This window comes from Gemmatimonadaceae bacterium, from assembly GCA_036003045.1.
Lineage (GTDB): Bacteria > Gemmatimonadota > Gemmatimonadetes > Gemmatimonadales > Gemmatimonadaceae > JAQBQB01.
In genome coordinates this window covers 57,672-113,070 of record DASYSS010000002.1, presented here as the reverse complement: position 1 = coordinate 113,070, position 55,399 = coordinate 57,672, and the positions used below count along the sequence as shown (strand labels likewise).

The following is a 55,399-nucleotide window of genomic DNA, read 5'->3' as shown; positions in this document are numbered from 1 at the left end:
ATCGTCGTCGGCAACGCGGATCGTCCCGCGACCGCGAGCGAGATGGCTCGCATGCGCGCGCTCGTGAATCAGGCGCTCGCCGACGGCGCCTGCGGCGTTTCGACGGGGCTCGAGTACACGCCCGGTGCCTTCGCGCCGCGTGAGGAGCTTATCGCGCTGTGCAAACCGCTCGCCGGAACAGGACTCCCGTACGCGACGCACATGCGCAACGAAGACGACCGCGTCCTCGAGGCGATCGACGAAGCGATCGCCGTCGCCCGCGGCGCGAACTGTGCGCTTCAGATCTCGCACCTCAAGACGCAGGGTCCGCGCAACTGGGGTAAGCTCGACGAGGCGCTCGCTCGCGTGTCTGCCGCGCGTTCTTCAGGATGTGACGCGGCGTTCGACCGCTATCCATATATCGCGTATCAGACGGGACTGACGAATCTCTTCCCCGTGTGGAGCCGCGACGGCAGCAACGACGCCTTCCTCGCGCGGCTCGGCGACGCTGCCACCGCCGATCGAATTCGCACGGAAACGTTGGCCAAGGTCGAGTTGATCGGTGGGTGGAGCAACGTCATGATCGCCAATGTCGTGAATCCCGCCGACAGGCCGGCGGAGGGCCAGCGCCTCGACGCGTATGCGGCCTCTCAGCACGCCGATCCATATGCGACCGCCGTCGCGCTTCTCCAGCGGAATCGCGCCAACGTCGGCATGGTCGGCTTCGCGATGAGCGAGGACAACCTCGCGCGCATCCTCGCGCATCCCCACGGAATGGTCTGCAGCGACGGCGGCGCGTTCGCCGTCGACGGTCCGTCGCGGCGCGGACACCCGCATCCGCGCGGGCTCGGTACGTTCCCGCGCATCCTCGGCCGCTACGTGCGCGATCGGAAAGCGCTCACGCTCGAGCAGGCGATCAACAAGATGACCGCGTTGCCCGCTTCTCGCGTGCACCTCCGCGACCGCGGTACGCTGGTGCCGCGCATGGCGGCGGACGTCGTCGTGTTCGATCCGTCGACCGTCATCGACAAAGCCACATACGAAGATCCGTTCCAATATCCGGTCGGGATCGACGTGGTGATCGTGAACGGCGCCATCGCCCTGCGCGACGGGCAGCGGGGCGCGGCGCACACCGGAGCCGGGCTTCGCCCCGGCTGATCAGCGAATCACGATGAGAACGTGCACCCCGCCTCTTGAGCGCGGTGGAGCGCGTAGATGCCCGATGGTTGGAGAATGACGCCGGGAATCAGATTCGCTTTCAGCTCGTCGTAGACCGCGCTCATCTGACCGTTGTACTTCTTGGCGATGATCGACGACATGCCGAGTGTGGCGACGTTGCACGCCAGCAGCGTGTGACCATACTCGGCGAACCAATCGAGTGTGTCGCCTGGACGGTCGGCACTGCGTTGACGCGCCGGACGATCGCCTGGCTTCGGCGGCGCGGGCGACGCGAACGGATTTCGAACGGCCCACTTTCCGGTCGCGTCGTCTTTGACCTTGCGCAGTTTGCCGATCTCGTACTTCGACCACATCGCGTCGTTGAACGCCGCGACGACCGCCGCGTGCCGGATGATGATCGCGGCCTGAGCGTCGCCGGGGGCCGCGCCCAGCGCCGCATGAAGGCCCTCGAGCCAGATGGCCGCGTGATCGATCGCCTCCGGATCCTGGACTTCCGGCATGTCGAACACGGCCTTGTGTTTCGCGGCGGTGAGACGCGCGGACCAGGAGTCGTCCCATGTTTGCTGAACCTGGGGGCGAGCCCGCGGCTGAGCGGGAAGCGCGGCCGGAGTTGCCGCCGTTTGCGGATTTGCCGCGGACCCCGCGCAGGCCGTACTCGCAAGCGCGATCGCTGAAACCGCCATCTGACCCAGAAATTCCCGGCGCGGAGTGGTCGGCTCCGATTCATTCTGCATGGAAGCGTTTCTTGTGGAGGTGGCGTAGGAATTAGCCCGACCATCCACGAGTTCGCCAGGTCGCGGGGCGACGCTACTGGGCCACGATCGTTTTCCTTGCGAGCGCGAGTTTTCGCTGCAAATCGGGAATCGCGTTCTGTGCCGCAGGATTTCCCGACAGGTTGCGGAGCGCGACGTCCACCGCGTCGAGGCCGAGGCGCGCGCCGAACCGCGCGGTGCTCTGGCGCAGCGCGCTTTGAAATCCAGGATCGGATTGCAATTCGGTTTCGCCGAGCGCCTGCGCTTTGGCGAGAATGTCGGAGAGGACGGCGACGGCGCGCTTTGCGTTGGCCGGAGAGGTGAGATCCTTGGAGCTCGTGAATTGCGCCACCTCGGGCAAGCTCGCCGCGAACCGTTGAAGCGCCGCCGCCTGTTGCGCATTGCGCGGATTGTTCTGGTGCATGACCGCTTGCGCGGCTCCCATCATCGCGAACGGCGCCATCCACGCCCGCGACGCCACCGAATTGCCCGAGACGACGCCGCTCACTGGAAGACCGATGAGCGCCAGACTTCCGATGCCGTGCGCGAAATGGAGCGCTTTGCCCTCGACGCGGAAGAAGATGCGAAGTACGTCGCGGAGCGGAATGAATCCGAAGACGGCCGCGGACACGAGACTGACCGTCGCCGCGGTGGAGCGACCCTCGAGCTTGAGGTGCCCGTACGCGCCGAAGCACGCGATCGCGATCACGAGCGCTCCGACGTGAACGAGCACCTTGAGGCCGAGGTGTTTGGCTCGCGTCGGCGTCCGCTCGCCGAGCGCCGACAACTGCCGCAGACGCGCGGGATCCCTCATCGCGAGCGCGATCTCTTCGGCGGTCGGCGAGCGGCGCATGACGTCAGCGATCGAAGGAGAAATCGGCCCTGTGCACGCTGCCGTCGGCGAACGTCACGAACAGTCGCCGGCACGTTCCCGCCCACGCCTTGTCGGTCTTCCACACGTAGGTGTAGGTGTCGGTGCTCGGATCGTACGACAGTTGGCTGTTGCCGGCGGTGACTGTCGGCACGTCGTCACCCGAGCCATCGGAAAGCGGACACGCGATTTGCGCCGAGCTCGGCGATCCGCTCGCGAAAATCGCGAGGCCGTGATCGCCGCCGAGGATGAATTGAATCGGGACGCCCTTGCCCGGATGGATCGGCGTCGTCCTCACGTTGTTGATCGGCGGCAAAAAACCCTTGAAGTCGAGCTCGTAGGCGCCGATGTCGCATCCGCTTCCGAACGGACGTGCCACGCCGCGTTGGTCGATCGCGATGGTCGTACCGCACCCGTTGACGCCAGGGGGGATGAGATCCACGGCCAGCCCGCCGAGCAACAGCCCGATCGTCGGCGTCGGTCCACCGTTGCTCAGCAGGCCGGCCGGATCGAGTCCGGGATTGGCGTTCGAGTGTGACGTGACCGCCGTGAATCCACACGTCGTGCCGTCTTCGATGTTGAAGCCGCCGTCGGTCGTGATGGGCTGAAAGCAATTGCCGCCGGCCGGATCGTTCGCGACGATCGTGTTGATCATCACGGTCTCGCCCGTGTTGGCGATACCGCTGCCTTGTCCGCCCTGGTTCCCCACACTATTACCGGCAATTGTGCTGTTGATGATCCTCATCAAGCCGGCGTTCTGCATCCCGCCGCCCAAACCGCCGAAGTTGCCGGATATGGTGCTGTTTGTAATGAAGGCAGTGCCATGCGCGTTCATGATGCCGCCGCCGTTCCCGGCGAAGTTCGCGCTGATGGTGCTCCCGACGATGGTGAGAACGCCTCCGGTGTTGTGGATCCCGCCGCCTTCGCCGGTGGTGCCGTTGTGCGAGACGACGCTGTTCGTGAGGGTCAACGTTCCGAAGTTGCGGATTCCGGCGCCGAAGGGGGCGGTGGGGTCGGGCACGCTTCCGTTCTGCAGGGTCACGCCGGAGATGCTCACCGTCGCGCCGGCGGCGATTTCGAACTCACGCGAGCTATTTGCCCCGTCCACTTGAAGCTGGGAGGCGCCCGGGCCGGCGATCGTCAGGTCTTTGTCGATCAGAAGCTCTCCCTGAGCAAGAACGATCGTTCCCGTCACGTTGAACGTGATCGTTGCCCCCGTACTCGCGAACGCAATCGCGCCGCGGAGCGTGCATTCGGAATCCGAACAACTTCCTGGGCCTGGGTCACCGAGCGAGTTCACCACGGGCGACGCCGGGAGCTCGGTCCTCGACGGAGCCCTCGGCGCCAACGGCCGGGTTGGCATGGTCGCGTCGCGACAACCGGCGAGCGTCGTGGTCAGAACCGCGGCTGCAGCGAACAGCGAGAGCGCGGAGTCGAGTCTCGACATGAGGAAATACTCCTCAAGGGTAGTGCCCCCCAGGTAATCTCGGCGTCGTCGCCGCCAGAACATTGCTGCGCAGTCTCCGCCGACGTCACGCGGCGGAAGCGCACTTCATGATCGAGAACTCGAATCACGAATGGATCACGAATGCAAATCGCGCGATCGCGCGGGTGGTCGCGATGCGACCGCGTCGGCGCGGCGGCAACAACATACGATGGCCAGTTGTGTCCGGCGAGCAGCGCGCCGCCACGGGTGAGCTCGCTTGACCGCGAGCCCACCGACTATCCGAGTCGGCGCGCGATCGCCGCCGCGAAGCGATCGGCCGCGCCCGCCGACGCGGCGAGAAACACGTTCGGCTCGATGAGCTCGAGCTCCATCAACCTGAACGAACGCTCGTCGCCGACTCCGTCCACGCGCGCGTAGAGCGGCAACTCATCGAGCGCCTCGAGCGAGCGACTGGCCCGCTCGATGATCGCCGGCGCCACGTCGACGGGAGCCACGGTGCCGCCGTGCTCCGTCTGCACTCGGAAATCGCCATGGCGCGACCGTTTGATCGCGGCGTGGCTGAACACACCGTCGAAGAAGATCAACGAGAGCTCGCCGTCGCTGGTGACTTCGTCGAGAAACGGCTGGACGAGCACGTCGCCGTGCGCCACGACACGCTCGACCGCTGCGCGATCGTGGGCGCCGAGCGGAAGCTCGAGGGCGTGTGTCTCGTAGGCGCTCGCAGAGATCGCCGGCTTCACGACGAAGCGCGTCCAGCCCTCGGCGCGTGCGACGTCGCCTGGAGCGGCGTGCGATCCGCGCTCGACGACACGAGTCGGTACAGTCCCCACGCCGCGCGCCGCGAGGTCGATGAGGTATCGCTTGTCGGAGTTCCAACGCACCGTCGGCGTCGCGTTCCACACCGGCTTGCCCGCGGTGTCGAGCGCGTCGAGCCACGTCACGAACTCGCCGTGGCGCCGGTGATAGTCCCAGCACGACCGAATGACCACGGCGTCGAAGGCGCGCCAATCGGCGGACGGATCCGACCAGACAGCGGCGGCGGGGCGAATCCCTACCCGCTCCAGCGCGTCGGCGAGCAACAGGTCGTCGGGCGCAAGATCGGGCGCGCCGTCGTACGTTGCGAGCGCGACACAGTGCCCCACGTTCACTACTGGCGGCAGAGCACGTGCGGATTGGTTGGCTTCGGCGCGTCGAGCCGAGGCGCGTGGTCCGCATTCGCCACGGACAAAGCCGCGTCGAACACCATCCGCACGAGCCGCGCGTAATCGGGATAGTCGATGTACTGCGCTTCGTCGGTCACCTGGTGATAGTCGCGATGCTCGCCGCGCGAGAACGAGACGCTCGGAATGCCGTAGCGCGCATAGCTGTAGTGATCCGCGCGGCAGTAGTACTGCAGCGGGTGGCCGGGGACGTCGTACTCGTAGTTGAACACGAACGGCTTCGGCTCCTTCGCGTTCGCCGCCTCGACCCAATCGCCGAATTCCTTCGACAAACGGCGCAGACCGACGACCTCGAGATAGGTCGGTCCGCCGGCGGGGAGGTCCGACGACGCGCCGCGGCCGATCATGTCGATGTCGAATTCGGCGACGATCGAGTCGATCGGCACCGTGGCGTGATCGGTGTACCACGCCGATCCGAACAAGCCTTTTTCTTCCGCGGTGTGCGACACGAGCAGGATCGACCGGCGCGGACGGGCGCCGCTCTTGGCGAACGCCTCGGCGATCTCCAACAGGCCGACCGTTCCGCTCCCGTCGTCGTCGGCGCCGTTGTATACCGAATCCAATCGCGGTGTGTGAAGCCGGCGCAACGAGTCGAGTATGGTGCGAATCTGCGCGGCTTCTTCTGACGACGGGTCGTGCGGTCGGCTGTCCGCGCCCATCGGGCGGATGATCTGGAGATACGCGCGGATCGAATCGTGGTCGACGGGGCGGCGGTTGAACCCGACGTGATCATTGTGGCCGCTGATCGACACGTACTCGCCGCGCAACGCCGGGTCGCTTCCCGGAATGACGGCGATCACGTTGCGAGCCGGGCCGCGCGGTGTCACCGAGTCGCGGACGCGAATGTTCGGCACCGTCTGGAAGTAGCCGCCGTTTTCGCCCGCCGGACGAAGTCCGAGCTGCTGGAATTGCGCCGCGACGTAGTCGGTCGCCTTGACGTTCCAGATCGTGCCGGCCTCGCGCCCCATCATCGTGTCGTGCGCGAACGCCGTGAGACGCATCTCGAGGTCGCGCGCGGTGATCGCGGCCGACGTGACGACGGACGCTCCCGCGGAGGTCGCGGCGAGACTGGTGTTTTCGGGAGCCGGCGCACCTGACGGATGCGCGCACGCGGCAAGTACGAGCGCGATCGCGGCGACGACGCCGCCAATTCGCGTCAACGGTCGGTGAATTTGCATTGAGAGTCGCGTCGGAGTGTCGCAAGATCGCGTCGCGCGAAGAGGGCGAGCAAGCCATTCGGCCGCCCACGCCCTGAAACCTTACAACCATGTGGGCGTAATCAGGGCAGCGCATCTCCCGCCCATCGCCGATCTTTCACGGCGACTCTCCCATCCCACATGAAAACGCTTCGCGTCGTTGTTCCCGCGCTCGTACTGGCCGGCGCGCCATCGCTCAAGGCCCAGGTCCTCGACCTCACGCTGCACGACGTCGGACTGGCAATCGGCGACAAGCCTGTCATGACCGGACTGCGTCTCAACTTTCGCGACGCTCGCTTGGAGAAAGTGACTGGCGCGAACGTCACGATCTGGAGTCCCTACAAGCCGATCCGGGGCGTAGTCAACGGCGTGGCGCTCGGACTGCCGGTCACCGGCGCGAATCAGATCCACGGGTTGGGCGTCGGTGTCTTCGGCCTCAGCGCCGACAATTCGATCTCAGGCCTCGGCATTGGCGGAATTGGTCTCGGCGCGGGCGGTGATCTGCACGGCATCATGCTCGGCGGCATCGGTGTCGGCACCGGCGGGAGCGCCGAAGGAATTACGATCGGCGGCATCGGCGTCGGAACCGGTGGACGCATTCGAGGTTTGCAAATCGGCGGGATTGGGGTCGGCGGCGGTGGCGACGTGAGCGGGATCACGATCGGCGGCATCGGCGTCGGCGCGGGGGGCCGGCTCTCCGGCCTGGCGATCGGCGGTATCGGCGTCGGCGGTGGCGCTGACTTCAAAGGCATCGGTGTTGGCGGCGTCGGCGTCGGCGTGGGTGGCGACGCGACGGGGCTCATGATCGGCGGTATCGGAGTCGGTGCGGGCGGCCGCCTGAAAGGATTGAGCATCGGCGGCATCGGCGTCGGCGCGCCGGCGATCAGCGGCGTCGTGCTCACGCCGATCGCCGCGGGAACGTTGAACGCGCACGCGATCGTGCTGAGCGGACTCTATTTCAAGATCGAGGAATCGGGTCGCTTCGACGGCGCGGCGGTCAGCTCGGTGACGAACATCCGCGGCGCACAGCACGGGTTGACGATCGGCTTGATCAACTACGCGCGGGAGCTCCACGGCGTGCAGGTCGGCCTGCTCAACATCTCCGACAACGAAGGCCACCGCCGCGTCATCCCGATCCTCAGCGCGCGCTGAGCGCTCCTCCGATCAACTCCCGCGGCGTGGGGCGCGGCTCATCTCGTCGAGGAACGTCAGGACGCTGAGCAGCAGCTGATCGAGATTGCTCAGCACTTCGTTCTTCGGTCCGGGGCGGGACGTCGCGGCGCGGTTCCGGTAGGATGAGATCGCGCCAAGGTCGCTGACCTGGAAATAGAGGAACGCCGAGTCGTGCGGCAGAGCGGTGATCCGAACGGAGACGACGAGGTCGCTCGAGAGATTCTTCGTCAGCTCGCCGAGATCGCGCGTCGTCGACAGCGCGAGTCGAACGGAATCGGCGTCGACGATCGTGTATTGCCTCGAGCGGGGCCGCAGCATGCGCCGCAGGCTGTCGGCGACGGCGCGGCCAAGGAGAGTCGCCTCGGGCCATTGGCGTATCGGCGGCGGCTCGGTGATGATCAGTCGCCTCGGACCGGCGGACGTCGACGGTGTGCCCCCGTTCGCGGCGATGATCGAGTCCATCATCTTGCGCTCGGTCTCCGCTTGGATGCGCGCCTGCGTGATCGAATCGCGCGTCTTCGCCGCCGCGAGCCGCTTGCGGACCGCCTCGGCGATGCGAACGGAATCGTCGTGCGTGATGACGGGCTTGGGCAGCTGAGCCTTCGCCGTTGGCCCGGCAGCCGCGGGCGCGGACGTCGCGGCGGGTGCGCCGCCGGACTGCGTGGGAGCGACCGGCGGTGTCGGTGTCGGGAGAGCGGGCTTGACCGCCGTCAGCGCCGGGGCGGCCGAGTCGGGTTTCGCGCCGGGCGCCGATCCGCGGCGCGAGAGCGCGTACAGCGCGGCGATGACGACAAGCGGCGCGACGGTCGCCAACACGATCGTCGCCGTTCGGCGTCGAGGTTTCGGCTCGACACCGCCGGACTGCGGTGTGACGCCGAGCGGCATCGTCATCGCGTCCAGCTCGTGAAGAATGTCCTCGGCGTGCTGAGGGCGGCCTGCCGGATCTTTCGCGAGACAACGCATGACGAGCGACGAGAGAGATCTTGGAACCTCCGGCGACACTTCGTGAAGCGGCTTCGGGTCTCGCGTCAGTTGCGCCGCGAGCGTTTCGCGCGGCGATGGCCCGGTGAACGGCGATGATCCTGTCAACAGTTCGTACGCGAGGAGGCCGACCGCGTAGATGTCGATGCGGTGATCCGCGGCCGCGTCGCCGGCGAGCTGTTCGGGCGCCATGTAGGCGGGCGTTCCGATCGCGATCCCGGCCGTGGTGACGCCGCTGATCGGCAGCGCCGCGCTCAGCGCTTTCGCGACGCCGAAGTCGGTGACGAGCGCGTGGGCACCTTGGCGCAGGATGTTCCCCGGCTTGATGTCGCGATGGATGACGCCGCGGGCGTGCGCGAACGCGAGCGCGTCGACGACGTCGTGAATGATTCGTGTGACCTCGCGCACACCGAACGGTTTGTTTCGCTCGAGCGCCGTGCGCAGCGATTCACCGTCGATGAAGGGCATCGTGTACCACAGGAGATCGCCCTGCTCGCCGGCCGACAACAGCGGCACGATGTGAGGATGCTGGAGTTGGGCCGCGACTTGTATCTCGCGGCGGAATCGCTCACGATTGACGCCGGCGGCGAGGTCGGGCGGAAGCACCTTCACGACGACCTTACGGCCGAGGGCGCGATCGATCGCGACGAATACACGGCTCATCCCGCCGCCGGTGAGCTCCGAGTCGAGCTGGTAGCCGGTGCCAAGCGCCGCTTGTAGTTGTTCCGCGAAGTCGGTCATCCAGTTCTCAGAAAGTCGATCACGCAATCGTTCGCGTGTTCATGGCCAAGCGTTTTGATATTTCGATTCGTACTACGCGGGTTCGAAGGTCCCTGGCATGGAAATACGAATTGGACACAAAGAACGTCCAAGTGTGTTCAGAAAAATTGAGAACTTCACCTTTTCCTACGGCACAGGTTTCGCTAAGATTAAAGCGCTCTAATGTTGCCGCACATCCTCCTCTGACCCAACGAACCGTGGCTAGATCTCATGCGCTGCGCCGCCCTCGGGCGGTCCCCGAATCAGTGATCCCCAAGAATGTCCTCGCTAAGGAAATCGCGAGCATTCTCGATGATCAACAGCTTACGCAGACGGAAGCCGCTTACATCATGCGCGACGCGCCGTCGCAGATCTCCCTCGTCGTGACGGGAAAACTGCGCGGATTCTCGACCGAGCGCCTCATTCGCATGCTCGCTCGGCTTGGCCGCGACATCGATATCGTGATTCGGCCGGCTCGGGGCAAGACGGGCAAGGTCAGCGTTACCCGCCGCTAACAAGCGCGAACGTCCCTCGCGCCTCGCGCGAGGGACCGCGGGCGCCCATCGGCCGCCCGGCAACCGAAAGGCCTTAGGAGCCGGAGTTCGAGACCAGCGGAACGTCGTGGGCCGGCGTGAGTGACGTCGCGAAGGCGTCGTCCCATTCCCGCACCTGGTCGCGCCCGCCGCGCTTGGCGGCGTAGAGCGTGACGTCCGCACGCTCCTTGAGGCTCGCGGCGACCGCGTCGCCGCCGATGCCCGGCGAAGTGACCACGCCGACGCTGACCGTCAGCTTGAGCCGCGTTCCGTTCACCATGAACGCGTGATTTCGCACGGTCTCCCAAATGCGAACCGCCATGCGGTAGGCGCCCTCGGGCCCTGTCTGCGGCAAGAGGATCGAGAACTCTTCGCCACCCGTGCGCGCCACCATGTCCCCCGACCGAGCCGCCTGGCCCAGCAGCATCCCGAGCTCGCGCAGCACGACGTCGCCGGTGATGTGGCCGTACGTGTCGTTGACTTTCTTGAAATGATCGAGGTCGACGGCGATGAGCGAGATCTGCTGGCCGGTGCGGCCGGCCCGCGCGATCTCGCGCGCCAACACCTGGTCCAACCCGCGACGGTTGAGACAGCCGGTGAGCGGATCGGTCAGCACCATGCTGGCCAGCTGGAGGCGCACCCGGTTGTACGCCCGGCCCACGCGCGTGATCGACTCGGGGTTCGTGTTGGTGTTCACGTCGTAGGCGCGGCTGAAGTCGCCCTCTTCGGCCCACTCGAACAGCTCCACGATGTGCTCGAGGCGCCGCTGGATATTGCCGAACTGCACGATCAGCAGGAGGGCAGCCGTGGTGAACAGGGCGATCGACCAGATCTCTTCGATCGGATCCTGCGGCGTGCCGAGCATGAGCGCGCCGACACGCACCGCGACGAGGTAGCCGACCACGACGGCGAGAAGCGTCAACGTGGCGTGCGTGCGGCCGAAATACGACTCCACCGAATGCAGGACGAAGAACGAGAGAACTAGAATTCGCTCGTAATACGCGACAGGTGAGGACGCGATCGTCGACCCGAAGATGAACGCGAGGTCGGCCAGGACGGTGGCGGCGACCATGAGGTTTCCGGCCGTGCCGGTTTCGCGCATCCGGCGGCTGAGCAGCCGGATCGCGAGGACATAACCGACCAGGGTGATCGCTACCCAGAGATCGCTGCCACCGAGGATGTCGAGTTGTTGAAAGAGCAACTCGAACAACCCAAGAAACATCGCGATCGCGATTCGGGCAGGCGCTTGCCACAGCAGTACGTCCGCGTTGGCGCGGGCGGGATCCAGTGTGTCCTGTTTCACTCGAAAGATGAACCGGGAGAACGTCCGTCAGCCGGCGTGTCGCGCGCCGGAAACCCCTTGTCCTGTGGTAAGTGTCGGCCGAAGACCCAACAACTGATGCAAACTGTCCAACTCTTTGCACTGGATTGATTTAAGCACGCCCACAACCCTGTCCGCCGGGGACTTGCTGTCAACCCCGCCGGTATCCCACGGCGGAGCAGGGGCGGACGCATGCATTCTGTGCGCCGCAGCGGATTCGGGCCGCGACGGGGGACACAAAAAAAGGCGGTGAACCGGTGGACCGGTGGACCGGATGGCCGCGAGGCCGGTGAAATGCGAAGGGCCCGAGCTGGGAGCTCAGACCCTGCATCCGATTGGCGCGTTCCAGATATCTCCGCCGGTGTAGCGGCCCAGCGCCCTCCGGCCCCGCGGTCTCCCGGACCACCGGCCCACCGGCCCACCGGCCCACCCGCCTAGACCCGCGCCGCTATCACCTCTTCCGCGAAACGCTCCATTTCCTCCAGTTGGGGACTGCACTGGAGAAGAAGCAGGTCCACCCCCGCCTCGGCGAACTGCGACGTTCGCTCGGCCACCTGCTCCGGGGTTCCGACCAGCCCGGCCCGCAGTCCGCGGTTGGACACGGAATAATCCTGGAGGCTCACCTGCTGCTCGAGCTTCGTGTTCGCGATCCAGTCCCGATAGTTCTCGTAACCGGGAGATCCCGCGGCCACGTTGGTGATGCGCTCGATTTCGTCTCGAACTTCCGCCTCCGAATCGCGGACGATCGTGTACGCGGCGACGCCGAACTGCATCGGCGGGAGGTCGATGCCGAGGGCCTCGGAGGCCTGCTCACGTCGGGCCCGCATGTCGGCGATTTTGGGCGCGATCCGCTCCGGCGGGTCGCCGTGCATGACGTACGCGTCGCACTGCCGCGAGATGAGCGTTTTCGCCGCTTCGGATTCTCCCCCCGCGTAAATCGTCGGACGCGGACGGCCGGGTTTTGAAGCGGGTTTCGGCTCGAGCACGATGTCGTCGTGGTTGTAGAACTTGCCGTGGTACGTGAACGCCGGCTCACGCCACGCGCCATCCACGACGTCCAACCACTCGCGCGTGCGTCCGTAGCGATCGTCATGCTCGTCGAATGCGGCGCCGAACCGACGCGCCTCGTCCTTCCACCACGCGGACACGACGTTGAGGGCGAGACGTCCGTTCGAGATGCGATCGATGTTCGCGGCCTGCTTGGCGAGAATCGCCGGCGGGTGGAACGACGGCCGCACCGCGACCATCAGCTCGAGGCGCTCCGTGACCGCGGCCAGCGCCGCGGCCGTCGACCACGCGTCGAGCGACGGCGCTTTGATGCCCTTGATGTCGTTGAGGAGCAGCTCCGCGATCAGCGTGAGATCGTAGCCGATTTCCTCACTGCGTTGGGCGAGCCGCCGCACGTAGTCCCACGACGCCGCCATTCCTTCGTCCTCGACATTGCGAAGCCAGCCGCCGAAGACGGGAAGCCAGTATCCGTATCTCATGGCAGGCTCGCGTGGAACCTGGCGCGTTCGTTCGTGCGCTCCGTCGCGCGGCGGGCGGGCGCGCTCCGCGACACGAGATAGTCGACGAGCTTCACCCACGGATCGAAGCCGATCACATTCACCGGGTCGGCGACGAAGTTCGACAGCGCGTTGACGTCGTAGAAGTAGTGCTTCCCGTCGCGGTCGTCGATCAGATACTCGATGCCGCCTACGTCGAGGCCGGCACGGCGCGAGATCGCTTCGACCTGCTCGATGATCTCGGGCGGCGCGTCGTATCCTTCCACCCTGAGTCCCGTCTTCGGCGCGTCGACCGCGCACGCGCCGCGCACGAGCTCGACGCCATCCGCCGTCTGACACGCGTCGGCCGGGCAGAGGTCGAACGATCCGACGGCCGGAAAGACCTTGATCGCGTACAGATATTTTCCGCCGAGCGTCTCGACGCGTACGATGTGGCCATCGCGAAGCGGGGCCGATTCCTGCACGAGCGCGACGCCGTCGATGCCGAGCTGCACCTCGCCCCGCTCGATCGCTCCGGCGAGCGCCGCTTCGGTCTCGTAGCGAACGATGCCTGCGCCGCTGCCGCCGATGTTCGCTTTCACGAGGACCGGATAGCGGAGATCCTTCGCGGCCTTCAGGCCGAGCGACGGATCGTTGATCGCGCGCGCCTTCGGATATGGAAGGCCGAGCTCCTCGAGCAGATCGAGCTGCGACACTTTTGACAACTCGTATGCGTAGACGTGCGCGCCGTTCACGACGGGAACGCCGATTCGCTCGAGATGCCTCAGCCAGTGAAGCGTATGGAACGTCGTCTGGCGATGATTGCGCAGGTAGGCGGATGGGCTCGCGCGGTTGAACACGAGCGAATACGGCACATCGTCCTCGGACGGGTCGAACACGTGCGACGCGGCGTCGACGCGCTCGTACGGCAGGCCGCGCCGCTCGAGCTCGAGGAAGAGCGGCTTGAACCAGTCCGGGTGTTCGTGGAAAACGGCGATCGGTTGCATGGGGCGGCAGTCCTGAGTGTGGGTCGCGGGTGATGCGACTCGCTGGTTCACTCTGGGACCGGGCGGCGACTCGCGACCAAACAAAAACGCCCCGGTCCCTCGGTGAGGACCGGAGCGCGAGTCGCTGCTAGAAAGCCGTGCTAGATGCGAACGCCCAGAGCCTCACATGTCGATTGACACATGCGACACATACACATGCTCATGCAGCAGCACATGGCTTGGCGGCAGCAGCGTATGGTCCGGGCGGTGCTCATGCGAAAAGAAGGTAAGGCGGGATGCAAGGCCGTCAAGGCTCGGTACAGAATCTTGACGAAGTCCGTCTAATTCAGAATTTCGATTCGAGGTAAAGGTCCACGCGGAACTGTTTGCGCGGATACAGGCCTCTCGCGACGTCGAATCTGAACAGGCCGTCGAGAAACGACACGCCCGCCCCGACGCCGCTCATCGGTCGGCCAACTTGACTGAGCTTCGTGCGATCGCCGACCCATCCGAGATCCGCGAAGATCGTCGGTCGGGCGCCGGCGTCGTTCATACCAAGCTCGGCGCGCGTCAGCCAGAACGCGTTTCCGCTCTGCGCCGTGTCGGGACTCTGTCCCCGTACGGTCGCGTTTCCACCGAGATACCAGCGGCGCTGTGGCGGCAGCTGGCCAACCGATCCGCCCGCCGAGAGCGCGAGCGACCCCGCGAGGCGGCCAAGTCCGTGCGACGCGGTCACGTCGAAGGCGGCACGGCCGTACGCCGAGTCGCCCCGTCCGATCGCGCTCTCGAAACGCAGACTCGAGAACAGGCGCAGCGCCTCGGGGTTGAGTCCCATCTGATCGTCGATGTGCGCCGAGAAGCCCGCGTAGCCGCCGCGCTGAGCGACGAGGTTCGCGGGAAAATCGTCGCCATCCACCGAAAAGTTGGTTTTGACCTTCGCGGTTCGCTCCTGCTCGGCGAACAGGCGCCATCCCATCTGCACGCCACCACCGAATGTGCCGTCCAGTGAACGCGTGAGGTCGATGCCGGAGGCGCGATAATAGAACCCTTCGTCGCGCCCGAACATGAGCGCCGAGAACGAGCTGCCAAAGGTGAGCGGATGCCCCCAGTCGCTCGCCGAGACCAGGCGATTGTACGCCGTGAATCGAATCGTCTTCGTGAGATTCGATCGCGCGAGCGACAACTCCAAATTCGGTTCGAAGTCCGCGAATCCGATCCGGCCGATGGCCGACCCGCTGTAGCCGCCGCCAAGTTGCTGTTCGACGGATGCGCCGACCGAAAATCCTTCGACTCGGTTGTAGCGCATCAGCGCCGGACCATACGAAATGGTTGGCGGCGGAAGCATGCGGAGTCTGAACTGAAGCGGAGCCTGCGCGGTGAGCGAGAGCGCCTGCGCTTTGAGATCCTGCAAATCCTTCGCGTCGAAGACTTCTTCGCCCTCGTCGTAGATCGACGGCGGGAGATCGGGGGAGTGAGAGAGGGCGGCCGTGTCGCACGGCACGCGCATCGCTATGGGGACCGCGCCTTCATAGCGGCTCCTAGCGGACACGCGGTACGCCGACGTATCGCACTGCGAGGTGCGACGTTCCGGCTTCTTGAGCCCCTGACGAATCGAGTCGCGCACCGCGCGAGCGTACGCGCGATTCGCGGCGCGGACGGAGTCGCGCCACGCGATACGCGCGTCTTCGCTCAGCGAGTCGGGCGGCTGAAAGCGCGCCGGCGCGAGAGGAATCGTGGGAATCGTGTCCTTGCCGTTCACGCTCGCATACTTGAAGCTCTCTTCCACCTTCACCGGCACCTTCATGAAGCTCACTTGCGCGTAGGCCTCGGCGTAGCGCAAGCGCGGCAGCCAGAAGCGGCCTTCGTGCAGGCTGTACTCGACGGCAATCGCCGAGACCTCGGCCTTCATCGGCGTGATCAGCGGCTTCACCCAGACGGGCACGTCGTCCATCGACTTGGGGTCATCCTCGGTCGCGACAGCCCAGATATCGAGAGGCACCGAGAGCCGATACGCGGCACGCACGAGTTGGCCCGAATGCGTATCGAACCAGAGAGAGCCGACTCCGAGATTCCATTTCGGCTGGCGTGGCCGCACGCGCAGCTCGCGCAGCTGAATCACCGTTCCATCCGGCAGCTTGAAGCTGACGGAATCGCCGGTCTCGTACGTGTAGTACGCTTCGGCGCCATCTGCGATCGGGTGCACGATCTCCGTCTCGTCGACTTGTGCGCGCGCGACGTCGCCGCCGCCGACCCAGAGCGGCTCGTATCCCGGGTAGTACGGGATTTCTCCCATGAGATCGGGATCGTTCGTTTCGTTGTCGATCTCTACCTGCGCCTCTTTCCCGAGCATCGGCGCGGCGTTGCGCGCGCCCTTCACGTCCACCCACGCGCCTTTCCCCTGCTGCCACCGGACGTGCGCCGCGGCCTCGTGGCGAAAGAGAAGCCGGTCGCGTCCAATGCTGCCGAACCCGAATCCAACCGAGATGCGCTCGTACGTGGTCGCGTCGTACGCGACGAGCGCCGAGTCCTGCCTGAGCCGCGCCGCGCGCGCGGCGAGGAGAGTGATCTTGGCCGTCGCGTCCTTGAACGCGCTCGCTTGAAGTTCGGCCGTGACCGCGCGCCGAATCCCTTGGCGCCGATGGTGGCCGTTCGTGCACGCGGTGATGACGGCCCCTTTGCAGTTCGGCGCGTCCGTCGAGTCGCCGTCCGTGCTGTCTCGAACCGCCGGTGTGCGGGAACGGCCCCCAGGGCATCGTCCCGTGCAAGCTGGTGCGCGGCCGCCCTGCTGCGCCGGAGTCCCCGGCGGCGTCGGTGGAGTCGGTGGCGGCGACCCTTGGAAAGCCAGGGCCGCGGCGGTGCTCAGAACGAGGACGATCACAAAACCTTCCCCCCCCGGCGGAACGCATGAGGCTCAAGGCGATACGAGCCCGTACCGGTCCAAGTTTCGCCGTCGTCCCGTGACTCGGGCGAGCCCGGCTATGGGTGCCGGCGCGCCGCCTCTGGGTCGCGCGTCCACAGCGCGATCAACCCACACATCGAATCGCGCGTTCGAAACTCGGCCGGGATCTCGGACGCGCTGCGGTACACCTCGATCCCCTCCAGCGATCCCGGCGGGAAGTCGTCGACGCTGCCGTTAGGATACGGGTTCCCATCGACGTAGAGCGCGACCGTGCAAGTCGACTGGTTGGTCGGATTGGACGAGCGCTGCATGTGGACGGGCTGTGGCTCGCCCGCCATGCGTTGCGAGATCGTCACGCCGGGAACGTAGCGGAGCAGCTCACTGACGCTGGCAGACTGATGTTTCTCGATGTCCTCGCGCGTCAAGAAGAATCCGATTCCGCGTCCGCGGCGTTTGTTGAAGGCGCCCATCTTGAATTGGCGCGCCGAATCGGCCGTCACGAACTGACTGTCGAGTTGAACGGCGACCCGACGAAGCGTGAAGTCCAATCGGGTCGGTCGACTGTCGAGCACCTCCACCGCGACGGTCTCCGGACGGAAGCCGAAGCGGCGGGCGATGAAGATGGTTCGCCCGGAAGAGAGCCCCGAGATGTGAAACGCGCCGGAGTCGTCGCTCACGGCTCTCGGGGCCTTTTCGCCCGCGACCGCCACGCCCGCGTCCGGAACGCGCGCGCCCGACGAATCGCGCACGGATCCGTCGACGCGCGCGCGCCGCGCTCCTTGCTGTGCACCGAGCAAGGTCGGAGCGAGCAGCATCGCGCAGTTCACGACGAAGCGGGTGGGAATCGCTCGTCTCGACATTTCTCGATCGGGCGGGTTTACGGAGCCATTCGCACGCTACGGCTGCGCGCGACCACCGGCAAGAGGCAGTAGGTTTCAGCCCCTATGTCGGCTTCAGCAAATCCGTCATCGGCGTTGCTGGTTCAGGATCTCCGCAAGTACTACGGCGACGTGCGCGCCGTGGACGGACTCGACCTCGACGTATCGGCCGGCGAATGCTTCGGACTGCTTGGCCCGAACGGCGCCGGCAAGACGACCACGATCGAGATCTGTGAAGGGCTGACGTCGCCCGACTCGGGCCGTGTCGAGATTCTGGGACTCCGCTGGGACCAGCAGGAGAAACAGCTTCGGCAGCGGCTCGGAATCCAGCTCCAAGAGACGCAGCTCGCCGACAAGCTCACGGTCGCCGAAGTCGTTCGCTTGTTTCGCAGCTTCTACGAGCGCGGGCGCACCGTCGACGATGTGATTGGCCTCGTGCAGCTCGAGGAAAAACGCGACGGGCGCGTCGGCAAATTGTCGGGCGGACAGAAACAACGGCTCGCCCTCGCGTGCGCGATCGTCGGCGACCCCGACCTTCTCTTTCTCGACGAGCCGACGACCGGCCTCGATCCGCAGTCGCGCCGCCAGCTCTGGGGCCTGATCACGGACTTCAAGGCGCACGGCCGAACGATTCTGCTCACGACGCACTACATGGATGAAGCGGAGATTCTGTGCGACCGCGTGGCGATCGTCGACCACGGCAAAGTGATCGCGCTCGGAACGCCGCGCGAACTGATCCGCTCGCTCGGCGCGGAGCACGTCGTCGATTTCGCGCTCGGCGGCGATTCGGAGCCGCTGGGCGAAGACGCGCTTCGCTCGATCGCCGGCGTCCGCGCCGCGAGGATGCGCGCCGGGGGCTATGAGCTCAACGTCGGCGAGCTTCACCGCACCGTTCCCGCGCTGCTTGGGTTTCTCGCCGAGCGCAGGCTCGAGCTGGCCCAGCTCACCACGCACTCGGCGACGCTCGAAGACGTTTTCGTGTCGCTGACCGGCCGCCAGTTGCGGGAGGACTAATGGCGGATCGCGACAGACCTCTCGTTCAGCTCATCACCGTTCGATTCAAGGAATACACGCGCGAACCGGAAGCGCTGTTCTGGTCGTTCGGATTTCCGATTCTCTTGGCCATCGGTCTGGGCATTGCCTTTCGTGCCAAGCCGCCGGACGTCGTGCACGTGGCGGTGGTGAACGGTTCCGCGCAGGCGACGACGGTCACGGCATCGTTGCGGCGTGATTCGGCGTTGGCCGTCGAAGCGATGCCGCTCGACAGCGCGCGTCTGGCGCTGCGAAGCGGCCGGGTGGCCGTCGTCGTCGAACCGAGCGGCGACCATACCATCGCCTACGAGTACGACGACACGCGTCCGGACGCGCGGACGGCGCGACTCATGGTCGACGATGACATCCAGCGCGGCGCGGGGCGCACCGACTTGCTGTCGTCGAGCGAGCGCCACGTCCGCGAAGCAGGATCCCGCTACATCGACTTCGTCGTGCCGGGCTTGCTCGGGATGACGATCATGGGCGGCGGCATCTGGGGACTTGGATTCTCGATCGTCGACCAGCGGCGGCGAAACCTGCTCAAACGCCTCGTCGCGACGCCGATGTCGCGCGCGGAGTATTTGGCGTCGTATTTGGCATCGCGGTTGGTGCTGTTGGCGATCGAGGGCATCGTGCTCCTCGGCGCGTCGCTGGCGCTGTTCGGGGTGCCGCTGCGCGGCGGACCGTGGTCGGTAGCGGCGATCATGATTCTCGCCGCGCTCGCGTTCGGCGGACTGGGATTGTTGATCGCCGCGCGGCCGACGACGATCGAGGGGGTTTCGGGGCTGATGAACCTCACGATGCTGCCGATGTGGGTGCTGTCCGGAGTGTTTTTTTCGTCGGAGAATTTTCCGCGCGTCGTGCAGCCGTTCATCAAGATTCTTCCTCTCACGGCGACGAACGACGCGCTTCGAGCAAACATGCTGCGAGGCGTGCCGCTTCTGTCGCTCTGGCCGCAGCTGCTCGTGCTCGTCGCGTGGATGATCGTGTGTTTCGCGATCGCGCTTCGAATCTTCCGATGGCGATGACCGGAGATTTTCCGCGCGACGAGCTGCTCGAGCAGGGACGGACGGTGCTCGACTGGATCGCCGATTATCTCGACACGCCCGAACGCTTTCCGGTCGTGTCGCGAGCTCGGCCGGGCGAGATTCGCGCGAAGCTGCCGGTGTCGCCGCCGGCCGCCGGCGAACCGCTCGCCGCGATTCTGCGCGACTTCGAGACGACGATCGTTCCGGGGATCACGCACTGGAACCATCCATCGTTCTTCGCCTACTTCGCCACGTCGGCGGCGGTACCGGGAATTCTGGCCGAGATGCTGACGGCGACGCTCGACGTGAAGGCGATGCTTTGGAAGACGTCGCCCGCGGCGACGGAGCTCGAGCAAGTCGTGACGGATTGGCTGCGCCAGATGCTCGGGCTGAGCGACGGCTGGTTCGGCATGACGACCGACACGGCATCGATGTCGACGATGCTCGCGGTCGCCGCCGCGCGCGAAGCACGTCCGGGGCTGGCGATTCGTGAACGCGGCATGGCCGGGCGAACGGACCTGCCGCGCCTGCGGGTCTACGCGTCGGAGCACGCGCACTCGGCGATCGACAAAGCGGCGATCGCGCTCGGGCTCGGGCTCGAGAATCTCGTGCACATCCCGAGCGATGCGGCATTCCGCATGCGTCCCGACCTGCTCGCATCGGCCATCGAGTCGGATCGCGCGCAGGGGTTCGTGCCGTTGGCATGCGTCGCGACGGTGGGAACGACGAGCACGGCGAGCATCGACCCCGTGCCGGCGCTCGCCGACATCTGCCGAAAGGAAGGAGTGTGGCTGCACGTCGACGGCGCGTACGGAGGCGTGCTGGCGATCGCGCCCGAGTTTCGCTGGGTGCTCGACGGCGTGGACGGAGTCGACTCGTTCGTCGTCAATCCCCACAAGTGGCTGTTCACGCCCTTCGATTGCTCGGTGCTCTATCTCAAACGCGGCGACGTTCTCAAACGGGCGTTCTCGCTCGTGCCGGAGTTTCTCGTCACACGCGAGCAGGAAGAGGTGGTCAACTACATGGACTACGGCGTGCAGCTCGGACGCCGGTTTCGGGCGCTCAAGCTGTGGATGATCATTCGCGCGTTCGGCGTCGATGGACTCGTCGAGCGGCTACGAGCGCACTGCGCGCTCGCGCGCGAGCTCGCGAGGTGGGTGCGGGAAACGGCGGGCTGGGAAGTCGTGGCGCCGGTCGATTTCTCACTCGTGTGCTTTCGCTTCGCGCCCGAAGGCGTCAGCGAAACGGAACGCGACGAGATCAACCAGTCGATCATGCACGCGGTGAACGCGGGCGGAGAAGCGTATCTGTCTCACACGAAGTTGAACGGGCGGATCGTGCTCCGGTTCGCGATCGGCAACATTCGGACGACGCACGCGCACGTGCTCAAGGCATGGGAGCTTTTGAAAGCCGAAGCCCGAAGGAGCCAAGACGCGAAACGGCCAACGGCCGAACGGGCCAAATAGCGACTTCCGGACTTCGAGAGCACCGAAAAAAACGGCGTCAGAGGCGAGTCGAACTCATCGCTCTGACGCCGTTTCGAAGTTTGGAAGTTTCGGATCTCGGAAGTCTCGGATCTCGGAAGTCTCGGAGATCGGACGTTTCGGAGTTCGGAACCTTCGGAGTTTGGGGCTTTACTCGTGCGCGGCCAGCTTGTCCGTGAAGAAGGTCGGGAAGTTCTTCTTGAGGTTGACCACCTTCGGCGCGTCGTTGATCACGATGTACGGCTGGTCGGGATGCAGCTCGGCGTAGTTCTGGTGGTAATCCTCGGCGCGATAAAAGTTCTTCAACTTCGCGACCTGCGTGACGATCGGCTTCGCGTACAGGTGCGACGCGTTCAGCTGACCGATGTACGCCTGCGCCATGTCCTTCTGCTCGTCGTTCATGTAGAAGATCGCTGATCGATACTGCGTGCCGACGTCCGGGCCTTGCCGGTTGAGCTGCGTCGGGTCGTGCGCGACGGTGAAGAACACCCGCATGAGATCCGCAAACGACACCTGCGACGTGTCGAAGACGACGCGCACCGACTCAGCGTGACCCGTGGCTCCCGAGCTGACTTCCTCGTAGTCGGGCTTGTCCTTCCAACCACCTGCATAGCCCGACGTCGCGCTGACGACGCCTTTCACATGCTGAAATACGGACTGAATACCCCAGAAGCAGCCGCCGGCGAACACGACCGTTTGCGTCTTCGGCGGCGGGGCCGCATGGGGGGGCTCGATCGGGCGCGCCGCGGCGGCGGTCGCCGAGACCGCCGCAAGAACACCGGCGCCGATGAGTCCGCGAGTCAAACCGCGCATCATGATTCCATCCTCCGTTCCTTTGAGTCGTTCAACGTTCTTTCCGTTCGGCCGAACCGCCCGCGGCCTCGGCATCCTCCGGGCCTCCGGGCGCGCGCATCTCGGTCGTATCGCCCGAAGCCAGCACTTCCACCACTTCATCGGGAACGTGTCTGGCGCGCACGATCCAGAATCCGATGATCAATAGCAGAACGATCAACGCGATCAAATAGTTCTCGTAACGCCGGACGTGTCCGAGAACGATCAACGTCGTTTCCCCGAACGCCCAGCCGATCGCCGTAAAGAAGACTGCCCACGTGATACAGCTGATGGCGCTTCCGATCAAGTAAACCGGCAAAGGGACGCGAGCCGCCCCGCACGCGATCGGAAGGGTGAGTCTCAATCCATACGCCCACCGGACTGCCATGGATGCACGCCAGGGATGCCGTCGGACGATCCGGAACGTCCGGACCATCCACTCGCGAAGCCGTGGCCATCGCCGCCGAGCCCATCGGCCTTGCCAGCGACCCACATAGTACAACCCCAGGTCGGTAAGCCACGTTCCGAGCGCTATCGAAAGCATGACGGTCGACAGGTGCAGATAGTGGTCGTGCGCCATCAGACCGCCGATCAGAGGCGTTGCCTCCTCGGTCACGATGCCGGTCGCGCCGAGCGTGATATAGGCCCAGAGTGTGTGGAGCGCGGCCGCGGCCTGCGGATGTCGCGTCGCGATCTGCAAAAACGCCAAGATGGGCGTCACCTTCGAGCCGATTGAGGAGGCGTGGAAACGAATCGCGGCTCAGGGCGCGATCGACGCGAGCGCGGGCGGGTCCGCCGGGCGGAGCGCGTCGAGGCGGGCGCGAAGTTCCGCCTGCAGGCGTCGGGCGATCGGGCCGGGCTTGCCATCGCCGACCGGGTTGCCGTCCACTCGAACGAGCGGCATGACGTCAGTCGTCGTGCCGACGAGAAACAGCTCCTCGAGGCGAGGAATCTCGCGCGCGCCGAACGCGTCCTCGCTCACCTGAATCCCCAAGGACCGCGCGATCTCGAGCACAATCGCGCGCGTCACGCCGGGAAGAATGAGGTTATTCGTCTGGTGAGTCCGCAGCACGCCGTCCAATACGCCGATGACGTTCGTGTGCGAGCCCTCCGTCACCACACCGTCGCGCACCAGAATCGCCTCGATGGCGTGTTGCTCCTCGGCCGCCTGCTTGGCGAGGACGTTTGGCAGCAGCTGCACGGACTTGATGTCGCATCGGAGCCAGCGGACGTCGGGCATCGTGATGCATTCGGCGCCCCGCTGGCGGATTTCCTCCGGAGTGTTGAGACGATTGACGGTCGCGTATATGGTCGGCGACACGGTCCCCTTGGGGAAATGGTGCGTTCGCGGCGCCACGCCCCGCGTGACCTCGACGTAGAACGTCGCGTCACCGTGGAGAAGATCGGAATCGGTGAGGAGCCGCCGCGCGATGTCGTGCAGACGAGGCGTCGTCGCCACGTCGGGACGCGGTATTTTCAGCTCGTCCAATCCGCGCTGCAGACGCGCGACATGCCGCTCACTCTCGAACAACGAGCCACCGACCGCGCGCCATACTTCATACACTCCGTCGCCGAACACGAAGCCGCGGTCGTCGACCGGAATGGAGGCGGCGGAGCGAGGTAGGAAATGGCCGTTGAGATAGGCGAGCACGTGACCGGAGGGAGCGAAAGGGATTCAATTAGAAGGTAAGTTGGGTCGGGCACACAGCACATGTCCAACGTCATTCTCGAAACGAAGCGCCTACGGCTGCGTGAGCTCGCGCCGACCGACCTGGATTTTGTCGCCTCGATGCTCGGCGACGCCGACGTCATGCGTTACTACCCGAGGCGCCTGGATCGCGCCGGCGCGCAGGTGTGGATGGAACGCCAACAAATGCGGTACGAGCGCGACGGACACGGCCTGTGGCTCGTTCTCGATCGAGAGACGGGCGAACCGATTGGGCAGGTCGGGCTCGTCACGCAAGAACTGAAAGGACTTCCGCGGCCGACCTATCCGGAAATCGGCTATCTGTTGCACCGATCGTATTGGCATCGCGGTTTCGCCACGGAGGCCGCGCTCGCCGTGCGCGACTACGCGTTTCATACGCGCGGATACGATCAGGTGATCTCACTGATTCGGGCGGTCAACCAGCCGTCCCAAGCCGTGGCGAGACGACTCGGGATGTCGATCATCGCCGAGACCGAGTTCGCCGGCACGCCTCATCTGGTGTTCGGGCTGAGCGCGGCGTCGATGAAGCCTTGAAGTGCCGACGTTGTCGCCTCACGGAATCTTTACATCTGTCTCAATGAAAGACGTTCGGTTCAGGGTCGTCTTGCAACCCGTGGAGCTTGGCTCTCCATTCCGATCATGAGACTCGCCTCCGGTCGATCAATCGGCATTGGTTTGGCCGTCGCAGTCCTCGGCGCGCCGTCGGTGTCGGCCGCGCAGGCTGGACGGGTTTCCAGAGCGGATTCCGCGCTCCTGCGCCGCATTCTTTCAGCGGAGGATCGGCGCGACGCGGCCGACCCGGCGCTCAAGGAGGGCGCCGAGAGTGGAAACGTGCGCGTGCGCGTTTTGGCACGTCGAGCGATCGGCCGAATCGGGGATCCGCGATTCGCCGCGCGCGATTCGCTCCCGCCACTGCCCGCGCCGATGACCTGGCCCGAGCCGGCGTGGCGTCTCCGCTATCGCGCGCTGACCGCCCAGTCCGACTGCGGCGCCATTCGCGCGGCGTTGGCCGACAGCACGTGGCAGGTGCGGCTTCACGCAGCCGATTTGGCCGGGCAGGCGTGCGGCAGCGACACGACGGTCGGTGGATTACTCGAGCGGTGGATCGCGCTGCTCCCGCCCGACGCGTCGCAGCGTGTTCGCGGTGGCGTGGCGTGGCAGGCGGCCGCGCACGCGATCGTCGCGCTCGCGCGGGTCGAACCGGCGGATGCGCGGCGCCGACTCCCGGCGCTCGCCACGCACCGGCAATGGCAGGTGCGGATGTACGCCGCGCGGGCGGCCGGGGTCCTCGCGGATACGGCGTCCCTGCGCAAGTTGGCGGGTGACGCGAACGACAACGTGAAGGAGCGAGCGATCGACGCGTTGAGCGCGCTCACCGGGCACGCCGACGACAAGATTTTTCTTGCCGTAGTAAATTCGCCCAGCGCCGGCGCTCAGGCCGTTCGTGCCGCGGCGCGCGCGCTCCTCGGCTCGTCCGATCCGGGCGCGCACGCCGCCGAGAATGCCGCGTTCCTGCGGTGGGTGGCGCGTGACAACGCCTCGGCCCGGGACGCGCGCGTCGCCCTTCTCGCCGCCGCCGGACGGCCGGCGAACGACGACCGGCCGCCAACGACGCGCGTCGATCTGCCCGCGCGCGCGGTGGCGTTGGCGCTCGGCGCAGACGCGCGGGTGCGCGTGACCATGGCGAGGGAGAGCGGCGGCGGATCGTTCGTCGTGCGGATGCGCGGCGACGTCGCGCCGATCACGGCGGCACGGATCCTCGCGCTCGTTCAGACCGGCTACTACAACGGATATGGCTGGCACCGCGTCGAGCCGGACTTCGTCATCCAGGGCCCGAGCCACGGTGACAACGAGTACGTCGGGTACTCGCGCTTCTTTCGCGACGAGCTCGGACCCGTGCCACACGTTCGTGGCACGGTCGGCATGAGCACGCGCGGCCATGACACCGGCGACGGCCAGTGGTTCGTCAACCTCCGCGACAACCTTCGGCTCGGCCGCGACTACACGGTGTTCGGCGAGGTGGTCGAAGGAATCGACGTCGTCGACGGCATCCTCGAAGGCGACGTGGTCGCGCGCATCGAGGAAATCCGGTAACGGGCATGGCGAAGCACCCTCGGACGTCGCGCGAACGCTACCTCGGGTTCGTCGAGGACTATCGGCGCCGCCGCCTCGACGAGCCGACGGAAGCGAACGGCGCCAAGCCGGCCGACGCGCCCCCGGTGGAGCAATCGCCCAAGGCGGAGCGCGAGAAAAAGAAGGCGGCGCGCCGCGTCTACGTCCGCGCGTACCTGCGCTGGTTGCGGCCGCACCGGTTCGCAATCGGCCTGGTGTTTACGCTGGCGCTCGTGCGGGCCGGACTCGAGATGGTCGAGCCGCTGTTCATGCGGTTCATCATCGACCACGTGCTCTTGAATCGCGCCCTAGACACGGCGTCGCGTCTCGTCCGGTTGCATTTCGCCGGCCTGACATTCCTCGGCGTGATCGTCGTGTCGAGCGCGATCAACGTCTTCAAGGACTATCGACAGCGGAAACTCAACGTCCAGGTCACGCTGTCGCTGCGGCGGTCACTCTTTCACCGGCTGCTGCATCTGCCGCTGTCGAAGCTGTGGGACATGAAGACCGGCGGCATCCTGTCGCGCATCACCGGCGACGTGGACACGACGACGGGTCTGCTGCAAATGGCGGTGTTGTCGCCGCTGATCTCGGTCGTGCGCCTGGTCATCGCCGTCGCCGTGCTGCTGGCGCTGAACTGGCGCCTCGCGCTCACCGCCCTCGCGTTGATCCCCGGCGTCGTGCTCATGAGCTTCACGTTCGCGCGGCGCGTGCGGCCGATCTACCGCTCGCTGCGCAAGGACGCCGAGGAGATCGACGGCCGCGTCGGCGAGACGTTCTCGGGAATCCGCGTCGTGCGGGCGTTCCGGCGCGAGACGGGCGAGTTGCTCGAGTACATGCGCGGCAGGCACACCGTGCTGCGAAAGGAGTTGTTCGCGCAACGCCGCGAGCTCGCGCTGTGGACCTCGTGGGGACTGCTGCTGAGCATCGTGAACGTGGTGATCGTCTGGTATGGCGGCTGGCTCGAGATCGCGGGACGCGCGTCGATCGGCGACATCATGGCGTTCCAGTGGTACACGTTCTTGCTGCTCAATCCCGTCTGGAACATCGTGAATTCGTTTTCCGAACTTCAGCGGTCGCTCGCCGCCACCGAGCGCGTGTTCGACGTGTTGCAGATGGACGCCGACAAGCCCGATCGGCCGGACGCGCGCGCCGCGCCGCACGTCGTGCGCGAGATCCGCTTCGAGCAGGTCGAGTTCGAGTATCGCCCGGGGACGCCCGTCGTGCGCGATTTCACCGTCACGGTGCCGGGCGGCTCGGTCGTCGCGCTCGTCGGACGCAGCGGCGCCGGCAAGACGACGGTGACCGATCTCGTCGCGCGATTCCACGACCCGACGCGCGGACGGATCGTCGTCAACGGCACCGACATCCGCGACCTCAAGCTTCGGACGTATCGTGACCTGCTCGCCATCGTCCAGCAGGACGTCTTTCTCTTCGACGGCTCCGTGCGCGACAACATCGCGTACGGCCGCCACAACGCGACCGACGCGGAGATCGAGGACGCGGCGCGGCGAGCCAACGCGCACGAGTTCATCGAGCGGCTGCCGGAGCGCTACGACACGTTCATCGGCGAGCGCGGCGTGAAACTCTCCGGCGGACAATGCCAACGGCTCGCGATCGCGCGCGCGATCCTGGCGTCGCCGCAGATCCTCATTCTCGACGAAGCGACGAGCAATCTCGACACGGAGAGCGAACAGCTCATCCAGGAGTCGATGGGATCGTTGCTCGCCGGGCGAACCACGTTCGTCATCGCGCACCGGTTGTCGACCGTGCGACGCGCCAATCTCATTCTCTTGATGGAAGACGGGCGCGTCATCGAGCGCGGCACGCACATCGAATTGATGGAAACCCGCGGCGCCTACTCTCAAATGGTTCGCCGCCAGATGGACGTGCCGGGCGAAGAGCTGATCAGTGAAGGTGCAAACTGACGCTGCCCGCCGGCGCGGCGGCCGCTTCGGCGCTGTCCGCCGTGTGCGCGATCGTCACCAACGTGATGCTCGAATCGCCGGCCGCGATTTGGTCCCGCACGACGACCTTCGCGTCGGCGTAGTGACCCTGTTCGACGAGCGTTTCGGCCAACTCGCGCGCGGCGTCGGTCTGATGCGCCTGTTGCTCGAGACTCAGCCGCAACTGCGACGTCGCCGCAGAATCCTCTTCGAGGGTGCGAAGCAGGATACCGAGCTGATAGTGGACGCGCCACGGTTCGGATGCGCCGGGGAGACTTTGCTCGATCTCTTTGGTGAGATCGGCCGCCGCGGCGGCCTTGGCCCGCTGCACACGAAGGCTCCGCGGCGCGTCGTGTGCGCTCACGATCCAGATGTGCGCCGCGTTCCGCCAGTCTCGCTGGCGCGCCGCGCTGCGGCCGATGCCGAGCAGCGCGAGCACGCCGCAGGCCGCCGCAAGGCCGCGGAGAGCCAACTTCGGGCTCCACGTGAATGCTCGAGCGAGCAGCGAAGCGGCGCCGCAAACCGCGATGACCATCCCGACGCTGGGAAGAAACAACGTCCGCTCGGCGAGCACGATGCTCGTCGGCACGACGTTGCTCACCGGGAAAATCGCCACCGCGCACCAGAGCAGCCCGAAACTCACCACCGACGCGCGACGTCGCGCGGCCACGATGACGGCGACCGTCGCCATGAGCAGCGCGAGGCCGAGCCACTCGTGTGAGCCCATGGCGGTCGAGGCCACGATCTCGTTCGGCGAGTAGTCGATCTGGAGATGCGCGGGCCAAAGGAGCAGCCGAAACCACTTGGGCACGACCTGCAGCATGGTCAGCATTCGTCCGCCGAAGCTCGCGCCGACGAGCGCCTCGGCCGTGAACGCGCCAATGAAGCGGCCGGCGAGAACGAGCGTGCGAATCGCCATGAGCACGACGGCGACCGCGCCGAGCGCCGCGTATCCGCGCCAGAGGGCACGACCGCGCCTCATGAGAGACTCGCCGTCGATGAGAAGAAGCTCGGCGGCCAGGAGAAGCCCCGGCAGCACGAATCCATTCTCTTTCGTGAGAATCGCGAGCGCGTAGAGCAACGCGAGCACGGACCAGTCGCCCACGCCGAGCGATCCAGCGCCCCGCTTGTCGATGTAACGGCAGACGGCGGCGAGCGAGAGGACCGCGACGATCAACTCACCCTGATTCACTCCCTGCACCACGGCTTCGACGTGAACCGGATGCGCCGCGAAGAGAACGCCGGCCGCCAATGCCGCGCCGCGTGACATCAGACGGGAGGCGAGCGCGAAGACCAGCAGCGCCGTCAACGCATAGAGCATGATGCTGACGAGGCGGAAGACGAGCGGCCCTCCGTCCCCGATGACGTACTGGAGCGCGAGCGACAACGACGCGACCGGCCGATACAGATCGGGCAAGTGAGGGGGCGCCCAGTACGGCGTCGTCAAGAACTCGAGCCATCGGCCCACGTTCACGATGCGATCGTCGTGGAGGATGACGAGAATGTCGTCGTACGCGAAATCGTTGCCGATGCCGGCGATCGACGCGGCGAGCGCGGTGAACGCGACGAGCAGGCGCTGCTGACGGAGGGTCTGTTTTTCGACGGATGGCATGAGGCTGTGGCGAACCGGACCTTCCAATACCGCTCCGGAGCCGCAGCCGTTGGGTCCGTACGGCCGTTACACGCGGACGAACCGCCGTCGTTCGGCCATTTCGACGATCGCGTCCTCGAATTCGCGCAAACACGCCTCGACGCCGCCGACCGAGTGGTCGCCCATGTGCCCCACGCGGACCGTCGTGTCGCGCAAGGGGCCATACCCGCCACCAAGCGTGAAGCCGCGGGCCTTGACCGCCTCGATCATTTCGGGGCCGTGCATCCCCGTCGGCAGCGAGATGACGGACACCGTCGGTGATCGCATGCCCTCCGGCGCGACGATGCCGAGGTTGAACCCGCGCCGTCGCGCGACTCCCTCGACCCAGTCGATCGTCGCGTCGCGCATCGCCAGATGCCGCTCCCAACGCTGCTCGATCCCTTCGCGCCCGATATCCCCCATCTGCGCTTCGAGCGCGTAGAGCAACGATGTTGCCGGCGTGCTGGGCGTCTGGTTCAAGTTCGCGAACTTCTCGTACTGCAGCACGTCGAAGTAGAAGCCACGATCACGCACGGAGGCGGCGCGCTCGACGTACTCGGTGGACGCGACCGCGAACGAGAGCCCGGCCGGCAGCGCGAGAGCCTTTTGCGACCCGGTGAGCACGAAATCGAGCTGCCACGCGTCGACCATGAGCTCCGCGCCGCCGGCCCCCGACACGCTGTCGACGATCGCCATGGCGCCGTATCGGTGCGCCAGTTCGGACACGGCATGCACGTCGGTGAGAACACCGGTCGATGTTTCCGAGTGCGCGACCGTTACCGCCGCGTACTGTCGGCGGCGAAGTGCGCTTTCGACGACGTTCAGCTCGAAGGTGGCGCCCCACGGCACCGACACGCGATCGACTTCGCGGTCGCACGACTCGGCGACCGCGGCGAAGCGCTCCGAGAAGCCGCCGTTCACGAGCGCGAGAATCGCCCCCCCGCGGACGTTGCGGATCGCCATCTCCATGAAACCGGTGGCCGACGTCGCGCCCACGTACACAGGGCGCGCCGTGAGCAGCACGTCGCGCAGGCCTGCCTCGATGCGCGCGAACATCGCCTCGAACTCTCGTCCGCGGTGCGGGATCACCGGACGCGTGAGTTGGGCGAGAATCTCGGGGCGAATCTCCGTTGGGCCCGGAACGAAGAACGTCCCGAATTCCGGCTCAGCCATGCCCAAAGTTACACCGAGTCGCGACCGGTCGACGGACGGTCATCGGCGAGTGAGAACTCGTCCGGCGAACACGTTCGCGAAAGTGCCCCCGTCGATCGCCGGCGTGCCGTTCACGAGCAGATAACGAACCCCCACGGCGAGCACCGTCGGTTGCTCGTACGTCGAGCGGTCCGCGAACGTCGATTCGTCGAACACGACGACGTCGGCGAACCCGCCTTGCGCGATACGCCCCCGGTCCTTCAGGCCGAGGATCTCCGCGGTCTCGGCGCTGCTCCGCTGAACCGCGCGCTCGAGCGTCAGCACGTGCTTCGTCTCGACGTAGTCGTGGAAGAGCTTCGGAAACGTGCCGTACTTGCGCGGATGGCCGTCGCTCCCATCGGACCCGGTCACGACGAAGTCCTGCTTCATGAAGTTCTCGATGTCCTTCTCGTTCATGTTGAACGACGCGACGCCCGGATCCGCGCCGGCGGTGATGATCGCCAGCGCCGCCTCGACGGGCGACGTGTTGCGGCGCTGGGCGATCTCATCGAGCCGTTTGCCGAGCAGACTCGTGTCACGTGTCGACGAGATGAGCAGCGAATGCGCCCCGTTTCGCCGCTTGAGGTTCGCCTCCATCTCGGCGACGAGTCGCGCGCGCGTTGCGGGATCTTTCGCGCGGGCGCGCAGCGAGTCGCGTCCGCCCGCTTCGGCCCAGCGCGGCAGCAGTGAGGCGCCGAGGCTCGTGCCCGACGCCGTGTACGGATATTGATCCGCGGTGACGTCGAGCCCCGACGCGCGCGCCTTCTTGATGATGCCGATCACGCTGTCGCTCTGACCCCACACGTCGGTGCCGAGCGCTTTGATGTGCGAGATGTGGATCGGCAAACGCGCCTCGCGTCCGATGCGAATCGCTTCGTTGACCGCGCCGACGAGGCCGATCGTGTACGAGCTCTCGTCGCGCAGGTGCGAGTCGTACAGGCCGCCCTTCGCCGCGGCGACCTTGGCGAGCGCGATCACTTCGTCGGTCGTCGCGTAGCTGCCCGGCGCGTAATAGAGTCCGGTCGACATCCCGATCGCGCCCTCATCCATTCCGCGCGCGACTATCGCGCGCATCGAATCGAGCTGCGCGGGCGTCGGCGCCGACGACGACATCCCGAGCACCGCGCCGCGCACCGAACCTTGTCCGATGTACACGGCCGCGTTCGTTCCGATGCCGCCCTTTCGCCATCCGTCGAGCGTCCGTCCAATCTCGATCGACCCGCCGCCGTCGTTGTTCGTGATGACGGTCGTGACGCCCTGCATGAGATACGCGAGGTTGGCGTGACGCTCCGGCGACGACAAATCCGCCTGCGTGTGTGTGTGCGGATCGATGAATCCCGGCGCGACGATGAGCCCCGTCGCGTCGATCGTACGCCCCGCCGTCACCCGACTCGCCGACCCGTCGCCGACGAACGCGATTCGATCGCCGGTGACCCCGACATCCGCCCGGCGCCTCGGCGCCCCGCTCCCGTCAACGAGCGTTCCGCCGCGAATGAGAATGTCCACGCGCTGCTGCGCGCTGAGCAGCGCGGGCAGGAACACGCACAGCGCCGCGCCGAGTGCCAGGTATACGCGAGTGAGTTTCACGCGTAGACGATGTCGCATTTCATGTCGCGGCGCGAGGGCGCCGGCGTGGGACTTCGTGGCCGATTCAGTTCTGTATTCGGTAGCCCGTCTTCCGGACAGTGAGGATGTGCCGAGGCTCGGCCGCGTTGTCCTCGAGCTTGCGTCGCAGCTCGGCGACGTGCGTGTCGACCGTGCGGCTGTACACCTCACCCGAGTATCCCCAGACCTCCTCGAGCAGCTCACTCCGCGACGCAACCTGGCCGCGGCGCTGCAACAGCGCGATGAGCAGGTCGTATTCCTTGGGTCGAAGCGCGACGGCGCTCCCGGCGCGTTGCACCGTGTGCGTGCGCGGATCGACGCACACGTCGCCGAACGTCACCGGCGCCGCGAGCTTGGCGACCGAGCCGGCGGCCGAGGCCCGGCGAAGCAGCGCGTCTACCCGCGCGAGGAGCTCGAGCAGGCCAAACGGTTTGGCGACGTAGTCGTCGGCGCCGAGGCGGAAGCCGAGCACCTTGTCCGCTTCCTCGCCACGCGCACTCAGGATCAAAACGGGCGTGCCGATGCCTTCCTCGCGAAGCGAGGCGAGGACGCGGTAGCCGTCGACCCCCGGCAGCATCAGGTCGAGGATGATCAAGTCGGGCGACGCAGACCGCGCGAGCGAAAGACCCGTTGGTCCATCCCCCGCGACCGCGACGTCGTAGCCCTCGATCTCGAGGTTGTTTCGCAATCCGGTCGCCAGGTTGCGATTGTCCTCGATTACCAGTATCCGAGTCACTGGTGGACAGGTGGACGGGTGGACGGGTGGACGGGTGACGCCGCGGACCTGTCCACCTGTCCACCTGTCCACCCGTCCACATTGTGTTCATCCGTGAAACCGGCCGCTCGCGGCGCGGCGTTCAGTTCGATCACGACCCGCGCACCCTTTTTCGGCGCGTCCTCGATCCAACTGTCGCCGCCGTGCAAACGGGCGAGCTCACGAACCACGTAGAGGCCGATTCCGCTTCCGGCGACGGAGGAGTTCGCGTGGCGGTCGAGACGATAGAACGATGTCCACACGCGCTCACGATCGCGCTCGGGAATTCCCTCGCCTTCGTCGTCGATCCATACGCGCACCCGATCGCCGCGCGGCAGCGTTCCCACCGTGACGGTCTGCGGGCGGGCGCCGTATTTCACCGCGTTGTCGAGGAGATTGAGCACCATTTGCCGCAGCGCGTCGCGGTCGGCCATCGCGAACACATCGGGCGCGAAACTCGTCGCCAGATGGACGTCCGACGCGGCAGCCAGCGGCTTCCAGTCGTCGATGATCTCCTGCACCGCGCGATTCAGATCGATCGGCTCAGGACCGAGCCGCGTCATCTGCCGCTCGGCGCGGGAGAAGTGAAGAATGTTCTCCACAAGGTGCATCAGCCGGCGTCCTTCCTGCACGATCACCCCCGTCGCGGCGTGCCGCTCCTCCTCCGTGCGCACGCGGCCGAGGTTCAGCGTTTCGGCGAACAGAAGAATTTGCGAGAGCGGGGTGCGCAGCTCGTGCGAGACGCTGGAGATGAAATCCGAACGGAGGCTGGACAGCTCGTGCTCGCGGCGAAGCTGGAGCACAGTCAGCACGACCATCGCTGCCGTCAACGTGAGAAGTCCGACGAGGATCGGCACGCGTGACTCGGGCAGCGCGCCCAGCGCAAGCAACTCGACGGCGCGCGGCCGAATCGCCGCGTGAACCGTGAGTCCGCCAACCTGCTCGAACGAGACGTCGGCCGAGTACGGCGATGTGCCGAGGCCTCCAGCCTGAAACACGGGCTGTTTGCTCGCATCACGGACGTCGATCGAAAGGATCGAGTCGTTCGGCTCGCCGCCGGTCGCCGACACCGGCAGCAGCGCACGCCGCGACGCGACGTCGCGGATCATCGACGAGCCGACGGCGTCGCGGCACGTGCGAATGCCGTACGCGGCGATCGGCGCGCGGTGCTCGGCATACTTCACCGAGTATGCGATCGCGATCGGCGTTTCGTTGGGAAGGCTGCCGAAGATGACGGCGTAGTTCCAGTCCGGCTGATAGATCGTGCGAAAGTGGTTGACGATCGTGTCGGCGAGCCACTTTCGCATCGCGCTCGAAGTGTTCGCCCCGGCCGTCGCCAGCGATCCATCGCCGAGGTCCACCCGGAAGTAGAAGCGCGACGAATCGTTGCCCGACGGACAGCGCAGCGCACCATCGGCCGTCGACGTCAGGACGCTCGGCCCGGGGAGCAGCTCGAACGGTGTCGTCGCGCGGGCGCGCGTGATCGGATCGAGCGCGGTGCCGAGGGCGGTCTGGAGTTCGTCGTTGACGCCGGCGACCAGTTCCCAGGCGGCGACCGCGGCGTAGTCGTGGAGCGCCCGCTCGGCGGTGGCGCGGTGCGATACCGCGGCCTCGTGAGCCTCGTAGGCAAGCATCGTCGCGAGCACGAGCGTGCACGCGAGCAGCGACGCGAGCAGCATCGCGCGCGAGCGACGAAGTCCGTGCCGCTGCGGGAGGAGCTTGGACGAGGCCATTCCCCGCAAATCTGCCCGCGCGCGCAGCGGCCGGGCAACCGGATGTGTCCGTTTCGGGGTGAACTTCTAACAGACCTCTGACACGCCCCGCTGGGGAGCGAGCGCGCTGGTCGGCCCGCTACCCGGGATTAGGCGCGCGCGACGCGGAGCACCTCGTCGAGCGACGTGACGCCCTCGCGCGCCGCACGAAGACCGTCGTCGAGCAGCGTGCGCATTCCCTTCGCGACCGCCATCGCCCTGAGCTCCTCCGACCCGCGCCGCCGCTGGACTTCGAGGCGCAACTCGTTGTCCATGACGAGGAGCTCGTAGACGCCCGTACGGCCGCGATAGCCGGTGCCGCGACACTCGGCACAGCCCGCGCCCTTCCAGGTACGCGTGAGACCGAGCGCTTCGACGTCGAGACGTCGCGCGACCGCCTTGTCGGGGCGCGTTTCCGTCTTGCAGTTCGGGCAGATGACGCGCACGAGCCGTTGCGCGAGCACGGCGTCCACCGTGCTGGCGACGAGATACGCCGCGATGTCGAGATCGAGGAGGCGCGTGAGCGCGGTCGGCGCGTCGTTGGTGTGAAGCGTCGAGAGAACGAGATGGCCCGTCAGCGCCGCCTGCGTCGCGATCTGCGCCGTCTCGGCGTCGCGAATCTCGCCGACGAGAATGATGTCCGGGTCTTGGCGAAGCAGCGATCGAAGCGCGGCGGCGAACGTGACGCCGACCTTTTCGTTCACGGGAACCTGCGGCACTCCCGAAAGCTCGTATTCGACCGGATCCTCCACCGTGAGAATCTTCTCACGTCCCGTGCGAATCATCTCGATCGCACCATACAGCGTCGTCGTCTTGCCGGAGCCGGTCGGACCGGTGACGAGCACGATGCCGTGCGGTCGCGACACGACCTCGGTGAAGAGCTCGAGCGTGTCGGCGGCCATGCCCAGCTCGGGGAGCGAGATGCGGCCGCGCTCCTTGTCGAGGAGACGCAACACGACACTCTCGCCGCGGAGCGTGGGAACGGTCGAGACACGCACGTCGACTTGGCGATTCTGCAATCGCAGCCGAATGCGGCCGTCCTGCGGCAGCCGCCGTTCGGCGATGTCCAGCTCGGCCATGATCTTCAACCGGCTGATGATCGCGGCGGTGAGGTGCACCGGAGGCGACGGCGCGTTCTGCAGCACGCCGTCGATTCGGTAGCGCACCCGCAGCCCGTCCTGATACGCCTCGAGGTGGACGTCCGACGCGCGCGCGTCGAGCGCCTCGATGAGCAACAGATTCACGAGCCTGACGACCGGGGCTTCGTTGGCCAGGTGCAGCAGGTCGTCGAGCGGGATCTCGTCCACGGAGACCGTCTGCGCCTCGCCCGTAAGCCCCGCGATCACGCCTTCGGCGGTCGCGGCTTCGGGTGCGTACACGCGGCGGATCGCCGTGCGGAGGTCGTGCTCGGCGAACCGCACCAGCGAGACGTGCGCGCCGAACAGAAGTCGCAGGTCGTCGAGCGCGAGCGGCTCGACGCGTTCGAGCCAGGTGCCGACCGTCACGTCGTCATCGGCCAGACGAACCGGCAGCACACCGTACTGCTCGAGCCAGTCGGCCGACAGCGCCGTCGTGAGCCGCTCGACCTCGAGCAGCTCCGTCGCCGAACGTTCCGTCTCGGGACGGTCCGCTATCGCCATCGAGAGCTGCCCGGCGGTTTCGGCGCCGCCAGCGTGTCGACCGGCGGCGGAGTCGTCGGCGTCGAATCGGGCGGCGCGGGTGGACGACGACGAAGCCGCGTGAGCGAATCCGTCTTGGCGGAGTCGGCTTGCTGCTTGATGGAATCGGACGGCGGCCTGGCGCCCGGAATCGCCGGTCGTGTCTGGACGTTCAGCGTGTCGGCCTTGGGCTGAATGTGCGGACCGACGTTCATCTGTTTGAGCAGGTCGCTGCCGTCGCGGACCGCGTTGCGCAGCTTGTCGATGTCCTCGTCGCTCGAGATGATGTGCGGCGTGAGGAAGAGGAACAGCTCGTTCGTCTCGTCGCTCTTCGAGTAATTCCCGAACAGCAGCGCGCCGATGAACGGGATGCGGCTCAACAGCGGAATGCCGCCCTGGTTGCCCGTACGCGTGTTGTCGGCGAGCCCGCCGATCACCGTCGTCTGCCCGTCGCGCACGAAGATCTGCGTCGTCGCTTCGCGCTTGTCGATCACGGGCGCATCGAACTGGACCTGGTTGGTGGCGCTGTTGTCCGTCTGCGACACCTGCAGGTTCACGTAGCCGTCGGGGTTGATCGTCGGCGTGATCGTGAGCGTCGTGCCGACGTCGATGTACTGCACCGTCTGCACGCGGCCCGTCGGATCGTTCGGCACCGTTTGCGAGATCTGCACGAACGGACGCGATGACCCGACGTTGAGCACCGCCTGACGGTTGTTCTGCGCGATGATCACGGGGAGCGACAACACGCGCACGTCGCCCCGTTGCTCGAGCGCCGCGATCGCGAGGTCGTAGCTCGTGCCGCCATGGCCGCCCGTGAGCTCGGCGATGAGATCCAACGCGCTGGCCTGCGACGGGGCCGTGACCGAGACGACGTTTCCGTGGCTGTCCCTGTTCTTCCCCACGCCCGACACGCCGATGTCGATCGACCGCGTGCGCTGCACCTCGGCGATCGTCACTTCGATCAGCACTTGCAGCGGTCGCAGGTCTACTCCGCCGATGATCTGCTGAAGGAGCGCCCAATCCGAGTCGGTCGCGCGAACGAGCAATGAATTGCTCGACTCTTCGGCGATGATACGGATGTCGCCGGCTTGCGACGAGAGCGCGCCGGCCGCCTGGATTGCGTTGGCGAGCACGTTGGCGACGGCGTTGTTCGCGATGCCCGCCGCGCCCGGATTGTTGCCGCCTACGCCGCCACCGCCCGCGACGCCGAAATTACCGCGGCCTGCTCCTCGGCCCGCGTTTCCGCCGCCGCCCGCCACGAATGGCGTGGCGATGTTGTTCGGTGGCGTGGTGAACGTCGTGAAACCGCCGTTGCCGTTCGGAATGGTCACGGTGTTGCCACGGCCGCCGGCGGTCGAGCTGTATCCGGTGAAGAGATTCGACAGCACGGGCGCGAGCTGTATGGCGCTCGCGTGCCGCAGACGGTACGTGAACACGTGCATCTGCTGCGCTTGCTGTTGCTGCGCGAGCTGTTGCGCGATGCGTTGCTCGGGCGTCGGCCCTGGTCTCACCGGTTCCGGCGCGGGACCGGAGATCTGAATCAGCGACGGCGTCTCCGTCACCTTGAGTCCGTTCGACTCGGCGACCGACTTGAGGAGCTCGATCATTCCTTCGCGCGTGACCGGCCGGCCCATGTGCACCGTCGTCTTCTGCGCGGGAATGTTGGTGAGCGACACGTTGATCTCGCCCGCCGCCGCCAGCGCGTCGAGAACGACCTTGAGATCCTGTTCCTGGAAATCGAGCGAGACGGCCCCCGGCGCCTTCTTCGTCGTGTCCGTCTTCGCCGGCTGACGGGCGGGGGGTTTCTGGCCGCCGGCGCCGCCGCGCTGCGCGAACGCCATGCGCGGCGGGGCCGCTGCGGCGCCGACGACGGCGCCCGCAATGAGGACTCTGTGAACAATGTGCATGGTCAGGATCCTGGCTTTGGTACGACGAGATCCGCTCGTCCGCCCGATGCGTTGATTATCGTCACCTTGCCTCGGTCGATCGCCTTCACGACCCATTCGCCGATCTTGTCGCCCACGCGCACGAGCGTCGGTCGATTGTCGCCCAATTGCAGCGTCGCGAAGCTCTTACCGTCGTTCGCGACGGCCGTCCCCAGCACGGTCGGTTTGGGCGGCTCGGCCGCCTGCTTCACTTCGGGCGTCTTTTCCCCGGGCATTCGATACGGCGCGGACGGCGCGCTGCGGTCCGACGAGAACAGGTCGCTCTCGACCGCCGCTTGAACGTCGGCAGGGCCCGGCGGAACCGCGCGCTTGATCGGCCCCCCGCCGCTGGACGACGGCGGCGTTTCGGGAAGCGGCTCCGCCCGTACGGCGTGCACGAGAGTCCAGGCAACGGTGGCGATCGCCGCGAGGAGCAGCACGATCGCGCCGCGCATGGCGGGCGTCTTCATCCAGGTTTGAACGTTGCTCATCGCTGCGGCACTCCCCCGCCGTTCGAGGCGGGGAGCGCGGCGACGGTGTGCGCCGCACCATCCGTCGACGCCGTCGACGATTCAGGCACGGCAAAGCCGGAGATCGTCGCCGCGATGGACAGCACTTCCATGTCCGTGTCGCCCGCTCTCGCCGACCGCGTGATGTCGAGCCGGTCGATTCTCACGAGCTTGTCCCCACGCTCGAGCGCCTGTAGGAACAAGAGCGTCCCGAGCAAATCGGATTCGGCCCGGATCTCGACGCGCAGCGTGCGCACACCGCTCGGCATCGGCGCGGCCGGGCGCGTGCTCGCGTCCTGCATGAATACGCGCGTCTTCCGAGCGACGTCTCCCAAATACGACGCCAACTCGGCGCTCGCCATGACGTCGTCCTTTCCCTCGAAGAGACGCGACCGCATGCTCTGCATCGCCGAGTCGGCGACGCGCCGCAGCTCCGGATTGCGCCGCGACTCGGCGACAGCGGTGCGCTCGCGCGCGAGCGTCGACCGCTCGGCGGCAAGTTGGTCCTGCGCGTCGGCAAGCGCGACGCGATACGGACGTACGACGTAGAGCGCGGACAGCGAGACGATGGTGATCGCCGCGCCCAGCGTGACGGTGCGTCGCTCGCGCGCGCTCAGAGTGCTCCACTTCATCGGGGCACCTCCGAGCGTCGCGCCGGCGGAGTTCGCGCCGCGGACGCGGGCGCGGTCGGCGACGGTTTCACCGATTCGACACGCGCCGCGATCGTGAAGTGCTCGAGTGCGGGGCCGTCCTCCTGCAACTCGCGGCGCACGGGCGCCGCCGACTTCACGTCCATGAACCCGCGCGTGCGTTCGATCGCGTCGAACACTCGCGCCGCGTGCCCCGCGAGGCCGTCGACGATGACAGAATCCTGCCGCGCGCGAATCGCGGTCAGATACGCCTCCTCGGGCACCGACTGGCTCAACGTCGAGATCACCGACGACCATCGTGGAGCCGTCGACTCGATCTGGTTCAACGCGAGCAGGTGCTTGTAAGTGGCGTCGACCGTCGTCCGCCCCACCATCGTCGCCGCCAACTGCGGTCGAAGCGCCTCGCGTTCGGCGCGCACCTCGGCGAGTTGATGACGCACGCCCCAGAGCTGGATTCCGGCCGCCGCGGCAAATAGCACGAGCGCCGCCGCGGCGACGATGCACGCCGCTTTTCGCGCGCCTGCCCGCTCGAGAGCAACGGAGTCTTCGCCGCGAAGCGCGGGGCCGACGGAGCTGCCGGCGAAGCGCGCCGCGAGAACGTCGGGTCGGTCGGACGCGCTGCCGGTGTCGCCGGCGCGCGCTGCCGAGAGTCCGAACGACGCCAGAGCCGCCGACAGTTCGCGCGCGGGACCCGTCGCGCCGAGCACTCCGGCACGCGCACTCGGCCCGCCGATGCTGTCGACGATCATCGCACCGTCGGACGCGCCCGCGCGGAATCGTCGAACTCCCGAGAGCCGGCCGTCGTCGAACTGCAACAAGTTCGTGCGATCGTCCTGCGCGACGAGCGCGTGTCCGCCTTGTCTGGCCAGCACGGGCCAGAGCGCGAACGCCGCGGCCGTCCAAGCCGTTTCCGCGGGTGCGATCGCGTCGACGGTCCATCCGGTCTGCTGCGCGGCGCCGCGAATGGCGGCGATGAGTCGCGCCGGTGCGGACGTAGCGACCACGGGTACCCGTGCGCGGCGCGCGCGACGGGCGGGCAGTGACACGCCGACGACTTGCGGCCCGCGAGCCTGGACGAAATAGCGCGACGCGTCGCGTGTGAGCGTGCGCTGCAACTCGTCGGCACGGAGCGGCGGGAGCTCGAGACGACGCACCTCGGCGAGCGGCGGCATCAACGACACGACGAGCGAACCGTTTTGCGCGCCGACCGCACCGGCGCCGCCGAGCGCACGCGCCAGCTCGGCGAGCGCGCCGGCGAGCGACGACCAGCCATTGTTCTCGCTCGGCGGTTCGAGTTGCGTGCGCCACGCGCCGTCGGCTGACCGAAGCTCCGGATGAACGGCCGTGAGCTCGTTCGCCGAGATCGCGATGGTAACGCGCTGCGCGCGGCGAGCGCCGCTCTCGGCGCGGGGTTGGCTCACCATGAGCGCGTCACCATTTCTTCGTCGTGACGTTGGCCACGTTTCCGCCGTTCGAGACGACGGCGATCAGCACGGTCGGCTGCGATTGCGGGCCGACGCGTGCGGTGATCGTGAGCTCAACTTGCGACGCGTTCACTTCAGTGCGGCCGCGCAGCGCGTTCACCGCCGCGGTGCTCGCCAGTTGTCCCGGCATCGGTCGGCCGCCGCGCCCCGCCGACGCGAAGATCTGCGACTGATCGGAGATGCGACGGCCTTGCGACCGCAGCTGAAGGATCTGGTTGAGCGTCGCGTCGGTCATCCCCGGCAGGGCGCGGAGCACCGGTACGGGCGCGTCGTTGAGATTGATCTGCCCCGCGCCACGCGTCGTGACGTACGGCGCGACCTCGGCGTAGATGTCCGGCGTCATCCCCATCACGTTCTGCAGTTCGCTGATGTCACTGAACAGCGTGTTGGCGGGCAGCGCCAGGATTCCGGCCTTGATGTAGTCGTCGCGCTCGGCGCCGCTCGGCCGCTTCACGCTGTCGGCGTCGCGCCAATCCATGATCGACTGCGCGAGTTGAGTAGACTTGGAGTAGTCGCTCAGCAGAAAGCTGAAGAATTGCTGCAGCTCCGTCTCGGTCGCCGTGTTGATGTTGAGCTTTTCGCCGAGGTCGTGCGCCTGGATCGCGACGGGAATACTGTCGACTTGCACCGTGCCCGTGTACAGCGAGTCCACGTTGGACCACGGGTCGCTCGCGGCGAGGCGCGCGAGGTTCGGATTGCTGCTGGACGGCGCGACGCGGATTGCGTACTCGAGCTTCGCCTGCGCGTAGGCGAGCGCACCCAGTGCGAGCGCGCGCTGCTGGCCGCGCTCGGACGCCGCGATGCCGAGTGTGCGCCGCTCCTTGGCTTCCATGCTGAACTGGAGCGCGACCGTCGCGATCGCGACGACGAGCCAGAGTGCCGCGAGAAGCGCGACTCCGCGGCGCTGCCTCATCGGGCCACCACCCGGCGAGCGTTGGCGAGCGGGTAGATCATCGGCACCGAGAGAATCGGCGGTGCCGTGTGGTGCTCGCCCGGCAGCATCGTGATGCGCACGACGGTCGGCGTGATCGTCGCCGCCTCCGACGAGTGATACCACCGGTGAGTGCGGTCGTCGAGAAACTCGACGTTGAGCGTGTCGATCGTCGAGTCGAGCATCTTGCGGACGATCGGCTGCTGCGCGTTCGGCTGGTATTCGATCGTGAGACCCTTTTCCGGCGTATTGTTGTCCGCGTCGATGAACATCCGTATACGGACGATGCTGAGGAGCGCCGGGTTTGCCGCGCTGGTCGTGAACGAGATCTCGTCACCCGCCGCCTGCGCGGCGCTCACCGACGACGTGCTGTTGCTCATGCCGGGAGCGGCGGTCGTCGCCGCGCCGCGCGAGAGCCCGCGCGGGCCGCCGCCCTGCTGGATCTGCACCTGGCCGGTCGACATCCAGTCTCGGATCATTTCGCGCAACGCGACGGCGCGCTCCGTCGACACCGCCGCGTCGCGAATCACCTTCCGGTGCGCGATGATCGACTCGAAGGCCCCGGCGCCGGCGGCCGTCATCATGCCCGTGATCGCCAGGCCGATCACGAGCTCCATGAGGGTCATTCCTTGCCGTGCGCGCATCGTCATCGGCGCGTCGCCAGGCGAGGAGTGATGTAGCGATACGTCCGCACCAGATACGAACCGTTCGTCCAACTGACCGTGATGCGAATGTCGTACAGGCCGTTGGGGTCCGAGATCGGCGTGGACGTCGTCGTCCACGTGTATTGGTCGAACGGCGCCGGGAATTTTCCCTTCGCCACCGAATCCGGCAGCGACTGAAGCTCCGTGTCGGTGAGCAGATCCATGAACTCGACCCGCGAGGTCGCGAGCTCTTCGACTTCGATCGCCCGCCGCGCGCGCTCGGCCGTGCGCATCTCGCCGCCCGCGGCCTCGAGGGCCGCGACCGACGTCATCCCGACGATCGCGATCGCCGCGACCGCCTCGAGAAGCGTGATCCCTCGGCGCGCCCTAGCGAGAATCCGCACGCGCCACCCCGCTCCAAGGATCCACACGCACGATCAGCGGGATTTGACCGCCATTGATCACCGCGGTGTCGGCGAACGCGGCCCCCGTCGGCTCGAACACGAACCGCAGACGAGGTTGGTCCGTCTTGATCGACGCCGCCATGCCGAGGTCGAGCGTGCCTTGCGCCAGCGCCGCCATCCCGAACGCACCCGCGGTGTCCACCTCGAACGCCAACGACTTCGGGTCGAGCCGGAGGGTCGCAGTCGTGTTGTACTGGATCGCCGCCTTACGGGTGTCTCGGAGCAGGCCGAGCATGGCGTCCGCGCCGCCAGGCGGCTGTTCGGTACCGAACCGCGCGAGCGCTGGGGCGGCGAGCGTGGCCGCGATGGCCATGATGAGCAGCACCATTGTCAGCTCCCACAACGTGAAGCCGGTGCGGCGCTGGACGCGCGCGTCGGTGCTCGCCCGCGTCCGTATCACTTGAAGGAGTTCGCGTTGATGCCGTAGATGGCTTGCAGCAGCGACAACGCGATGAACGCGACGATCACGCCGAACGTCACGATCATCGCTGGCTCGGCGAGCGTCGCGAGGCGGTGTGTGGCACGTTCCGTTCTTTCTTCGAAGATGTCGGCGGCCTTCATCAGGAACACGCGCAACTGCCCCGCGTCCTCGCCGACGCCGACGAGCTGCGAGAGCAGCTCGGGAAAGAGCGTGCTTTCGGCCAACGCCGCGCGCAACGAGCTGCCTTCGCGCACGCGCGTGCGAACGCGTACGACGTCATCCCGTGCTATAGGATCGCCGATTGATTCGATCGTGTCATCGAGCGCGGTGAGCAGCGGCGCGCCGCCGCCAAGGAGCACGCCGACGAGGCGCGCGAAGCGACCGGCCAGTGCGTAGCGCCGCAGCGTGCGCACACCCGGAAGGCCGAGCATCGTCGACGACCACGCGCGGCGCCCGGCGTCGGTGTTCGTCGCCCACGCCGCGAACGCGGCGATCGCGAACGGAATGAGCAGCAACACGGGCCACGCATGGTGCAGCGCCGACGAGAACGCGAGTAACGTCGCCGTCGAGCGCGGCAACGTCGCGCCGCTTCCCTCGAGCAGCGTGACGAACCGCGGGAGCACGAAGAACAACAGCACCGTGACGGCGATCGAGCCCGCCGTCGCCAGCATGATCGGGTAGATCGAGGCCGAGAGAATTCGGCCGCGCAGCTTTTCGTCGCGGTCGAGCTGGTCGGCGAGACGAGCGAACGCGGCGTCGAGATCGCCGCTCTTCTCGCCGGCGCGCACGAGGCCGACGTACAGCGGCGAGAACAACGCGCGATGCTGCCCGAGAGCCGACGAGAGCGTTTCACCACGCTCGACGCGTCCCTTCACTTCATGCAGCGCCGCCCTGACGTCGCCGCTCGCCACACCCGATGCCGCGTGTAGCGCCTGCGCGAGCGGCATGCCGACGGGCAGAAGCGCGGCGAGTGCGCGCGTCAGCTCGAGCACCTCGCGACGGCGTCCCAGACGAAAACCGCGGCGCCCGCCGCTGTCGCTTTCCGTGGACTCGGCGACATCGAGCACGAAAAGGCCGCGCTGTTCGAGCGTACGCGTCAGCGCTCCGGGGCTCACGGCCTGCGCGTGGCCGCGCAGGCGCTTCCCGGATCCGTCGACGGCTTGGTACGCGAAGGTCGGCATCGTGCTCGTGGTTTCTTGTGTCTACTTCCAGCTCGTGATGTCGGCGTCCTCGCCTTCGCCGCCGGGCTTGCCGTCGGCGCCGTAGGTCACGAGGTCGTAGCCCTGAGGATTCGCCTGCCCAGGAGACAAGTACGCGTAGGCACGCCCCCATGGATCGAGCGGAACCGGTTTCCGCAGATATGGCGAGCGCCAGTTGTTTGGCGGGTCCACGGTCGGCTTTTCCCACAGCGCGGCGAGCCCTTGCTCGGTCGTCGGGTAGGATCCGTTGTCCAGACGGTAGGCGTCGAGCGCGGCACCGAGCATCTCGATTTGCGACTTCGCCGTGGCGCTCTTGGCGGCACCGACGTGCTGGAAGATGTTCGGGGCGACGAGGGTCGCGAGAATCGCGATCACGACGATCACGACCAGGATCTCGATCAGCGTGAATCCGGCGCGAGGCTCGGACCGGCGGGAACGGAGCGCACGAAGCGCATGGCGGCGCGAAGGGATCAGGGGGATCATCGGACGTGGGTCGGCGGACTCGGTGAGCGTCGTCCAGCCGCCTTCGAGGCGCGCGCGGGACGAGGTGGACAGTTGGACACGAAACCAGGCAAAACGGTTTTCATCGCGCGACTTAGCACCACTCACTGAACGGATGACGACGGTGCGGAACCCGCCGTTAAGCGCGCGCATCCCGGTGCCTCGCGCCCCCGATCTTTCTAACACGTGGGCGTTATGCGCAGTTTGTGCTTGGATTTACGAACCGTGCGGCCGCCTGTCCATTGACGATCGGATCCTTAGCGGGTTCCAGCGGACAAGGGCTCCCAACCACACGGCCAACCGCCGCCCCATTGATTTTCTAGGGGAACGATCGCACATTCGCTTCACCTAGGATTCCTATGGGGCAAGCCATGTCCGACGCCAACGTCGAGGTTTTGCGCGGGACGCTCGACCTCCTCATCCTCAAAGCCGTGAGTTGGCGGGCGACGCACGGCTACGCGGTCGCCCGCTGGATCGAACAGGCCACGGGCGACGTGCTTCAGATCGAAGAAGGCTCCCTCTATCCCGCGCTCCACCGCCTCGAGGCCCGAGGCTGGATCTCCGCCGAATGGGGTGCATCGGAGAACAACCGCCGGGCAAAATTCTACACGCTCACGCCGAAAGGCCGGTCACAGCTTCGCGTCGAAGCGGCAACGTGGACCCGCTTCGCCCACGCCGTTTTCGCCGCGCTCGAAGCGCCACCCGAGCCCAATTGAGAGGGAGGAGCGACCGATGAGCACACCGGCCTGGCGGCGATACCTCCGATTTTGGGGCTCGAACGTCCAAAGCGACGTCGACGACGAGCTTCGCTTTCACCTCGACATGCGCGTCGCCGAATACGTCGCGCGCGGCATGTCCCCCACCGACGCTCGACAGCTCGCCGAGCGTCGATTCGGCGACGAACAGAAAGCGCGCGCCCTGTGCATCTCGATCGACGAGAACGCGGCACGCGTGATGAGCCGCGGCGCGTCGCTCACGTCACTCGGCCAGGATGTGCGTTTCGCCCTCCGCGTGTTCCGTCGCCAACGCTTGCCCGTCGTCGCTGCGCTGCTGTGCATCGCCGTGGGTGTGAGCGCGACGACCGCGATGTTCAGCGTCGCCGACACACTCCTGCTTCGACCACTTCCGTACCCGAACGGCGACCGCCTGGTGTCGGTCAGCTCGATCCAGGTGGGCGCGTCGTCGTCCGCCGGCGTGAGCTCCTACCTCGACTACCGCGACTGGCGCACGGAGCAGCATTCATTCGACGACATGGGCGCGCTGGGCTCGACGAGCTTTGTGATGTTGCACGGCGAGCCACGCCGCGTTTCTGCCGCCCTGGTCACCGCCAGCTTCTTTCCCACATTGGGCGTCACGGCGGAACTCGGCCGCGTGTTTTCCGATGCCGACGACACGCCCGGCGCGGACCCGGTGATGGTGGTTTCCGATGAATTCGCACGCCAGGAATTCGGCGATCCGGCGCGCGCGATCGACCAACGGGTGGTGGTCAACGGTGTCATGCGTTCGATCATCGGCGTCATTCCCAATCGATGGCGCTACCCGTCGCGCGGCGAGACCTGGTTGCCTCTTGCGACCGGCGGCTACAGCGGATTCAGCAACGGCGTCGCTAATCCGTCGTCGCGTGGAAATCGCAACCTCCAGGTTTTTGGCACGCTGCGGCGTGGGGCGACACTCGACGGCTCGCGGCGAGAGCTCGCCGCCATCGCCGCGCGACTCCAGCGCGAGTGGCCGGGCTCCAACGCGGTGATGACGACCACCGTGACGCCGTTGCGGGATCAATACGTGGGCGATGTGCGAGGCAGCCTCGTCGCGGTGATCGGCGCGACGCTTCTCGTCTTGCTCATCGCGTGCGCCAATGTCGCCGCGCTGCAGCTTGCCCGCTCTTCGGCGCGGGCCCGCGAGATCGCCGTCCGCGCCGCGATCGGCGCTAGCCGTGGCCGCATCGTCCGGCAATTGCTCACTGAGAGCGTCATACTGTCGCTCGTCGGTGGCGGCTTGGGCACGTTGCTCGCCATCTGGGCGCGCGATCTCATCCAACGCGCGGTCGCGCCGAACACGCCGGCGTGGATGACCTTCGACATTGACGGGCGCGCGCTGGTCTTCGCACTCGGCGTCTCCGCGCTCGCCGGGATCGCGTTCGGCATTGCCCCGGCGCTGCGCCTGGCGGACATCCGCGCCGGCGCTGCGCTTCGCAACGCCACCGTGGGTCCTACCCGAACTCGATTGCAGCGCGCGTTCGTGATCGCCGAAGTGGCCATCTCCGTGATACTCGTGGTGAGCGCATCGCTCGCGCTCGAGAGCGTGTGGCGCATCCAACGTATCCCGCTCGGAATTGACCCGAACGGCGTCGCGACCTTCGAGGTGACGATGCAAGGCGCGCGCTTCGACGAACCGGCGGCACGCGCGCGGCTCGTAGCCGATATCGAGCAGAGGTTGCGCGCGCTGCCCGGCGTGACGGGCGCCGGGGCTGCCGACCGGATGCCGATTAACGGGTGCTGTTCCCAATTTCCGGCGCTCATCCAGGGCCAAACGGTCAGCAAGGGGCACGAACCCTTTGTAACCGGCACCATCGCGACGGCGGGCTATTTTGCGGCGCTGCACGTGCACGTGATCTCCGGACGCACGTTCAACGTAGATGACGACGCGAACGCTCCGAAGGTGATGGTGGTCAATCAGACGTTCGCCAACACGTATTGGCCGCATGGCGATGCGCTCGGCCATCAAGTGAACACCGGCATCGGCAACGCCACGATCGTCGGAGTCGTGCAAGACGTGAAGCAGGCGACGATCTTCGGAGCTCCGGAGCCGCAGTTTTTCCGCCCGTACGCCCAGGACCCGTGGACGCGGGCGGTCTTTGCCGTTCGCGCACATGGCGATCTCACGCGGGTCGCCGCGGCGGCACGCAGCGTCGTTCGATCCGTCGACCCGTCAATGCCGATCTTCAACGTTCGCACGTTGGACGCTGTTTTCGATCAGGCGGCGCTCACGACGCGCTCTCTGAGCCGACTCCTCGTCGCGTTCGCGGGAATCGCGCTCTTGCTTGCCGCGACGGGACTTTACGGTCTGATCTCGTTTCTCGTCGAACGGCGAACGCGCGAGCTCGGCCTGCGCGTCGCCCTGGGCGCGGAGCCGTCCCGCGTCGCGCGAATGGTCGTGATCGAAGCGTGCGCGCTCGCCGCGATTGGCGCGGTCGTCGGCATCGGGGCCGCGACGCTCGCGGCCAGATGGCTTGCGGCGACGCTTTATGGCGTGACGACGAGGGAATCGCCGGTCTACGTGGTGGCGGTGCTCATCCTCGGGGCCGCCGCGCTGGCGGCGAGCTACGGACCGGCGCGGCGCGCCGCGCGTGCCGACCCCATGGTCGCGCTGCGCGTCGACTGATTCGCCGGGAATAATCCGAGGCGCGCGGGAGTCTCCGTGTGAAACCACGGAGGCTTCATCATGAGTTCACATCGCGATCGCGATGCGGCGGAGTTCGACGCGCACGGAAATACGAGACCGACGGGCAGCAACTACATCACGAACGATCAGAGCGACGACGGCGTCGACCGGCGCGGCTTCCTCCGCTGCATGGCGTGGGCCGGAACGGGCGTCGTCTGGGCGCTCGAGGGCGGGCTTCCGCTCTCGATTCCCCTGAGCCGCATCGGCTCCCTGACCGAGCCGCAGAAGAAGAGCATCTTCTTCGCGCAAATCAGCGACAGCCACATCGGCTTCAGCAAGGAAGCCAACAAAGACGTGACCGCCACGCTGCAGGACGCGGTCGCCAAGTTGAATGCGCTGCCGCAGACCCCGGCGTTCGTGCTGCACACGGGCGACATCACGCAGCTCGCCAAGCCGGAGGAGTTCGATACGGCGCAGCAGGTCCTCACCGGCGTGAAGAGCGAACGAATCTTCTACGTTCCCGGCGAGCACGACGTCGCCACCGACAACGGCGCCTCGTATCTCCAACGCTACGGCAAAGGAACGAAGGGCGGCGGCTGGTACAGCTTCGACCACAGCGGCGTGCACTTCGTCGGTCTCGTCAACGTGCTGAATCTCAAAGCCGGCGGACTGGGCACGCTCGGCCCCGAGCAGCTCGATTGGCTGAAGAAGGACGTGTCGCGGCTCGCGGCGAGCACGCCGATCGTGCTCTTCGCGCACGTGCCGCTGTGGACCGTGTACCCCGAATGGGGCTGGGGTACCGACGATTCCGAGCAAGCGCTCGCGCTGCTCAAGCGATTCGGGTCGGTGACGGTGCTCAACGGCCACATTCATCAGATCATGCAGAAGGTCGAGGGGCACGTGTCGTTTCACACGGCGATGTCGACCGCTTTCCCGCAACCGGCGCCCGGCACGGCACCCGCACCGGGGCCGATGAAGGTCGATCCGGACAAGCTCAAGAGCGTGTTGGGCATTGCCGACGTGACGTTCGTTCCGGGCCGCGGTTCGCTCGCCATCGTCGACGCGACGCTCTCGGGGCAACCGCCGGCATTCGACGAAGCGTCACACGAAGCGATGATGGAGCGGCAGACCAAGCGTCGGACCATCACGCTCGCCGACAACGAGATCGGCATCGACAACTTCAACTTCACGCCGCCGGTGCTGACCGTGAAGCCGGGCACCAAGGTCACATGGATCAACAACGACGACGTGCCGCATCTCATCGTGAGCGTGCAGCGCGCGTGGCGGCAGTCGCCGGTGCTCGACACCGATCAACGCTTCAGCGCGACGCTCGCGTCTCCCGGTACGTACGACTATTTCTGCTCGCTGCATCCCAAGATGCAGGGGAAGATCATCGTGCGCCGCTGAACGCCTTCACGAATTGCTCGAGCTCGGGGCGGTTGAGGTCTGACACCGCCTCGAGCGACATGCCGTTGGACTGCCACGCGATCACGTTGTACCCGTTGCGCGCCGACGCCGTCGTCTCGCCGTTGGCTTCCTTGCGATCGCCCGTGCTCGGCCGGACGTAGACGTCGATCAAGTGTTGACGCCGGCCGTAGACGATGACGGGCACCGCTCTTTCTTGCACGTAGTCGAGCCGCCCGCCGATGAGCGGAAAGCCGATCGAGTCGAGACTCGGAACCGGCGGCGAGAGGTCGACGCGTCCGTTGAACCAGGGCTTCACGTTGTGTTGGTTCGTCGACGCGACGTCGGTGAGATGTCCGGGCATGAGCGCACGGATGTGGCTCGACACGATTTCGTCGGTCACCGAACGGTCCGGCGACACGGCCCGCACGACCGCGAACGTGAGGATGCTGCTCGCTATGGCGATGCCGAGTCCACCAAGTGCAAGCCGCCGTGTAGTCACGGATGTTCCCGACGGCGCGGTGGGGGCCAAGGAATCGGGCTGCGCAAGCGCGACGCGAATCCGCGCCTTGAGCACGTCGGGTGCCTGGTATTTCACGAGCGTCTCTCCAATTCGGCGCGCCGTGGCGGCAAGCGCCACGTGTTCACGCGCGCACTCCGCGCACGATGCGATGTGTTCGCGCACGTCCGCGGCATCCGCGGCCGGAAGTTCGCCGTCGACGTACGCGTCGAGCAGTTCTCGGCATTGAGCGCACGTCATGTCAGCCCGCCTCTCGCGCGTCGTAACCCAGCGCCGACGCCAACCGGCGACGGCCTCTCGCCAGCCGCGACATCACGGTGCCGATCGGGACGCCGACGACGTCGCTGATCTCGCGGTAGCTCAGCCCTTGTACCTCTCTCAACACGATCACCTCGCGAAACTCGGGCGGCAGTCCGTCGAGCGCCCGCTGAAGGGCGGCGCGCTCGGACTGTTCGACCGCCCGTGCGTCCGTCGCCCTGCCTTCGTGCGCCACGTCCACATCGTCGACGAATGAAATGTTCGCCCGCTCGGCGCGGGCCCGATTGTGCCGCGTCAGGCAACAGTTGCGGACGATGGCGAGCAGCCAGGCTCGCGCGTCGCCGTCGCGATAGGTCTCGAAATAGCGGAGTGCGCGCAGCGCCGCGTCCTGCACGGCGTCCTGCGCCTCGTGCGGGTCGCGAAGCAGATAACGGGCGAGCGTGTACGCATCGTCCAGATGCGGTAGCACGATTCGCTCGAAGCGGTCGATGTCGTTGGGGGCGGGGGGCATGCAGGGAATACGTGTTCGGTCACCGGTCACCGGTCACCGGGCGTTTTCACGTCCCAACGACCCGAGACCGGTGACCAGTGACCTGACTTTGCCATCCGCCGATTTATTCCCCTATTCTTCCGGCCCCACGATTCGGCGGCGCCGGAAGCCCCGGTGGCCGGCCGGCGACAGGTCGATCATCAGCGCGATCACGATTCCGATGATCGGGACGGCCGACCAGACGCCGTGATACCAGTGGATGACCGCCGTATACCAGAGGAACGTCGTCGGTAGGAAGATGAATCCGAGGATCGGCCAGAGCGGCGTGGTGAACAGTCCGCGGAACCAGAACGTGAACAGCCACAGCAGCACGATGACCAGCCGCGGCGTGAACAGCGCGATGAATACAAGTAGGCACGGCATGTCTTGCTCTTGTCCGGTTGTTCGCCCTCAGAAGTTTCGGTCCACCGGTTTACCCGTCCACCCGACTTCACATTCCCCACCCCGGCTCATACGTCCGCGACCACTGCTTCGCCGCCTCGGAGTCGCCAACGATGTGGCCGCTTGCAGGATCCGTGCGCAGCGCCCGTCCCGTCGCCTGCGCGATGTTGCCGAGGTGACAAAGGAGCACGGTCGTCGCGCCATCCTCGATCGGCGCGCGCAGCTTGGCGCCGGTGCGAATTCCGTCGAGAAAGTTGTCCATGTGAATCGACGTTGCGGCGTCGTCGCCCGTGAGCTCCAACCCGTCGCCCGCCTTGGGCTCGATGTTTCGCGTCGTCTCTTTTCCTTTGAGATCGTAGACGACGTATCCATCGCGGTCGACGACGAGCGTTCCGCTCGTCCCGTACACCGCCGTGCCGCGCGACCGATCGAAGGTCTTGCAGCCGTTGCAGCTCTCGCCCTGCCAGATGATCGTCTTGCCGCCGGCGAACTCGAACGTCGCTTCCTGGGTGTCGGGGAACTGCCAATCGTCGTCGTAGTGCCGGCGGCCGCCGCTCGACAACACACGCGTCGGATGCTCGACGCCGAGCGCGAGACGGGCAATGTCGATCTCGTGCGTGCCGTTGTTGCAGATCTCGCCGGTGCCCCAGTGCGTGAACCAATGCCAGTTGTAATGGATCAGGTTGTCGCGATACGGCATTCGCGGCGCCGGACCCTGCCAGAGGTCGTAGTCGAGATTCTTCGGAACCGGTGCCGTTTTCCCCTTGCCAATACCGACGCGCGTGTTCGCGTACCAGGCGCGCGCGAGATACGGACGGCCGATCACGCCGTCCTTGATGCGCTGGAGCGCCTCGATCGTTCGCGCCGACGAGCGCTGCTGCGTCCCCATCTGGACGACGCGATGTGTGTCGCGCTGCGCCGCGACGAGCAGTTCGCCCTCCCGCGCGTTGTGGCCGCACGGCTTTTCGACGTAGACGTGCTTGCCGGCCTTCATCGCCAGAATCGCCATCGGCGCGTGCCAGTGGTCGGGCGTCGCGATCGACACCGCGTCGACGGTCGGATCCTCGAGCGCCTGGCGGAAATCGCCGATCGACTTCGGGGCGCGCTCGGCCGATTTCATCTCGCCGCCCGCCTTCGCCAGCACGGTCGAGTCGACGTCGGCGATGTACGCCACCGACGAGTTCTTGAGCCGCGAGAAGTTCTGGGCGTGCACCATGCCTCGGCCGTTCAACCCGAACACGGCGACCGAGATGTGGTCGTTCGGCGAGCGGGATCGGAGCAGCCCGGGCGCGTGCGACGTCATCACGAGACCCAGTCCCGTGGCGGACGCCGTCTTGAGAAACTCTCGTCGATCTACGCCGTCGTCGTCGGGCGTCATGGCTTGAGCTCCCGAATCTTGATGTCGCGGTAGTACGTCTCGTCGTTGTGATCCTGCAAAATGATGTGTCCTGTGCGGCGATCGGCAAATCCCGGAATCGTGTGGTACTTGCTCTTTGCGAGCAGCGAATCCATGCGGGGAGTGCCGAGGTAGAACTCGACGATCTTCGCCCCGTTGAGCCAATGCTCGCCGTGTCGTCCCTGAAAGACGATCCGCGATGTGTTCCACTGACCCACCGGCATCAGCCTCTTCGCGCCGTTGGGGGAGATCAGATCGTACAGCGATCCCGCGAGATGCGACGCGATCTTGTTGTCGTCGCTCAGCGAATCGTCGAGCACCTGGTACTCGAATCCGAGCGCCGCGTGATTCGACGCATGCGCGAGGGAAAACTCCTCCGACACGTTGTATTTCACGCCGCTGTTGGCGCCTGGCGCGACCTTCCATTGGAAGGACAACTCGAAGTCGCCGAACGTGTCGACCGTCATGAGGTCACCGCCGTTTGCCGGCTGACCGTCCGCGATCTTCGCGACCTTCCCGCTCGGAATCTTCTCGATCGTCCCGTCCACGACGCGCCAGTGCGCGGTAGGGACCGAGTCGTAGCCGAGCCCACGCCAACCCTTCAGCGTCCTGCCGTCAAAGAGCAGCTGCCACCCCGCGGCTCGCTCGGCGGACGTCAACGTGTTCGGTGCCGTCTGTGCCGCAATTGGCTGTGCGAGCGCGAGGAAGAGGAGAACGCAGTTTCGTCGCATGCAGTGACGATACGACCACCGCGCCCGGGCGCAAGCGCCGGTCTCCCGGGCTGGCACTCTATCGGGCGCCTTCTAAACCGCTCAACGCAGAGACGCGGAGGCGCAGAGAGACACAGAGAACAATCGAAGTCCGTCGCTCAACTAACCGGATTCTTGGAGACTGCCGCTCGGGGAGCTTCGGATTGGAAGGTCAGACGCCGGCGCGTTGGAGCATCCCGAGCGGCTTTCAACAAAAAGGTCCGCTCGTTGCGCGCCGACGCTGATCGCACCCGGGGGCCTCTCAGCATCCTCAGCGTCCTCAGCGTCCTCTGCCTCTCTGCGGTGAGCGGTTGCGGTTTGCGGTTTGCGGTTTGCGGTTTGCGGTTAGTCCGCCGCGTCTCCGCTGGACTTCGCGAGCTGCCCGTCGACGGCGATCAAGTTGGCAGTGGCCGCAACCGGCACCGGAACCGGTGCATGGCCCTCGTCCGCGCGTTTCTTCTTTCCGAACCGCGCGAAGAAGCGGGCGCCGCGCTCACTGAGCGTATCCATGTAGGTGTAGAACACCGGTGTCACGTACAACGTGATCAACTGCGAGAACGCGAGGCCGCCGACCACGGCGATGCCGAGCGGGCGGCGGGACTCGGATCCGGCGCCGGTCGAGACGGCGATCGGCAACGTGCCCATCAGCGCGGCCATCGTCGTCATCATGATCGGGCGGAAGCGGATCAAGCACGCGTGCACGATCGCGTCGGCCGGCGCGCGACCTTCCGAGCGCTCGGCCTCGAGCGCGAAGTCGATCATCATGATCGCGTTCTTCTTTACGAGACCGACGAGCAGGATGATGCCGACGAACGCGTACACGCTGAGATCGATCTTGAAGATCAGCAGCGTGAGCAGAGCGCCGAACGCCGCGAACGGCAGACCCGACAGAATCGTGATCGGATGGATGAAGCTCTCGTACAACACACCGAGCACGACGTAGATGACGAAGATCGCGATGCCGAGCAGCGCGAGCATGCCGGCCTGCGTCGACTGAAACGCCTGCGCCGTGCCGGAGAACCCCGTATTGATCGACGCCGGCAGCGTTTTGTTGGCGATCCGTTGCACTTCGTCCGTCGCTTGGCCGAGCGCCACGCCCGGCCGGAGGTTGAACGACAACGTCACCGACGGGAGCTGTCCCGAGTGGTTGACGCTGAGCGCGCCCGCGGTCTGCGTGATCCGCGCCACCCCGCCGAGCGGGACGAGGGCGCCGGTCTTCGAGCGAACGTACAGCATGTTCATCGCCGACAGGTCGAGCTGATACTGAGGCAACAGCTCCATCACGACCCAGTACTCGTCGTTCGGCGTGTAGATGGTGGAGACCTGGCGCGAGCCGTAGGCGTCGTACAGCGCGGTCTCGATCTGGTCCGCGGTGACCCCGAGCTGCGCCGCGCGCTCACGATCGATCTCGACGCTCGCCTGCGGTTGGCCGAGCTGGAGGTCGGTCGTCACGTCCTGGAGCAACGGCGACTTGCGCGCCTGCGCGACGAGCGCATCGGCGGCCGGATACAGCGTCGTGATGTCGGAGCTCTGCATCGTGAACTGATACAGGCTCTTCGACACGCGACCGCCGATCTGAATCGGCGGCGGATTCTGCATGTAGACGACGATGCCCGGGATTTTCGCGAGCTTCGGCCGAAGCTC

48 protein-coding genes (1 of these 48 running past the window's edge) are annotated in these 55,399 nt (G+C 66.5%); 12 read left to right on the top strand and 36 right to left on the bottom strand.

Annotated elements, in window-relative coordinates; genetic code table 11:
* Positions 1 to 1,137: amidohydrolase family protein (locus VGQ44_00605; GenBank protein HEV8445286.1), on the top strand; the 1,137-nt coding region annotated here is incomplete at its 5' end.
* 8 nt (positions 1,138 to 1,145) lie between these two features.
* Here VGQ44_00605 and VGQ44_00600 read toward each other — a convergent pair.
* From VGQ44_00600 to VGQ44_00580, 5 genes are all read right to left on the bottom strand, one after another.
* Positions 1,146 to 1,892 carry a hypothetical protein gene (locus VGQ44_00600; GenBank protein ID HEV8445285.1) on the bottom strand — a complete coding sequence of 249 codons (747 nt, stop codon included), beginning with the start codon at positions 1,890 to 1,892 and terminating at the stop codon, positions 1,146 to 1,148.
* Between the two features lie 73 nt (positions 1,893 to 1,965).
* A complete protein-coding gene (locus tag VGQ44_00595; GenBank protein HEV8445284.1) occupies positions 1,966 to 2,763 on the bottom strand; it encodes a hypothetical protein in 798 nt (265 codons plus the stop codon).
* 4 nt (positions 2,764 to 2,767) lie between these two features.
* On the bottom strand, positions 2,768 to 4,228 hold the full coding sequence (locus tag VGQ44_00590) for a PxKF domain-containing protein (GenBank protein ID HEV8445283.1): 1,461 nt from the start codon (positions 4,226 to 4,228) through the stop codon (positions 2,768 to 2,770).
* A gap of 275 nt (positions 4,229 to 4,503) precedes the next feature.
* Positions 4,504 to 5,370 (bottom strand): hypothetical protein, encoded by an 867-nt coding sequence (locus tag VGQ44_00585; protein HEV8445282.1) that lies wholly within the window; start codon positions 5,368 to 5,370, stop codon positions 4,504 to 4,506.
* 5 nt (positions 5,371 to 5,375) lie between these two features.
* Positions 5,376 to 6,626 (bottom strand): M28 family peptidase, encoded by a 1,251-nt coding sequence (locus tag VGQ44_00580; GenBank protein ID HEV8445281.1) that lies wholly within the window; start codon positions 6,624 to 6,626, stop codon positions 5,376 to 5,378.
* Between the two features lie 159 nt (positions 6,627 to 6,785).
* Here VGQ44_00580 and VGQ44_00575 point away from each other — a divergent pair, with 159 nt between their 5' ends.
* Complete coding sequence (locus tag VGQ44_00575) at positions 6,786 to 7,796, top strand: hypothetical protein (protein ID HEV8445280.1); 1,011 nt, start codon at positions 6,786 to 6,788, stop codon at positions 7,794 to 7,796.
* 12 nt (positions 7,797 to 7,808) lie between these two features.
* Here VGQ44_00575 and VGQ44_00570 read toward each other — a convergent pair whose 3' ends face one another.
* A complete protein-coding gene (locus VGQ44_00570; GenBank protein ID HEV8445279.1) occupies positions 7,809 to 9,539 on the bottom strand; it encodes a serine/threonine-protein kinase in 1,731 nt (576 codons plus the stop codon).
* Between the two features lie 236 nt (positions 9,540 to 9,775).
* Here VGQ44_00570 and VGQ44_00565 point away from each other — a divergent pair, with 236 nt between their 5' ends.
* Positions 9,776 to 10,072, top strand: coding sequence for an XRE family transcriptional regulator (locus tag VGQ44_00565; protein ID HEV8445278.1), 297 nt, complete (start codon positions 9,776 to 9,778; stop codon positions 10,070 to 10,072).
* A 73-nt stretch (positions 10,073 to 10,145) separates the two neighbouring features.
* Here the strand turns inward: VGQ44_00565 and VGQ44_00560 are convergent, their stop codons facing one another.
* From VGQ44_00560 to VGQ44_00540, 5 genes are all read right to left on the bottom strand, one after another.
* The gene (locus VGQ44_00560; GenBank protein ID HEV8445277.1) at positions 10,146 to 11,393 is read right to left on the bottom strand and encodes a diguanylate cyclase; all 1,248 of its coding nucleotides are present in this window, start codon (positions 11,391 to 11,393) and stop codon (positions 10,146 to 10,148) included.
* Positions 11,394 to 11,845: 452 nt separating this feature from the next.
* A complete protein-coding gene (locus VGQ44_00555; protein HEV8445276.1) occupies positions 11,846 to 12,898 on the bottom strand; it encodes an LLM class flavin-dependent oxidoreductase in 1,053 nt (350 codons plus the stop codon).
* Positions 12,895 to 13,902, bottom strand: a complete 1,008-nt coding sequence (locus VGQ44_00550) for a hypothetical protein (GenBank protein HEV8445275.1) — start codon at positions 13,900 to 13,902, stop codon at positions 12,895 to 12,897. The genes VGQ44_00555 and VGQ44_00550 overlap by 4 nt, the downstream gene beginning before the upstream one ends.
* 325 nt (positions 13,903 to 14,227) lie before the next feature.
* Complete coding sequence (locus VGQ44_00545) at positions 14,228 to 16,759, bottom strand: ShlB/FhaC/HecB family hemolysin secretion/activation protein (protein HEV8445274.1); 2,532 nt, start codon at positions 16,757 to 16,759, stop codon at positions 14,228 to 14,230.
* Between the two features lie 98 nt (positions 16,760 to 16,857).
* On the bottom strand, positions 16,858 to 17,640 hold the full coding sequence (locus VGQ44_00540; protein ID HEV8445273.1) for a TonB-dependent receptor: 783 nt from the start codon (positions 17,638 to 17,640) through the stop codon (positions 16,858 to 16,860).
* 84 nt (positions 17,641 to 17,724) lie between these two features.
* On the opposite strand from VGQ44_00540, the gene VGQ44_00535 reads away from it, so the two are divergent.
* Genes VGQ44_00535 through VGQ44_00525 form a run of 3 tightly spaced genes read left to right on the top strand, consistent with a single transcriptional unit; the run spans position 17,725 to position 21,184 of the window.
* Positions 17,725 to 18,672 (top strand): ATP-binding cassette domain-containing protein, encoded by a 948-nt coding sequence (locus VGQ44_00535; protein ID HEV8445272.1) that lies wholly within the window; start codon positions 17,725 to 17,727, stop codon positions 18,670 to 18,672.
* Positions 18,672 to 19,718 carry an ABC transporter permease gene (locus VGQ44_00530; GenBank protein ID HEV8445271.1) on the top strand — a complete coding sequence of 349 codons (1,047 nt, stop codon included), beginning with the start codon at positions 18,672 to 18,674 and terminating at the stop codon, positions 19,716 to 19,718. The genes VGQ44_00535 and VGQ44_00530 overlap by 1 nt, the downstream gene beginning before the upstream one ends.
* Positions 19,709 to 21,184, top strand: coding sequence for a pyridoxal-dependent decarboxylase (locus VGQ44_00525; protein HEV8445270.1), 1,476 nt, complete (start codon positions 19,709 to 19,711; stop codon positions 21,182 to 21,184). The genes VGQ44_00530 and VGQ44_00525 overlap by 10 nt, the downstream gene beginning before the upstream one ends.
* A gap of 168 nt (positions 21,185 to 21,352) precedes the next feature.
* On the opposite strand, the gene msrA is transcribed toward VGQ44_00525, so the two are convergent.
* Genes msrA through VGQ44_00510 form a run of 3 tightly spaced genes read right to left on the bottom strand, consistent with a single transcriptional unit; the run spans position 21,353 to position 23,684 of the window.
* On the bottom strand, positions 21,353 to 22,018 hold the full coding sequence (msrA, locus tag VGQ44_00520) for a peptide-methionine (S)-S-oxide reductase MsrA (protein ID HEV8445269.1): 666 nt from the start codon (positions 22,016 to 22,018) through the stop codon (positions 21,353 to 21,355).
* Between the two features lie 28 nt (positions 22,019 to 22,046).
* The gene (locus VGQ44_00515) at positions 22,047 to 22,754 is read right to left on the bottom strand and encodes a VTT domain-containing protein (protein HEV8445268.1); all 708 of its coding nucleotides are present in this window, start codon (positions 22,752 to 22,754) and stop codon (positions 22,047 to 22,049) included.
* 39 nt (positions 22,755 to 22,793) lie between these two features.
* Entirely contained in the window at positions 22,794 to 23,684 is an 891-nt protein-coding gene (locus tag VGQ44_00510; protein HEV8445267.1) for an aminotransferase class IV, read from the bottom strand.
* Between the two features lie 60 nt (positions 23,685 to 23,744).
* Between VGQ44_00510 and VGQ44_00505 the strand changes: the two genes are divergently transcribed.
* The 3 genes from VGQ44_00505 to VGQ44_00495 all read left to right on the top strand — a co-directional run bounded on the left by VGQ44_00505 (position 23,745) and on the right by VGQ44_00495 (position 27,781).
* On the top strand, positions 23,745 to 24,275 hold the full coding sequence (locus tag VGQ44_00505) for a GNAT family N-acetyltransferase (protein ID HEV8445266.1): 531 nt from the start codon (positions 23,745 to 23,747) through the stop codon (positions 24,273 to 24,275).
* Between the two features lie 105 nt (positions 24,276 to 24,380).
* The gene (locus tag VGQ44_00500) at positions 24,381 to 25,835 is read left to right on the top strand and encodes a peptidylprolyl isomerase (GenBank protein HEV8445265.1); all 1,455 of its coding nucleotides are present in this window, start codon (positions 24,381 to 24,383) and stop codon (positions 25,833 to 25,835) included.
* Between the two features lie 5 nt (positions 25,836 to 25,840).
* The gene (locus tag VGQ44_00495) at positions 25,841 to 27,781 is read left to right on the top strand and encodes an ABC transporter ATP-binding protein (protein ID HEV8445264.1); all 1,941 of its coding nucleotides are present in this window, start codon (positions 25,841 to 25,843) and stop codon (positions 27,779 to 27,781) included.
* Here VGQ44_00495 and VGQ44_00490 read toward each other — a convergent pair.
* The 16 genes from VGQ44_00490 to gspG form a co-directional block, all read right to left on the bottom strand.
* Positions 27,762 to 29,411, bottom strand: coding sequence for a glycosyltransferase family 39 protein (locus tag VGQ44_00490; GenBank protein ID HEV8445263.1), 1,650 nt, complete (start codon positions 29,409 to 29,411; stop codon positions 27,762 to 27,764). The two genes, VGQ44_00495 and VGQ44_00490, sit on opposite strands and share 20 nt — an antisense overlap.
* Before the next feature lie 66 nt (positions 29,412 to 29,477).
* Positions 29,478 to 30,602 (bottom strand): alanine--glyoxylate aminotransferase family protein, encoded by a 1,125-nt coding sequence (locus VGQ44_00485; protein HEV8445262.1) that lies wholly within the window; start codon positions 30,600 to 30,602, stop codon positions 29,478 to 29,480.
* A 39-nt stretch (positions 30,603 to 30,641) separates the two neighbouring features.
* Positions 30,642 to 32,225, bottom strand: coding sequence for an amidohydrolase family protein (locus tag VGQ44_00480; GenBank protein HEV8445261.1), 1,584 nt, complete (start codon positions 32,223 to 32,225; stop codon positions 30,642 to 30,644).
* A gap of 46 nt (positions 32,226 to 32,271) precedes the next feature.
* Positions 32,272 to 32,961: a response regulator transcription factor gene (locus VGQ44_00475; protein ID HEV8445260.1), complete on the bottom strand. Its 690-nt coding sequence runs from the start codon at positions 32,959 to 32,961 to the stop codon at positions 32,272 to 32,274.
* Positions 32,958 to 34,712, bottom strand: a complete 1,755-nt coding sequence (locus VGQ44_00470; protein ID HEV8445259.1) for a HAMP domain-containing sensor histidine kinase — start codon at positions 34,710 to 34,712, stop codon at positions 32,958 to 32,960. The genes VGQ44_00475 and VGQ44_00470 overlap by 4 nt, the downstream gene beginning before the upstream one ends.
* A 128-nt stretch (positions 34,713 to 34,840) precedes the next feature.
* Positions 34,841 to 36,370 (bottom strand): ATPase, T2SS/T4P/T4SS family, encoded by a 1,530-nt coding sequence (locus tag VGQ44_00465; protein HEV8445258.1) that lies wholly within the window; start codon positions 36,368 to 36,370, stop codon positions 34,841 to 34,843.
* Positions 36,361 to 38,295, bottom strand: coding sequence for a secretin N-terminal domain-containing protein (locus VGQ44_00460; protein HEV8445257.1), 1,935 nt, complete (start codon positions 38,293 to 38,295; stop codon positions 36,361 to 36,363). Before VGQ44_00460 ends, VGQ44_00465 begins: the two co-directional genes overlap by 10 nt.
* 2 nt (positions 38,296 to 38,297) lie before the next feature.
* Positions 38,298 to 38,804: a hypothetical protein gene (locus tag VGQ44_00455; GenBank protein ID HEV8445256.1), complete on the bottom strand. Its 507-nt coding sequence runs from the start codon at positions 38,802 to 38,804 to the stop codon at positions 38,298 to 38,300.
* Positions 38,801 to 39,454: a type II secretion system protein GspM gene (gene gspM, locus VGQ44_00450; GenBank protein HEV8445255.1), complete on the bottom strand. Its 654-nt coding sequence runs from the start codon at positions 39,452 to 39,454 to the stop codon at positions 38,801 to 38,803. Before gspM ends, VGQ44_00455 begins: the two co-directional genes overlap by 4 nt.
* Positions 39,451 to 40,893: a PilN domain-containing protein gene (locus tag VGQ44_00445; GenBank protein HEV8445254.1), complete on the bottom strand. Its 1,443-nt coding sequence runs from the start codon at positions 40,891 to 40,893 to the stop codon at positions 39,451 to 39,453. Before VGQ44_00445 ends, gspM begins: the two co-directional genes overlap by 4 nt.
* Positions 40,894 to 40,903: 10 nt before the next feature.
* Positions 40,904 to 41,869 carry a hypothetical protein gene (locus tag VGQ44_00440; protein HEV8445253.1) on the bottom strand — a complete coding sequence of 322 codons (966 nt, stop codon included), beginning with the start codon at positions 41,867 to 41,869 and terminating at the stop codon, positions 40,904 to 40,906.
* Positions 41,866 to 42,537, bottom strand: a complete 672-nt coding sequence (locus VGQ44_00435; protein HEV8445252.1) for a type II secretion system protein — start codon at positions 42,535 to 42,537, stop codon at positions 41,866 to 41,868. Before VGQ44_00435 ends, VGQ44_00440 begins: the two co-directional genes overlap by 4 nt.
* Positions 42,534 to 42,935 (bottom strand): type II secretion system protein, encoded by a 402-nt coding sequence (locus VGQ44_00430; GenBank protein HEV8445251.1) that lies wholly within the window; start codon positions 42,933 to 42,935, stop codon positions 42,534 to 42,536. The genes VGQ44_00435 and VGQ44_00430 overlap by 4 nt, the downstream gene beginning before the upstream one ends.
* Complete coding sequence (locus tag VGQ44_00425) at positions 42,919 to 43,395, bottom strand: prepilin-type N-terminal cleavage/methylation domain-containing protein (protein ID HEV8445250.1); 477 nt, start codon at positions 43,393 to 43,395, stop codon at positions 42,919 to 42,921. The genes VGQ44_00430 and VGQ44_00425 overlap by 17 nt, the downstream gene beginning before the upstream one ends.
* Entirely contained in the window at positions 43,392 to 44,597 is a 1,206-nt protein-coding gene (locus VGQ44_00420; GenBank protein ID HEV8445249.1) for a type II secretion system F family protein, read from the bottom strand. Before VGQ44_00420 ends, VGQ44_00425 begins: the two co-directional genes overlap by 4 nt.
* Positions 44,598 to 44,618: 21 nt before the next feature.
* Positions 44,619 to 45,098 (bottom strand): type II secretion system major pseudopilin GspG, encoded by a 480-nt coding sequence (gene gspG, locus VGQ44_00415; protein ID HEV8445248.1) that lies wholly within the window; start codon positions 45,096 to 45,098, stop codon positions 44,619 to 44,621.
* Between the two features lie 389 nt (positions 45,099 to 45,487).
* Here gspG and VGQ44_00410 point away from each other — a divergent pair, with 389 nt between their 5' ends.
* From VGQ44_00410 to VGQ44_00400, 3 genes are read left to right on the top strand one after another with little or no spacing between them, the layout of a single operon-like run.
* On the top strand, positions 45,488 to 45,832 hold the full coding sequence (locus VGQ44_00410) for a PadR family transcriptional regulator (GenBank protein HEV8445247.1): 345 nt from the start codon (positions 45,488 to 45,490) through the stop codon (positions 45,830 to 45,832).
* Between the two features lie 16 nt (positions 45,833 to 45,848).
* On the top strand, positions 45,849 to 48,497 hold the full coding sequence (locus tag VGQ44_00405) for an ABC transporter permease (protein ID HEV8445246.1): 2,649 nt from the start codon (positions 45,849 to 45,851) through the stop codon (positions 48,495 to 48,497).
* Positions 48,498 to 48,557: 60 nt separating this feature from the next.
* Positions 48,558 to 49,904, top strand: coding sequence for a metallophosphoesterase (locus VGQ44_00400; protein HEV8445245.1), 1,347 nt, complete (start codon positions 48,558 to 48,560; stop codon positions 49,902 to 49,904).
* Here VGQ44_00400 and VGQ44_00395 read toward each other — a convergent pair.
* The 6 genes from VGQ44_00395 to VGQ44_00370 form a co-directional block, all read right to left on the bottom strand.
* On the bottom strand, positions 49,888 to 50,661 hold the full coding sequence (locus VGQ44_00395) for an anti-sigma factor (GenBank protein HEV8445244.1): 774 nt from the start codon (positions 50,659 to 50,661) through the stop codon (positions 49,888 to 49,890). The genes VGQ44_00400 and VGQ44_00395 overlap by 17 nt on opposite strands.
* Before the next feature lies 1 nt (position 50,662).
* On the bottom strand, positions 50,663 to 51,190 hold the full coding sequence (locus VGQ44_00390) for a sigma-70 family RNA polymerase sigma factor (protein ID HEV8445243.1): 528 nt from the start codon (positions 51,188 to 51,190) through the stop codon (positions 50,663 to 50,665).
* Positions 51,191 to 51,301: 111 nt separating this feature from the next.
* Positions 51,302 to 51,592, bottom strand: a complete 291-nt coding sequence (locus VGQ44_00385; protein HEV8445242.1) for a hypothetical protein — start codon at positions 51,590 to 51,592, stop codon at positions 51,302 to 51,304.
* Between the two features lie 67 nt (positions 51,593 to 51,659).
* Positions 51,660 to 52,988, bottom strand: coding sequence for a Gfo/Idh/MocA family oxidoreductase (locus VGQ44_00380; GenBank protein HEV8445241.1), 1,329 nt, complete (start codon positions 52,986 to 52,988; stop codon positions 51,660 to 51,662).
* Positions 52,985 to 53,737: a DUF1080 domain-containing protein gene (locus tag VGQ44_00375; GenBank protein HEV8445240.1), complete on the bottom strand. Its 753-nt coding sequence runs from the start codon at positions 53,735 to 53,737 to the stop codon at positions 52,985 to 52,987. Before VGQ44_00375 ends, VGQ44_00380 begins: the two co-directional genes overlap by 4 nt.
* Before the next feature lie 363 nt (positions 53,738 to 54,100).
* Positions 54,101 to 55,399: the 3' portion of an efflux RND transporter permease subunit gene (locus VGQ44_00370; GenBank protein HEV8445239.1), read on the bottom strand. The gene runs 1,908 nt beyond the window's last position; 1,299 of the gene's 3,207 nt are visible here — the last part of the coding sequence; the start codon falls outside the window, past its right edge; its stop codon occupies positions 54,101 to 54,103.

Coding starts and splice junctions, on each gene's coding strand:
- VGQ44_00420 (HEV8445249.1), bottom strand. CDS start 44,597: ATGCCGACCTTCGCGTACCAAGCCGTCGACGGATCCGGGAAGCGCCTG.
- VGQ44_00480 (HEV8445261.1), bottom strand. CDS start 32,225: ATGCGACATCGTCTACGCGTGAAACTCACTCGCGTATACCTGGCACTC.
- VGQ44_00400 (HEV8445245.1), top strand. CDS start 48,558: ATGAGTTCACATCGCGATCGCGATGCGGCGGAGTTCGACGCGCACGGA.
- VGQ44_00380 (HEV8445241.1), bottom strand. CDS start 52,988: ATGACGCCCGACGACGACGGCGTAGATCGACGAGAGTTTCTCAAGACG.
- VGQ44_00465 (HEV8445258.1), bottom strand. CDS start 36,370: ATGGCGATAGCGGACCGTCCCGAGACGGAACGTTCGGCGACGGAGCTG.
- VGQ44_00540 (HEV8445273.1), bottom strand. CDS start 17,640: ATGTCGAGACGAGCGATTCCCACCCGCTTCGTCGTGAACTGCGCGATG.
- VGQ44_00410 (HEV8445247.1), top strand. CDS start 45,488: ATGTCCGACGCCAACGTCGAGGTTTTGCGCGGGACGCTCGACCTCCTC.
- VGQ44_00590 (HEV8445283.1), bottom strand. CDS start 4,228: ATGTCGAGACTCGACTCCGCGCTCTCGCTGTTCGCTGCAGCCGCGGTT.
- VGQ44_00390 (HEV8445243.1), bottom strand. CDS start 51,190: ATGCCCCCCGCCCCCAACGACATCGACCGCTTCGAGCGAATCGTGCTA.
- VGQ44_00600 (HEV8445285.1), bottom strand. CDS start 1,892: ATGCAGAATGAATCGGAGCCGACCACTCCGCGCCGGGAATTTCTGGGT.
- VGQ44_00470 (HEV8445259.1), bottom strand. CDS start 34,712: ATGGCCTCGTCCAAGCTCCTCCCGCAGCGGCACGGACTTCGTCGCTCG.
- gspM (HEV8445255.1), bottom strand. CDS start 39,454: ATGAAGTGGAGCACTCTGAGCGCGCGCGAGCGACGCACCGTCACGCTG.
- VGQ44_00460 (HEV8445257.1), bottom strand. CDS start 38,295: ATGCACATTGTTCACAGAGTCCTCATTGCGGGCGCCGTCGTCGGCGCC.
- VGQ44_00575 (HEV8445280.1), top strand. CDS start 6,786: ATGAAAACGCTTCGCGTCGTTGTTCCCGCGCTCGTACTGGCCGGCGCG.
- VGQ44_00435 (HEV8445252.1), bottom strand. CDS start 42,537: ATGACGATGCGCGCACGGCAAGGAATGACCCTCATGGAGCTCGTGATC.
- msrA (HEV8445269.1), bottom strand. CDS start 22,018: ATGATGCGCGGTTTGACTCGCGGACTCATCGGCGCCGGTGTTCTTGCG.
- VGQ44_00595 (HEV8445284.1), bottom strand. CDS start 2,763: ATGCGCCGCTCGCCGACCGCCGAAGAGATCGCGCTCGCGATGAGGGAT.
- gspG (HEV8445248.1), bottom strand. CDS start 45,098: ATGATCCCCCTGATCCCTTCGCGCCGCCATGCGCTTCGTGCGCTCCGT.
- VGQ44_00375 (HEV8445240.1), bottom strand. CDS start 53,737: ATGCGACGAAACTGCGTTCTCCTCTTCCTCGCGCTCGCACAGCCAATT.
- VGQ44_00455 (HEV8445256.1), bottom strand. CDS start 38,804: ATGAGCAACGTTCAAACCTGGATGAAGACGCCCGCCATGCGCGGCGCG.
- VGQ44_00525 (HEV8445270.1), top strand. CDS start 19,709: ATGGCGATGACCGGAGATTTTCCGCGCGACGAGCTGCTCGAGCAGGGA.
- VGQ44_00485 (HEV8445262.1), bottom strand. CDS start 30,602: ATGGCTGAGCCGGAATTCGGGACGTTCTTCGTTCCGGGCCCAACGGAG.
- VGQ44_00385 (HEV8445242.1), bottom strand. CDS start 51,592: ATGCCGTGCCTACTTGTATTCATCGCGCTGTTCACGCCGCGGCTGGTC.
- VGQ44_00570 (HEV8445279.1), bottom strand. CDS start 9,539: ATGACCGACTTCGCGGAACAACTACAAGCGGCGCTTGGCACCGGCTAC.
- VGQ44_00535 (HEV8445272.1), top strand. CDS start 17,725: ATGTCGGCTTCAGCAAATCCGTCATCGGCGTTGCTGGTTCAGGATCTC.
- VGQ44_00505 (HEV8445266.1), top strand. CDS start 23,745: ATGTCCAACGTCATTCTCGAAACGAAGCGCCTACGGCTGCGTGAGCTC.
- VGQ44_00495 (HEV8445264.1), top strand. CDS start 25,841: ATGGCGAAGCACCCTCGGACGTCGCGCGAACGCTACCTCGGGTTCGTC.
- VGQ44_00550 (HEV8445275.1), bottom strand. CDS start 13,902: ATGCAACCGATCGCCGTTTTCCACGAACACCCGGACTGGTTCAAGCCG.
- VGQ44_00490 (HEV8445263.1), bottom strand. CDS start 29,411: ATGCCATCCGTCGAAAAACAGACCCTCCGTCAGCAGCGCCTGCTCGTC.
- VGQ44_00530 (HEV8445271.1), top strand. CDS start 18,672: ATGGCGGATCGCGACAGACCTCTCGTTCAGCTCATCACCGTTCGATTC.
- VGQ44_00555 (HEV8445276.1), bottom strand. CDS start 12,898: ATGAGATACGGATACTGGCTTCCCGTCTTCGGCGGCTGGCTTCGCAAT.
- VGQ44_00395 (HEV8445244.1), bottom strand. CDS start 50,661: ATGACGTGCGCTCAATGCCGAGAACTGCTCGACGCGTACGTCGACGGC.
- VGQ44_00580 (HEV8445281.1), bottom strand. CDS start 6,626: ATGCAAATTCACCGACCGTTGACGCGAATTGGCGGCGTCGTCGCCGCG.
- VGQ44_00500 (HEV8445265.1), top strand. CDS start 24,381: ATGAGACTCGCCTCCGGTCGATCAATCGGCATTGGTTTGGCCGTCGCA.
- VGQ44_00405 (HEV8445246.1), top strand. CDS start 45,849: ATGAGCACACCGGCCTGGCGGCGATACCTCCGATTTTGGGGCTCGAAC.
- VGQ44_00440 (HEV8445253.1), bottom strand. CDS start 41,869: ATGAGGCAGCGCCGCGGAGTCGCGCTTCTCGCGGCACTCTGGCTCGTC.